57 protein-coding genes (1 of these 57 only partly in view) are annotated in these 56,210 nt (G+C 64.8%); 23 read left to right on the top strand and 34 right to left on the bottom strand.

Annotated elements, in window-relative coordinates:
- The 14 genes from CKY51_RS07465 to CKY51_RS07400 all read right to left on the bottom strand — a co-directional run.
- Positions 1 to 589: the 5' portion of a glycosyltransferase family 4 protein gene (locus CKY51_RS07465; RefSeq protein ID WP_022972979.1), read on the bottom strand. Its footprint begins 512 nt before the window's first position; 589 of the gene's 1,101 nt are visible here — the first part of the coding sequence; its start codon is at positions 587 to 589; its stop codon lies beyond the left edge, outside the window.
- Entirely contained in the window at positions 586 to 1,716 is a 1,131-nt protein-coding gene (locus tag CKY51_RS07460; RefSeq protein ID WP_022972980.1) for a glycosyltransferase family 4 protein, read from the bottom strand. The genes CKY51_RS07465 and CKY51_RS07460 overlap by 4 nt, the downstream gene beginning before the upstream one ends.
- 154 nt (positions 1,717 to 1,870) lie before the next feature.
- Positions 1,871 to 2,569 (bottom strand): class I SAM-dependent methyltransferase, encoded by a 699-nt coding sequence (locus CKY51_RS07455; protein ID WP_022972982.1) that lies wholly within the window; start codon positions 2,567 to 2,569, stop codon positions 1,871 to 1,873.
- Positions 2,566 to 3,789 (bottom strand): amidohydrolase family protein, encoded by a 1,224-nt coding sequence (locus CKY51_RS07450; protein WP_022972983.1) that lies wholly within the window; start codon positions 3,787 to 3,789, stop codon positions 2,566 to 2,568. Before CKY51_RS07450 ends, CKY51_RS07455 begins: the two co-directional genes overlap by 4 nt.
- Entirely contained in the window at positions 3,789 to 4,637 is an 849-nt protein-coding gene (locus CKY51_RS07445; protein WP_022972984.1) for a class I SAM-dependent methyltransferase, read from the bottom strand. The genes CKY51_RS07450 and CKY51_RS07445 overlap by 1 nt, the downstream gene beginning before the upstream one ends.
- Before the next feature lie 130 nt (positions 4,638 to 4,767).
- The gene (locus CKY51_RS07440; RefSeq protein ID WP_031340094.1) at positions 4,768 to 5,616 is read right to left on the bottom strand and encodes a Wzz/FepE/Etk N-terminal domain-containing protein; all 849 of its coding nucleotides are present in this window, start codon (positions 5,614 to 5,616) and stop codon (positions 4,768 to 4,770) included.
- Between the two features lie 31 nt (positions 5,617 to 5,647).
- A complete protein-coding gene (locus CKY51_RS07435) occupies positions 5,648 to 6,790 on the bottom strand; it encodes a hypothetical protein (protein WP_152249054.1) in 1,143 nt (380 codons plus the stop codon).
- Positions 6,787 to 7,737: a glycosyltransferase gene (locus CKY51_RS07430; RefSeq protein WP_022972988.1), complete on the bottom strand. Its 951-nt coding sequence runs from the start codon at positions 7,735 to 7,737 to the stop codon at positions 6,787 to 6,789. The genes CKY51_RS07435 and CKY51_RS07430 overlap by 4 nt, the downstream gene beginning before the upstream one ends.
- Entirely contained in the window at positions 7,734 to 8,987 is a 1,254-nt protein-coding gene (locus CKY51_RS07425) for an O-antigen translocase (protein WP_022972989.1), read from the bottom strand. Before CKY51_RS07425 ends, CKY51_RS07430 begins: the two co-directional genes overlap by 4 nt.
- Entirely contained in the window at positions 8,984 to 10,096 is a 1,113-nt protein-coding gene (locus tag CKY51_RS07420; protein ID WP_031340097.1) for a DegT/DnrJ/EryC1/StrS family aminotransferase, read from the bottom strand. The genes CKY51_RS07425 and CKY51_RS07420 overlap by 4 nt, the downstream gene beginning before the upstream one ends.
- Positions 10,097 to 10,119: 23 nt before the next feature.
- A complete protein-coding gene (locus tag CKY51_RS07415) occupies positions 10,120 to 11,052 on the bottom strand; it encodes a GNAT family N-acetyltransferase (RefSeq protein ID WP_022972991.1) in 933 nt (310 codons plus the stop codon).
- Complete coding sequence (locus tag CKY51_RS07410) at positions 11,039 to 11,998, bottom strand: glycoside hydrolase family protein (RefSeq protein ID WP_031340098.1); 960 nt, start codon at positions 11,996 to 11,998, stop codon at positions 11,039 to 11,041. Before CKY51_RS07410 ends, CKY51_RS07415 begins: the two co-directional genes overlap by 14 nt.
- Complete coding sequence (locus CKY51_RS07405; RefSeq protein ID WP_022972993.1) at positions 11,995 to 12,666, bottom strand: acetyltransferase; 672 nt, start codon at positions 12,664 to 12,666, stop codon at positions 11,995 to 11,997. Before CKY51_RS07405 ends, CKY51_RS07410 begins: the two co-directional genes overlap by 4 nt.
- Positions 12,663 to 13,079 carry a sugar 3,4-ketoisomerase gene (locus tag CKY51_RS07400; protein WP_152249053.1) on the bottom strand — a complete coding sequence of 139 codons (417 nt, stop codon included), beginning with the start codon at positions 13,077 to 13,079 and terminating at the stop codon, positions 12,663 to 12,665. Before CKY51_RS07400 ends, CKY51_RS07405 begins: the two co-directional genes overlap by 4 nt.
- A gap of 258 nt (positions 13,080 to 13,337) precedes the next feature.
- Between CKY51_RS07400 and CKY51_RS22645 the strand changes: the two genes are divergently transcribed.
- From CKY51_RS22645 to CKY51_RS07330, 14 genes are all read left to right on the top strand, one after another.
- Positions 13,338 to 13,961, top strand: coding sequence for a cytochrome b (locus tag CKY51_RS22645; protein ID WP_081641412.1), 624 nt, complete (start codon positions 13,338 to 13,340; stop codon positions 13,959 to 13,961).
- Between the two features lie 58 nt (positions 13,962 to 14,019).
- On the top strand, positions 14,020 to 15,372 hold the full coding sequence (locus CKY51_RS07390) for a hypothetical protein (RefSeq protein ID WP_022972995.1): 1,353 nt from the start codon (positions 14,020 to 14,022) through the stop codon (positions 15,370 to 15,372).
- Between the two features lie 24 nt (positions 15,373 to 15,396).
- Complete coding sequence (locus tag CKY51_RS07385; protein WP_022972996.1) at positions 15,397 to 15,786, top strand: c-type cytochrome; 390 nt, start codon at positions 15,397 to 15,399, stop codon at positions 15,784 to 15,786.
- A 314-nt stretch (positions 15,787 to 16,100) separates the two neighbouring features.
- Positions 16,101 to 16,820, top strand: a complete 720-nt coding sequence (locus tag CKY51_RS07380; RefSeq protein ID WP_022972997.1) for a hypothetical protein — start codon at positions 16,101 to 16,103, stop codon at positions 16,818 to 16,820.
- A gap of 63 nt (positions 16,821 to 16,883) precedes the next feature.
- Positions 16,884 to 17,465 carry an RNA polymerase sigma factor gene (locus CKY51_RS07375; protein ID WP_022972998.1) on the top strand — a complete coding sequence of 194 codons (582 nt, stop codon included), beginning with the start codon at positions 16,884 to 16,886 and terminating at the stop codon, positions 17,463 to 17,465.
- Positions 17,462 to 18,127: a zf-HC2 domain-containing protein gene (locus CKY51_RS07370; protein WP_022972999.1), complete on the top strand. Its 666-nt coding sequence runs from the start codon at positions 17,462 to 17,464 to the stop codon at positions 18,125 to 18,127. The genes CKY51_RS07375 and CKY51_RS07370 overlap by 4 nt, the downstream gene beginning before the upstream one ends.
- Positions 18,124 to 19,458, top strand: a complete 1,335-nt coding sequence (locus CKY51_RS07365; protein WP_152249052.1) for a S8 family serine peptidase — start codon at positions 18,124 to 18,126, stop codon at positions 19,456 to 19,458. The genes CKY51_RS07370 and CKY51_RS07365 overlap by 4 nt, the downstream gene beginning before the upstream one ends.
- A gap of 10 nt (positions 19,459 to 19,468) precedes the next feature.
- A complete protein-coding gene (ccmC, locus tag CKY51_RS07360; RefSeq protein ID WP_152249051.1) occupies positions 19,469 to 20,227 on the top strand; it encodes a heme ABC transporter permease CcmC in 759 nt (252 codons plus the stop codon).
- The gene (ccmD, locus tag CKY51_RS07355) at positions 20,224 to 20,427 is read left to right on the top strand and encodes a heme exporter protein CcmD (RefSeq protein ID WP_022972261.1); all 204 of its coding nucleotides are present in this window, start codon (positions 20,224 to 20,226) and stop codon (positions 20,425 to 20,427) included. Before ccmC ends, ccmD begins: the two co-directional genes overlap by 4 nt.
- Complete coding sequence (gene ccmE, locus CKY51_RS07350) at positions 20,424 to 20,891, top strand: cytochrome c maturation protein CcmE (RefSeq protein ID WP_022972260.1); 468 nt, start codon at positions 20,424 to 20,426, stop codon at positions 20,889 to 20,891. The genes ccmD and ccmE overlap by 4 nt, the downstream gene beginning before the upstream one ends.
- Before the next feature lie 76 nt (positions 20,892 to 20,967).
- The gene (locus tag CKY51_RS07345) at positions 20,968 to 22,950 is read left to right on the top strand and encodes a heme lyase CcmF/NrfE family subunit (RefSeq protein WP_022972259.1); all 1,983 of its coding nucleotides are present in this window, start codon (positions 20,968 to 20,970) and stop codon (positions 22,948 to 22,950) included.
- Complete coding sequence (locus tag CKY51_RS07340; RefSeq protein ID WP_022972258.1) at positions 22,947 to 23,489, top strand: DsbE family thiol:disulfide interchange protein; 543 nt, start codon at positions 22,947 to 22,949, stop codon at positions 23,487 to 23,489. Before CKY51_RS07345 ends, CKY51_RS07340 begins: the two co-directional genes overlap by 4 nt.
- Positions 23,486 to 23,956, top strand: coding sequence for a cytochrome c-type biogenesis protein (locus tag CKY51_RS07335; protein WP_022972257.1), 471 nt, complete (start codon positions 23,486 to 23,488; stop codon positions 23,954 to 23,956). Before CKY51_RS07340 ends, CKY51_RS07335 begins: the two co-directional genes overlap by 4 nt.
- Positions 23,956 to 24,624, top strand: coding sequence for a tetratricopeptide repeat protein (locus CKY51_RS07330; RefSeq protein WP_022972256.1), 669 nt, complete (start codon positions 23,956 to 23,958; stop codon positions 24,622 to 24,624). Before CKY51_RS07335 ends, CKY51_RS07330 begins: the two co-directional genes overlap by 1 nt.
- Here the strand turns inward: CKY51_RS07330 and CKY51_RS07325 are convergent.
- Both CKY51_RS07325 and CKY51_RS07320 read right to left on the bottom strand, forming a co-directional pair.
- Positions 24,621 to 27,512 (bottom strand): hybrid sensor histidine kinase/response regulator, encoded by a 2,892-nt coding sequence (locus CKY51_RS07325; RefSeq protein WP_022972255.1) that lies wholly within the window; start codon positions 27,510 to 27,512, stop codon positions 24,621 to 24,623. The two genes, CKY51_RS07330 and CKY51_RS07325, sit on opposite strands and share 4 nt — an antisense overlap.
- Positions 27,513 to 27,906: 394 nt before the next feature.
- Positions 27,907 to 28,494: a DUF488 domain-containing protein gene (locus tag CKY51_RS07320; protein WP_152249050.1), complete on the bottom strand. Its 588-nt coding sequence runs from the start codon at positions 28,492 to 28,494 to the stop codon at positions 27,907 to 27,909.
- Positions 28,495 to 28,728: 234 nt separating this feature from the next.
- On the opposite strand from CKY51_RS07320, the gene CKY51_RS07315 reads away from it, so the two are divergent.
- The 8 genes from CKY51_RS07315 (at position 28,729) to CKY51_RS07280 (ending at position 37,019) form a co-directional block, all read left to right on the top strand.
- Positions 28,729 to 31,482, top strand: a complete 2,754-nt coding sequence (locus tag CKY51_RS07315; protein WP_152249049.1) for a type VI secretion system Vgr family protein — start codon at positions 28,729 to 28,731, stop codon at positions 31,480 to 31,482.
- A gap of 5 nt (positions 31,483 to 31,487) precedes the next feature.
- A complete protein-coding gene (locus tag CKY51_RS07310; RefSeq protein WP_031340531.1) occupies positions 31,488 to 32,357 on the top strand; it encodes a DUF4123 domain-containing protein in 870 nt (289 codons plus the stop codon).
- 217 nt (positions 32,358 to 32,574) lie between these two features.
- Positions 32,575 to 33,027, top strand: a complete 453-nt coding sequence (locus CKY51_RS07305; protein WP_238319576.1) for a hypothetical protein — start codon at positions 32,575 to 32,577, stop codon at positions 33,025 to 33,027.
- Positions 33,024 to 33,563 (top strand): DUF3304 domain-containing protein, encoded by a 540-nt coding sequence (locus CKY51_RS07300; RefSeq protein ID WP_152249048.1) that lies wholly within the window; start codon positions 33,024 to 33,026, stop codon positions 33,561 to 33,563. Before CKY51_RS07305 ends, CKY51_RS07300 begins: the two co-directional genes overlap by 4 nt.
- Positions 33,560 to 34,042: a DUF3304 domain-containing protein gene (locus CKY51_RS07295; protein WP_152249047.1), complete on the top strand. Its 483-nt coding sequence runs from the start codon at positions 33,560 to 33,562 to the stop codon at positions 34,040 to 34,042. Before CKY51_RS07300 ends, CKY51_RS07295 begins: the two co-directional genes overlap by 4 nt.
- Positions 34,039 to 34,518 (top strand): DUF3304 domain-containing protein, encoded by a 480-nt coding sequence (locus tag CKY51_RS07290; protein ID WP_152249046.1) that lies wholly within the window; start codon positions 34,039 to 34,041, stop codon positions 34,516 to 34,518. Before CKY51_RS07295 ends, CKY51_RS07290 begins: the two co-directional genes overlap by 4 nt.
- Positions 34,505 to 35,014 carry a hypothetical protein gene (locus CKY51_RS07285; RefSeq protein ID WP_244952523.1) on the top strand — a complete coding sequence of 170 codons (510 nt, stop codon included), beginning with the start codon at positions 34,505 to 34,507 and terminating at the stop codon, positions 35,012 to 35,014. The genes CKY51_RS07290 and CKY51_RS07285 overlap by 14 nt, the downstream gene beginning before the upstream one ends.
- Position 35,015: 1 nt before the next feature.
- On the top strand, positions 35,016 to 37,019 hold the full coding sequence (locus tag CKY51_RS07280) for a phospholipase effector Tle1 domain-containing protein (RefSeq protein ID WP_152249045.1): 2,004 nt from the start codon (positions 35,016 to 35,018) through the stop codon (positions 37,017 to 37,019).
- Between the two features lie 159 nt (positions 37,020 to 37,178).
- On the opposite strand, the gene CKY51_RS07275 is transcribed toward CKY51_RS07280, so the two are convergent.
- The 3 genes from CKY51_RS07275 to CKY51_RS07265 form a co-directional block, all read right to left on the bottom strand.
- Positions 37,179 to 37,535: a BRCT domain-containing protein gene (locus CKY51_RS07275; protein WP_152249044.1), complete on the bottom strand. Its 357-nt coding sequence runs from the start codon at positions 37,533 to 37,535 to the stop codon at positions 37,179 to 37,181.
- 144 nt (positions 37,536 to 37,679) lie between these two features.
- Entirely contained in the window at positions 37,680 to 38,126 is a 447-nt protein-coding gene (locus CKY51_RS07270) for a hypothetical protein (RefSeq protein ID WP_152249043.1), read from the bottom strand.
- The gene (locus CKY51_RS07265) at positions 38,116 to 39,384 is read right to left on the bottom strand and encodes an AAA family ATPase (RefSeq protein ID WP_152249042.1); all 1,269 of its coding nucleotides are present in this window, start codon (positions 39,382 to 39,384) and stop codon (positions 38,116 to 38,118) included. Before CKY51_RS07265 ends, CKY51_RS07270 begins: the two co-directional genes overlap by 11 nt.
- Positions 39,385 to 40,033: 649 nt before the next feature.
- On the opposite strand from CKY51_RS07265, the gene CKY51_RS07260 reads away from it, so the two are divergent.
- On the top strand, positions 40,034 to 41,248 hold the full coding sequence (locus CKY51_RS07260) for a tyrosine-type recombinase/integrase (RefSeq protein ID WP_342354109.1): 1,215 nt from the start codon (positions 40,034 to 40,036) through the stop codon (positions 41,246 to 41,248).
- 434 nt (positions 41,249 to 41,682) lie between these two features.
- On the opposite strand, the gene CKY51_RS07250 is transcribed toward CKY51_RS07260, so the two are convergent.
- From CKY51_RS07250 to CKY51_RS07180, 15 genes are all read right to left on the bottom strand, one after another.
- Entirely contained in the window at positions 41,683 to 41,886 is a 204-nt protein-coding gene (locus CKY51_RS07250; RefSeq protein ID WP_022972489.1) for a hypothetical protein, read from the bottom strand.
- Positions 41,883 to 42,323 carry a hypothetical protein gene (locus tag CKY51_RS07245; RefSeq protein WP_031339835.1) on the bottom strand — a complete coding sequence of 147 codons (441 nt, stop codon included), beginning with the start codon at positions 42,321 to 42,323 and terminating at the stop codon, positions 41,883 to 41,885. Before CKY51_RS07245 ends, CKY51_RS07250 begins: the two co-directional genes overlap by 4 nt.
- Positions 42,324 to 42,625: 302 nt before the next feature.
- Complete coding sequence (locus CKY51_RS07240; protein ID WP_152249040.1) at positions 42,626 to 45,259, bottom strand: baseplate megatron protein TIM-barrel domain-containing protein; 2,634 nt, start codon at positions 45,257 to 45,259, stop codon at positions 42,626 to 42,628.
- Positions 45,260 to 45,268: 9 nt separating this feature from the next.
- Positions 45,269 to 49,270 (bottom strand): host specificity factor TipJ family phage tail protein, encoded by a 4,002-nt coding sequence (locus CKY51_RS07235; protein ID WP_211904871.1) that lies wholly within the window; start codon positions 49,268 to 49,270, stop codon positions 45,269 to 45,271.
- Positions 49,261 to 49,647 carry an NlpC/P60 family protein gene (locus tag CKY51_RS07230; RefSeq protein ID WP_022974286.1) on the bottom strand — a complete coding sequence of 129 codons (387 nt, stop codon included), beginning with the start codon at positions 49,645 to 49,647 and terminating at the stop codon, positions 49,261 to 49,263. Before CKY51_RS07230 ends, CKY51_RS07235 begins: the two co-directional genes overlap by 10 nt.
- Positions 49,644 to 50,105 carry a DUF1833 family protein gene (locus CKY51_RS07225; protein WP_022974287.1) on the bottom strand — a complete coding sequence of 154 codons (462 nt, stop codon included), beginning with the start codon at positions 50,103 to 50,105 and terminating at the stop codon, positions 49,644 to 49,646. Before CKY51_RS07225 ends, CKY51_RS07230 begins: the two co-directional genes overlap by 4 nt.
- On the bottom strand, positions 50,102 to 50,458 hold the full coding sequence (locus CKY51_RS07220) for a hypothetical protein (protein ID WP_022974288.1): 357 nt from the start codon (positions 50,456 to 50,458) through the stop codon (positions 50,102 to 50,104). The genes CKY51_RS07225 and CKY51_RS07220 overlap by 4 nt, the downstream gene beginning before the upstream one ends.
- Entirely contained in the window at positions 50,458 to 53,316 is a 2,859-nt protein-coding gene (locus tag CKY51_RS07215; protein ID WP_152249039.1) for a phage tail tape measure protein, read from the bottom strand. The genes CKY51_RS07220 and CKY51_RS07215 overlap by 1 nt, the downstream gene beginning before the upstream one ends.
- Positions 53,313 to 53,681: a DUF1799 domain-containing protein gene (locus CKY51_RS22815; protein ID WP_280524685.1), complete on the bottom strand. Its 369-nt coding sequence runs from the start codon at positions 53,679 to 53,681 to the stop codon at positions 53,313 to 53,315. The genes CKY51_RS07215 and CKY51_RS22815 overlap by 4 nt, the downstream gene beginning before the upstream one ends.
- Complete coding sequence (locus CKY51_RS07205; protein WP_152249037.1) at positions 53,621 to 53,923, bottom strand: phage tail assembly chaperone; 303 nt, start codon at positions 53,921 to 53,923, stop codon at positions 53,621 to 53,623. Before CKY51_RS07205 ends, CKY51_RS22815 begins: the two co-directional genes overlap by 61 nt.
- Complete coding sequence (locus CKY51_RS07200; RefSeq protein WP_022974291.1) at positions 53,920 to 54,564, bottom strand: phage tail protein; 645 nt, start codon at positions 54,562 to 54,564, stop codon at positions 53,920 to 53,922. The genes CKY51_RS07205 and CKY51_RS07200 overlap by 4 nt, the downstream gene beginning before the upstream one ends.
- A gap of 72 nt (positions 54,565 to 54,636) precedes the next feature.
- Positions 54,637 to 54,993 carry a tail completion protein gp17 gene (gene gp17 / locus CKY51_RS07195; RefSeq protein WP_022974292.1) on the bottom strand — a complete coding sequence of 119 codons (357 nt, stop codon included), beginning with the start codon at positions 54,991 to 54,993 and terminating at the stop codon, positions 54,637 to 54,639.
- Positions 54,990 to 55,439, bottom strand: coding sequence for an HK97-gp10 family putative phage morphogenesis protein (locus tag CKY51_RS07190; protein WP_022974293.1), 450 nt, complete (start codon positions 55,437 to 55,439; stop codon positions 54,990 to 54,992). The genes gp17 and CKY51_RS07190 overlap by 4 nt, the downstream gene beginning before the upstream one ends.
- A gap of 4 nt (positions 55,440 to 55,443) precedes the next feature.
- Positions 55,444 to 55,794, bottom strand: a complete 351-nt coding sequence (locus tag CKY51_RS07185; RefSeq protein WP_022974294.1) for a phage head closure protein — start codon at positions 55,792 to 55,794, stop codon at positions 55,444 to 55,446.
- A complete protein-coding gene (locus tag CKY51_RS07180; RefSeq protein WP_022974295.1) occupies positions 55,791 to 56,210 on the bottom strand; it encodes a head-tail connector protein in 420 nt (139 codons plus the stop codon). Before CKY51_RS07180 ends, CKY51_RS07185 begins: the two co-directional genes overlap by 4 nt.

Genomic DNA, 56,210 nt, shown 5'->3' with positions numbered 1-56,210 from the left:
TGGCGACGTGCAACAGGCGAGACGGGCCGGGGCCACGCGCACGTGGCGCAGCCACCGGCCACGCGCGTAGATCCACCCCCAACGGAATTCGCTGCGCCTGGATGCCTAACGCCTGCAGCGCATCGACAATCGGGCTACTGGCGGCCGTGACCGCATCGGCCAGGCGCAACGTCACTGCCTCGCGCAAGCGTGCCCGCCAGGTTCGCCGACCGCCGTAACCGATGGCATGCAAGGCAACCAGTTCACCGCCGGCGATGTGCACCACGCTGGGCCGCCGCAACAGGCGTGCCGCTGTCACCGCCACCAGGCTGCAGTAACCGGAAAACAGCGCCTGGATGGCGTCGAACGGCGCACGGCGATGTTCTGCGCGCACGGCGGCGATGGCACGCAATCGCGTGCGGGTTCGGCCGACATTGTGGATGGTGGCGCCACGCAACGGCCAGGTCGCCGGTTCCGGCTCCTGATGCAGCACGAACACATGCACCTCGTGCTGGCGCGCCAATCCCTCGATCAAGCTCAGGAACACCGGAATCACCCGATATTCGCCACTACGATCCACTCCCCCGGGCAGCACCAGCGCCAGTTTCATCGCACCGGCTCCGGCGCAGCGGCCAGCAGCGCGTGATAGGCCGCACGCCACTGCGCGCCCACCGCCGGCAACGACAGGTGTGCATCGAAATGCGCGCGGACCTGCGCCCGCGACGGCCGCTGGCGCACACACGCCAGCAATCGCTCGGCGAGCTGCGCCGCGTCGCCGACCGGCCACAACAGGCCCATTGCCCCGTCGGCGCTGAGCGCCCGAAATGCAGGGATGTCGGTCAACACCGGCAAGGTGCCACAGGCCAGCGCCTCCAACGCTGCGTAGCCGCAGCTCTCGCCATGGCTGGCGGAGACGAACAGATCGGCTGCACGCAACAGCGTTTGCACCTGTGCGTGATCCGCCTTGCCGAGCAAATGCACCCGCGTGGCCAGACGTGGGTCGTCGCGGATGCGCTGTTCCACTTCCACACGCAACGGTGCCTGGGCGAACACGCACCACAGTTGCAGCTCCGGCGCGCGCGCGGCAGCCATCGCCACCGCGTCCAGCACGCACAGCGGGTCCTTGCCCGCGCTGAGATGGCCGATCCACAGCACGCACGGGCTTCCGCCGATCTGCGTCTGCGCACGTGCCTGCGCCTGGTCGCCAGGGCTGAAGCGACTGCTGGATTCGGGAATCGCGAACAACTGCGTGCGGCCCTGCAACAACCCGGCGCGCTGGAATGGCCGCGCCAACGCCAAGGTGGTGAAGGCGACCCCGTCGGCCGCCGCCAGCCGCCAACGCCACAGCGGCCGCGTCCACCAGCGCGGCAGGCGGTTGGCGTGATCCTGCAGCAGGATCCGCACGCGCGGCAGCCACCGCCGCAGCCGGCGCGCATCGCCTGCGAATTCCAGACCATGCACATGCACTAGATCGGCGCCAAGCTGCTGCAGCAGTGCGCCCAGCCGACGCGCACGTACACGCGTGCCGCGTGGGCCCGGATCGAGAAAGTGGTAGTCCACGCCAGCGCGGTGCAGCGTGCGCTGCCAGCGCGCAACCTGGATCACCGAGACGCGGATGCCGGCACTGCTGACGCTGTCGGCGATCGTGGCCAGCGATGGCCACTGCGACAGCACTTGCTCGGCATCCCAGTCGTGCGGCGCCGGCACCAGGTTGAGCTGGGCGACATGCAGGCTCATGCGTCGCCCCGTTGCCGCGTGCGCGTGTGTGCGCCGTGCACCACCCCGGCGCCGTCGCCTTGCGCCGCAGCTGCAACACCGGCAGGCCGGATCCCTGCATCGCGCGTGGGTCGGTAGATGGCGCGCACGGCCTTGCCCACGACCACGGTCCGCCTCATGCGACCCGCCGCATCCGCAGCACCAAGGCCACTGGCAGCTGCAATGCGGCCGGATCGAAACGCGCACCCTGCGGGATGTCGGCCGGATCGAGCATTGGCTCGGCCTGTACCTCGATCATCAAGCCCACCGCATCGCAGGCTGCCCGCCACTGGCTGTTGGAGTGGATGGTATGCCGCACCGCGTAACGACGACCGTGCGCCTTGAAGCCGCGCTCCCAGCCCAAGGTGGCGCCGACCGGATGCACATCGCTGCACAGTACGATGCCACCGACGCGAGTGACCCGCGCCAGCTCTGCCAGCGTCGGCTGCAGCCGTGACAGATGACCGATCACCAGTGCGCTGACAGTGATGTCGGCGACGCCAGCGTCCAGCGGCAGCGCATCCAGGCTTCCTTGCTGCAGCGCGAAGCGCCGGGTCGGCCAGTCGCGTTCCAGTTCGCTCTGTGCCCGCTGCAACATCGGCAACGACAGATCCACGCCCAACACGCGCGCCGCACCGCGGCGCAACGCATGCTGCATGTAACGACCGCTGCCACAGCCGGCATCCAGCACCTGCAGGCCGCGCAGTTGCCGCGGCAGCAGCGTCAGCATCGCCCGCTCCTCGGCCATCATCAGCGGGTTGTGTGCGTGCGGCGGATAGCTGTCGGCCCACAAAGCGTAGGCCGCTGCGGGGTCGAGCACCGGCGTACGGCTCATGGCAGCACCTCGCAATCCGCCACCGCGTGCGCAGGCACCGCGGCCAAACGCTCGAGTCCCGGTTCCAGCGCCAGCACCGCGGGGTCGGCCAGCGTGGCGTCCAGCAGCTTGGGACGACCATCGAGCAACACCGGCACGGTCTCGATGCCGGCGGCGGCAAACCAGGGGGCGAAATCGCCATCGGCGATGCGCGGCCGACCATCGCGCACCACTGCGCGCAGATCGGCACGCGCGCACCCCACCACGCTGGCAGCCGGGTCGCCGCCGCGGTCGCGTACCACCAGCAGGTCGGCTGGCGCGCCGGGCGCCAGGCTGCCGCGCGGCGCCAGGCCGAGAATGCGCGCCGCCTGGGTCGTGGCCAACGCCAGCACCAGATCCGCCGCCAGCCCACTGGCCGCTGCCAGCTGCAGATCCTCCAGCAGATCACGCCCGCCACTGATGCGCGAGTCGCTGCCCAGCGCCAGCCGCCCGGCCATGCACAGGCGCCAGGGATCGAGCGTGCGCCCGAGCAGGGCGAGATTGCTGGCCGGGCACCACACCACGGCCGCGCCACGCGCGATCACCCGCTCCACATCCTGTTCGCCCAGGCCCACCCCGTGGATCAGCACGGTATTGGCGGCCAGGCAACCGAGCGCGTCCAGCGCCGCCAGTTCGCCGGCGGCCACCGTGTCGGTGCCCTCGGCCAGATGGATCATCCACGGCCGGGTCGACGGCGTCGCATCGAAACTGGCCCGTACCGGCGGGCCATAGGCTGGCCCACCGAGCGCGTAAGCCCAGCCGAAGTCGCGCAGCAACGCCACCGGAAACTCCGGCGCCTCCAGTGCCGCATGCCAGGGATCGTGCTGCGCCACGCAGGTGACACCGGCGAGCACATTCTTCAGTGCGCCCTGTTGCAGCCGCAGCGACTTTGGCTGTGCCAGCGCGGCGGCCACCGCCGGTTGCCGGAAGTGGCTCTGGAATGCCTCGATCCAAGCATAACTGTTGGGGAAGGCCGCGCTCTGCGGCAACGGCGACACCGCGTTGATCTGCAGGTGCTCGTGCGCATTGATCAGGCCGGGCGCCAGCACGTGGCCGCGCAGGTCGATGTGCTGGGTCCCCGTGCCAGGGGTGCCGCCAACGCAGCCTGCGCGAATGCTCAGCGGCGCCACGGAGGTTCCCGCCGGCGCGATGGTACGCGCGCCAGACAGCGTGAACTCAGCGGTGGCCACGGCCTCGCCCATCAGCGCTTGCGCATCACGATCAGAAAATGGTCGCCCATATCGCGTAACAGTGGCCAGTCACCCATCCGATCATCGCACCACCCGAGCGCGGCGGACAGTGTGGGATGGCGCTCGTACAGGTCGACCAGATACGGCGGCGGCAGGAACAGGCTCAACGCCTGGTAGCGCTCCAGCACGAAGTGGTCGCTGAAGGCGCGATGGAACTCGCGCGGCAGGTGGTACCAGGTCCAGATGGTATGGCCGTTCATGCCGACCGCCGTGGCGCCGCGTGCGGCACGCACCGCCGCCCGCTTGAAGCGTCCGCGCAGGGTGTAATACGCCAATTCCCACGGGCAGATCCGCCCGATCACCGAAAACACCAGACAGCCGCCGGGGCGCAGCAGACGTGCGCACTCGGCCGCCACCGCCGGCAGGTCAGGCGCGCAGTTCAGCGGCCCGAAGTTGGAGTACATGCCGTCGAAGCTGCCATCGTGGCTGGCGTCGAGTTGCGCCAGCTGCTGGATACCCATATGCGCGGCCTGCAGGCGATCGCCCAGTCCCTGCGCGGCGGCTCGCTGGCGGGTGCGTTCGACCATGGCCGGCGACCAGTCGGTGGCGAGCACGCGATAGCCGCGCCGCGCGAACTCGGCCGCGTCCAGGCCGGTACCGCAGCCAAGGTCCACCAGCCGCGCGCCCTCCGGCAACGCGCGGGACACGGTCTGCCAGAGGGTACCGCGCATGCGCTGGATCAGGGCATTGTTGCCGCGTGGACCATCGTAGTCGGCGGCCACGCTGTCGAAGGCGCGCTGCGTCTCCAGCAACTGCGCCGGAGCGATCTGCCCGCCTGCCCGTTGTTTCACCACCGCCATGCCCTCTCCTCTCCAGCATTGTCTAGACCAAGTCGCCTGGCACGCATTCCGGCCCGGCCACAGCGCGTCGTCAGTCGGTGAGTGCGGGCGGGCGGGAGTTTGGTTGCGCCGCGAGCAGCACCTCTTTCTTTCACGCCGCGCTGCGAGCGTGACGCGTCGACCAACGTCGCAAGGCGTTGCGCAGCACCGCCGCCAGCAGCGCCAGAGCCAGCGCTCCCAGTCCCCCGCCCGCCCACAGCATGAGCGGATTCGGAAATGCAGGGCGATCGGGCACATAAAGCGGCCAGGCCAGCGAGGTCTGGTAGGTATAGCGCGCGCCGAAGCGGGCCAGCAGATCATCGCGCTCGCTCTGCAATGTACGAATCGTGGTGACGGTGTCGCTCAGCAACACAGCCGCCAGTACCTGCGCCTGCGTACCTGCCGCTCCGTTCGCCGATTCCACCTGCTGCTGCAGGCGATCACGGTTGGCAATGGCGATCCGCAGGTCGTCCTCCAGGCCGCGCAGACGCTGCCGCGCCTGTGCCAGTGCCTCGGCGGTGGTCTGTCCATGCAAACGCTGCAGCTGCTGCACCGTGGCATTCGCCAACGCCCGCGCCTGCGCAGACGAGTCGGCACGGATGCTCACGCCGATCAGGTTCGCATAGGGATCCGGATCCGGCTTCAAGCTACTGCGGTACAGCGCTGCAGCATGGCTACGCAGATCGATACCCGCCTGCTCGAGCACCGCATCCTGAAACAATCGCGTCTTCATGCGATCGATGACGCGCTGGAAGGGCTCGACTTTCGGATCGCGCCCCGCAGGCGTCGGCCCGATCTCACCCACCTGGATCGAGGCACTGGCCTCCCATTGCGGCCGCGCGACCCGGCTGAACACCAGGGTCGCGCCCAGCACCAACACCACGGTGGCCAACGACCAGCGCCATTCCCGACACACGATCCGCCATAGATCGATCAGGTAGATTTCGTCTTCGTCGTTCATGCGGTCGCGTTCTGCAAAGTGTGGAAGAGGGTCAGCACGGGGTCGTGCCAGTGGGGACGGCACTCTGGCGGTTCGGCAGCAAGCCACTGCCGGCATGCAGCAGCAGACAGAGCGCGATAAAGCCGAAGTTGGTCCAGGTGAAGGCTTGCGGCGCGAATGGCGACATCACGCAGGCATAGGCAAGCCGCAGGAAGATCAGCACATGGAAGATCGACAGCGAAACCTGCAGCCGGCGAACGCTCCACAGCAGCAGCGCATACAGCGCCAGCATTGCCAGCAGGGCACCGGGCGCGCCCCAGGCCATCAGGAATGGAAAGAATTCGGTACCGACGTTGATGTTGGGCGCATCCAACGGGATGCCGGTACCGGCGGTGGCGATCGAGCCGCTGAAGGGCACCAGTTGATTGACAAGGAAACTGGCGTTGACGTAGGACTTGGCCAGCATCGCGCCAAAATTGTAGGGACCGGCGCTGACATACAGCAGTAGCCACTGCACCCCCTGTGGCATGGCGCGATAGAACGCTCCAAAGGGCAGCGCCACCGTCGCCAGCGAACCGGAACGCAATGCCCCGAGCAGGGAAAATACCGCCGCGCCGGCCGCAGTCAGTGCGCCGATCGCCTTCCAGGGCAGCGGCCTGTCCGGAGCGCGCCGCCAGAGCAGCACCACCACGAAGGAGAACAACCCGGCAAAGATGCGATTGCGGTCGATCACCACCACCGGGAACACGAACCCCAGCAGCACCATGGCGAGCCGCAGCGAGCGGTGGCGCACGCACAGCAAGGCGATCGGCGGCAGGATCCAGCACATATTGGACACGTGCCGCACATGCGCACGCGCGGGACTGAGGGTGGCGTACGACGATGGATCGCTGAACAGCGGGATCGGAAACGCCAGCACGTCGATCAAGCAGAACAGCACGACCACCAGCGCGAGCGCCAGCGCGACGAAGGCCTCACGGGTCCCGGCATAGCGCTGCTGGCGGAAGCGCTGTTGCGGCGGCAGCCGCAGACGCAGCAGCGTGTCCATTGCGATGGCGATACCGCCGCCAAGCATCAGCACCAGGATGCCCACGGTATAGCCCGCCGGCAGTGTGTAGGTCAGCAGCGTCAGTGCGCAGCTGAGCAGGATTGGGACGGCCAGGTAGCTGGCTGGCCAGCGCAGCAGCGCGTTCATGCTGGATCCACCAGCGCAGGCACCGGCTGCCGGCGCGCCCTGGCCGGCAGCGAAAGCCACGCGTACGCCAGCAGATGCAGTGCCACGCGATCGGGCCGCCGCTGCAGGAACCCAACCTTGGCAGCGATGTAATGCGCTTGCGCCCGCAGCAACCGCCGCTCGTGCGGCGGGAACAAGGGCATGCACCGCAGCGCCACCCGGCGGGACTCGGAGAGATTGGCGATGCGCACGGGCACATCGGCGGTCTTGCTGAGATTGTGGCCGTGCAGACGATAGGCGCAGACCGGCAGGTCGAGGAACCCCAGCGCATCGCGTGCGACCAGGCGCAGGAAAAAATCCCAATCCTCGATCCGCAGCGTCGCATCCCACCCCTGCTGCGCATCGACCGCACCGCGACGCAACAACGTCACCGCGCCGCTGACGGCCCAATGGCGGATCACCGCCACGCGGATGCCGGTGTCGGAACGGTAGCGATCGACCTTCACCCTGTGCAGGTCGCGCATCGCGCTGGCGTGCAGCAGGCGCCCATGCTGATCGACCACGCAGGCATCGCCGATCACCGCCAGCTTGTGCGGATGCGCACGCAGGTAGCGGACCTGCGCGTCCAGTCCGCCGGGGAGCAAGTAGTCGTCGCTGGCGCCCAGCCGCAGGAAGTCGCCGCGCGCGTGCAACACCAGTTCGTTGAGCGTGGCCGCCACACCGCGATTTTCCCGCTGCACGAACTGCACCGCGATTTGCTGCCCGTGGTTGGCAATCCAGTGGGCGATGCGCGCACCGGTATCGTCGCTGGAGCCGTCATCGATGATCACGATCTCCTTGCTCGGATAAGGATCCTCCAGCACGCTGTCCAGGCAGCGTTCGACAAAGCGGGCATGGTTGAACGCCGGGATCAGCACCGACACCAGCGGCCAGCGCGCGCGGCCACGGTCTGCGCCGGCAGCGCTCATGCGCATGACCTCAGGTACTGCCGCACCACCAGCAGGTTGAACGCCAGGTAGGCGACGTAGTTGGCGACGAAGGCGTACATCGCACCGATCACGCCGTAGTGCGCCGTGAACAGATAGACCAGCACCAGGTAGCTGGTGGCAAACGCACACTCGGACAGGATGAACAGCCGGCTCATCGCCTTGGCCAGCATCACGTAGGACAGCACGAACGCGGCGATCTTGACGACATCGCCCAGCAGTTGCGGGGCGTACAGCGGCGCGGCCGCGTCGAAGCTGCTATCGAAAAGCAACCAGGTCACCCAGTCGCGGCACAGATAGACTGCCACCGCCATCACCAGCACCGCCGGCAGCACCCGCCGATAGGCCGCGCGCAGTTCTGCCACCAGGGCGGTGCGGTCGCTGATGCTGGCCAGCTTTGGCAGGTAGTAGACGTTGATCGCGGTGGTAAAGAACAGCAGGTAGGCGTCGGATACGCGGCTGACCGCCTGCCAATAGCCGACCTGCTGCCAGCCAAACTGCGCGGCCAGATGATCGCGGACCAGGATCGCCACCAGCTGTGGCACCAAGGTGGAGGTCAGCGTCATCAACGAGAAGGCCGCGAGCCGGCGTGTCATCTCGGCGTCGTAGCGCAGACGCAGCATTGCCGGACGGAAGTATGGGCTACGCCGCAACGCCGGGATGGCGACCAGCAACCACGCCACCTGCCCCAGCACCAAGGCGAGCAACGCGCCCGCCAGTTGCAGACGCGCCGCCAGCGCGGCGACCAGCAGCACGTTCAACAACGCGCCCACCACCTGGATGAAGGCCAGTCGGCGCACGTCCATGAAGCCATTCACCACCGCCAGCACGTGGTTGACCAAGGCGATCCCCAGCTGCGCCGCCGCGAGCACGCAGATCAGCGGGCGATAGGCGACGTCGCCGAGCAGGCGCGTCGCCAGCGGTGCACTGAACACCACCGCCAGCACCGCCACCACGCCGCAGGCGCACGCGGCGTACCACAGCGCGGCCCCAAGCAGGCGCGCCAACGCCTGCGCGTCCTGGCGGTATTGGGCAACGTACTTGATGACGCCCGACCCGATACCGCCACCGGCCAGCACCGCCAGCAACGACATCAAGCTGAGGAACTGTCCAAGCCTGCCGATGCCTTGCGGCCCGGCGAACACCGCCACTAGCTTGACCACCACCAGGGCCGCCAGCAGCTTCGCCAGTGTCGCCACCCCGGTATAGGCGCTGCTGCGCAGTAGATTCACGCGTCCTCACCGAATGCCTGGCAGGCTGCGATCACGTGGTCGACCGCGCGCGGCGGCAGCGCCGGCCCGATCGGCAGGCTCAGCACCTCGCGGTGCAGCTGTTCGCTGAGCGGCAGATGGGTGTTGCCCAGTGCCGCGTAGGCCGGTTGCAGATGCGGCGCCACCGGATAGTGGATCTGGGTATGGATGCCCCAGCGTTGCAGATGCCGCTGCAGCGCGTCGCGGCGCGGGCTGCGCAGCACGAACAGGTGCCACACGTGTTGCTCGTCGGCACGCACCGATGGCAGCTGGATCAGCGGGTGATCGATCCCTTGCAGATAGCGCCACGCCACCGCACGGCGGCGGTCGATGTCCGTATCGAGATGGCGCAGCTTGACCCGCAGCATCGCCGCCTGCAGCTCATCCAGGCGGGAATTCACGCCCTGGTAGAGGTGCTGGTACTTCACTTCCGAGCCATAGTTGCGCAGCGCCCGTATCCGTTCGACCAAGCGCGCATCGGAGGTCACCACCGCGCCGCCGTCGCCGAGCGCCCCCAGATTCTTGGTCGGGAAAAAACTGAAAGCCGCCGCATCGCCCAACGCACCGGCGCGCCGGCCGCGCATGGTGGCACCATGTGCCTGCGCAGCATCTTCCAGCAACAGCAGGCCGTAGCGATGGGCCAGGGTCCGCAATGCATCCATGTCGGCCAGCTGGCCATACAGATGCACGGCCATGATGGCCCGCGTGCGTGGCCCGATGGCCTTCTCCACCGCGCGCGGATCCAGGTTGAAGGTGCGTGAATCCGGCTCTACGGGCACCAGCACCAACTGGTTCTGGCTGATGGCCAGGAAGGTCGCGATGAAGGTGTTGGCTGGCACGATGATCTCGTCGCCTTCGCGCAGTATCCCAAGTTCGCGATAGCCACGCAGGATCAACGACAGCGCGTCCAGGCCGTTGCCCACGCCGACCGCATGCGCGGTGCCGCAATGCGCGGCGAATTCCGTTTCGAAGGCCGCCAGCTCGTGACCCAGAACGTACCAGCCAGAGTCGATCACCCGTGCCGCCGCTGCCTTCAGCTCGTCGGCGTAGCGCGCATTGACCGCGCGCAGATCCAGGAACGGCACGTCCATGGCCGCATCGAGTGCGACATTCATTACAAGGTCCATTGGTAAAAGTCCTGTACGACCGCGCGCGCGCCGAAGCGCTCCTTCTGCTCTACCAGGCCGGCATTGAGCACGCGTCCGCCCTGCTCGGTGGAGATGCCGAAGCTGAAGTACTGCCGATGGGCATAGACATCGGTGATCAGGTCGGCCAATAGGACACTGAGCGCATCGGCGCGCCGCCCCGCTTCGGAGACCGCAAGGTATTGCGTATGCACCACCTGGCCAAGGTCCAGCACCAGCGTGGCTGCCAACAGCTGGTCATCGACGCACGCCTGGTGCAGGACGATCTGCTGCGGAAAACGCCGCTGCAGCAATTGCAGCTCGTCCAGGCGGTGGGTAGGCACGGTCGCATGCCGTTGCAGAACCTCGGTCAGCAAGCGATGGAAGCGCTCCAACGAAGTGCCGATCCCGACCTGGATGCCGGCCTGGCGCGCCTTGGCGATCGAGCGCCGCCGCTCGCCGCTGAACAAAAACGGCTTGTGCAGCGGGATGACCGAGGACAGGTCGCGCCGGCACACGCTTGCTCCCAGCCGGTGCAGCGCATACAGGTCTTCCTCGGCCGGATAGGCCTGAAAGATGTGCGGCACTGGCTTGTACAGCAGTTCGCGCACGCCTTGCGCCCGGTAATGCGCGGCGATCGCCTCGAAGGCAGTCAGGGTGGCGCTGGCGCGTAACGCCATCGACGACAACAAGCCGCCATAGGTCAGGCCGGCATGGCTGGTCACGCAGTCGTCCTGGCGACTGGCCGGAAGCACGGCCACCAGTTGCCCATCGCGCAGGATCAGCAACGAGGCATCGACGAAGCGCTCGGCGTGATAGTCCATGTAACCACGCCGGTGCAGCAAGGTGCCGTTGCGCGAGTTGGCGACCAGGGTGTCCCAGGCCGCCGCATCCGTCGGCTGGTAGGGCCTAATCGAGAACATGGTGTCCCCGCAGGCCGTCGGGCAATGCGGCCTCGGCCAGGCCGAAGCCATCGCGTCCCATTGCATTACCGTTGTAGAACATCAGCAGGCGTTCGTCCTGCTGGATCAGCGCCGGATAGCACAGCGTGCGCGCATCCCAGCCGCTAGGCGACAAGCCGATTCCCAACGCCGCATCGTCACGCTGCCAGTGCAGGCCATCGGCGCTGGTCGCCAGCCCAGGCACATAGCCGCCCTGGGTATCGCCGCGGGTGAAGTACATCAGGTACTGCTGCTGCAGGCGATAGACACGCGGGCGACCGATGCGGTATTCGTTGCCCTGCGGACGCAGGCAGAGCTGATCCTGGCGAGGAATCGCGCCCAGGTCGGCGGTCTCGACGTAGCGGATGTGGTAACGCGGGAACGGCGTCCCGCCGATCGACTCCCAGTCGTCGCCGACCGCGTACCAAAGCCGCCAGCGCCCTTGCTCGTAACGGGCCGAGTGCACCGCGGCAATGGTGCTGCGGCCGGGCGCACGATCCAGCAGCGGCGTGTCCTGCACGCGCCGAAAACTATCGCCACCGTCGCTGGACACCGCCAAGCCGCTGAAGGCCAGGAACTTCGCCTTGGCGACCTGTTGGAAGCCGACGTAGAACAGATAGAGACCATCCGGACCCTGCACGACATCGCCCAGGATCATGCCGTTGTCGTCGAAACAGCCGTCGCGACCGATGTCCAGCACCGGCCGTTGGCTGACACGCACCACCTGGTTCGGCGCGTCGGCGCGCACGTCGACATAGCCGATCCGGCTGACGCCTAGCGCATCGCGGAAGCCTGCATAGATCCGCAAGGTCTGCGCGTCGTAGCGATACGGCGTGGGCGTCAGCGCCGCATGCTGCATCCAGCCACCGACGCCATCGCGAGCGACGTCGAATACCAAGCCGCGCTTTTGCCAGACGAACGCCCTCACAGCTCGACCTCGAGGCTGGACTTGCCGGCCACCACGCGCGCAGGCGAGCCGACGTAGATGCGCTCCGGCTCGGTGTCGCGGGTGACCAGCGCACCGGCACCGATCACGTTGTCCGCCGCCACCCGCACCTTGTCGTTGAAGGTGGCGTTGACGCCGATGAAGCTACGCGCGCCGATCTCGCAGTAACCCGACACCACGGCATGCGAGGCAATGAACACGTGATCGTGGACCACGCTGCGATGCCCGATGTGATTGCCGCTCCATAGAATGCAGTTGTCGCCGATGCGGGTGAACGGCTGCACCACGTTGTTCTCGAAGATGAAGCAATTGGCGCCGATCTGCGCGTTGCGCCAGACGAAGGCACGCGAGCTGACGTAGCTGGCGCAGCGGTAGCCGCGCGCGACCACGTCGAGGTAGAAGCGCATGCGCAAGCGATTGAGCCCGGTGGCCGGGATGGCCACGAACACCTCGCAACTGCCGGGCGGAAACTGCTGCTCCAAGGTCTCGTAGGGCACGACCGGCAACGCCGCCAGCTCGGGCTCGCGCAGGAAATCGCGCTCCACGCTGAAGGCGACCACCTCGTAGCGACTATCGTGGCGGAAATACTCGCAGGCGATCTGGGCGAATTCGCCGGCACCGACGATCACCAACGGGGTACGCACGCTCATGCCTCCAACCTGCTGATGCCGCGTACTTCGGACAGGAATTCGTCGTAATCGGCAATGTAATCGTCCGGGTCGTAGTGCTGGTCGGCCAGCACCATCAGCACGCAGTCGGGGCTGAAGTCGTAGAGATCGCGCCAGACCATGCGCCCGAGCAGCACCCCGTGCGCCGGATCGTCCAGCACCACCTCGCTGGGACCTGCGCCCTCGTCCAGCAACAGGGTTACCGAGCCATGCAGGGCCACCGCCAACTGGTTGAGTCGGCGATGCGCATGTTGCCCGCGATGCACGCCCTGATGGGTACCGAACAGGTAATACACGCGACGAATCTCGAACGGTACGTTGCGCTCCTGCTCCAGGGAAACGAGCAGGCCGCGATGGTCGCCGTGGGTGTGCAGCTTGATGCGTTGGATGGCCATGTTCCGGGCGTCGACGCTGACGGTAGGTGGTACGACATGCCTGAGTGCGGACCGCTGCAGGAAAGGTTGCGCCCGATCGCACCCACGACGACGGGTGTGCGCGCCCTGCCACCGACGATCGACGCAACCTTTTGCCGGGATCACCGCACCCATGCCTGCATAGCCACTTGGCCTCCGCCCGGCCAACGTGGACAGCAAGGCCCGGATGTCGCGATGCGCTGCGCCGGAACCAACGACCATCGAGAGGACACCGATCCGATGCATGCTTCCTCCCCCGCCCCCGACGGCCTGCCTCCGCGGACAATCGCGGCGGCGCCTGCGGATTCCGCTGCATCGGCATCGCCGTCCGTGCGTCCGCTGCCGCGCCCGCTCGTGGTGGTGCACTGGCTGAGCGTGGTCTGCCTGGCGCTGGCCGCCACCCTGATCCTGCTCCGGCTCGAGCTCGATGGTCGCGCGCTCAAGCAGTGGTTGTTGGAAGGCCACCGTCACTTCGGCCTGTTCGTGCTGGTGCTGGTCTGCCTGCGGGTTGCGCTACGCATCCGGCTGCGTCGACTGCCGCCAGGTCCACCGGCAGCGCTGCCGCTACGTCTGGCGGCCGGCGCAATCCATCTGGGGCTGTACGCGCTGATGGTCGCCATGCCGTTGATCGGCTGGGCGCTGAGCAATGCCTACGGCAAACCGGTCGACCTGTTCGGCCTGACTCTCCCGGCATGGGTCGCTCCGGACGCCGACCTGGCCGACACCCTGGGCGCCTGGCACCTCAATGCCGCCTGGGCGCTGCTGGCGCTGGTCGTTCTGCATATCGGCGCCGCACTGTTTCATCACCTGGTCCTGCGCGATGGCCTGCTGCGTCGCGTACTGCCTGCAAAGACTGGCCGATGACCCTGCATCGCGCCGCCCGCCCCATCGTTGTTTTCGCCGCATCGAACAAGGACATTCCATGACTGCTTCCCGCCCCTCCGTCGCGCCGCCTGCAAGCCATTCCCGCGCCGCCTCGCTGACCTCGCTGTTGTGCGTCACCGGTCCCTTGTTGTTGCTGGCCAGCACGCAGGCGCAGGCGATCCCCGCCTTCGCCCGCCAGACCGGCTCGTCGTGCGCAGACTGTCACATCGGCTCCTACGGCCCCACGCTCACGCCCTACGGCATGCGTTTCAAACTGAGCGGTTTCACCGACACCGACGGCAACGGCACCAAGATCCCGGCGTCCGGGCAGGTGACCTGGACGCACAACAATCCCAATCGCGGCGATAGCACGTCGCGCCTGAGCGAAGCGGATCTGTACCTGGCCGGACGGGTCAACGACAACATCGGTGCCTACTCCAAGATCCGCTCCAACAACACCGGCAAGGGCAAGTTCGACACCCGCCTGGACGATGTGGATCTGCGCTTCGTCAGCAAGCCGTTCCAACTGGCCGGCAAGGACGCGATGCTCGGCGTGAGCGTCAACAACAACCCGGGCATATCCGATCCGGTGCACGTGCTGCCCAACGCCTCCACGCTGACCCCCGCCTCCACCGGCGGTGCGTCCAGCGTGCTCAGTTCGTCTTCGTTGTCCAACCGTGTCATCGGTGCCAGCGTCTACGGACTGTACGACCGCAACTGGTATGGCGAGGTCGGCAGCTACAGCGCGCTGTCGCCGTCGATGCAGGACCGCTTCGGCTGGCCGGTCAACGGCGATCCGGGCAAGCTCAGCGACACCGGCTATGCGCGCCTGGCCTACATGAAGGATTTGAAGCGCCAGTTCTTCTCGGTCGGCCTGACCGCGCTCACCACCGACCGGCAGCCGCGCGCCGGTGGCCCGAGCGATACGCTCACCGATCTTGGCTACGACGTGACCTATGAGTTCCTTGGCAACCGCGAGCACACCCTGGCGCTGTCGTATGTCAACGTCTACGAGCGTCGCCGCTACGGCAATCCGCTGACCCCGTCCGATCCGACCCTGCCGACCCTCACCCACGGCAGCGTGCGCGATCAGACCATCAGCATGAAATATGCCTTCAAGCAGAGCTACGGCGTGCTGGCCGCGCACATGATCAACAGCGGTTCGTTCGATGCCGCGCGCTACCTGCCCTACGGCATCCCCGACACCACCAGCAACCTGATCCTGGTGTACTGGACACCGTTCGGCAAGGACGGCACCTACACCTCGATCGCCAACCTGCGCCTGTCCGCCGGCTGGTTCCGCTTCGACAAGTTCAACGGCGCCACCAGCAATGTCTTCGGTGGCGGCAATCCCATCACCAATCCGCGCGACCTGGACAGCTTCTCGCTGTCGGTCAACCTGGCGTTCTGATCCCTGCCCGTGTACGGACTTCCCATGACTGCATCCCGCAAGATCCTGTTGTGCGCTCCGCTGGCCGGCCTGCTGTTGGCCGGCGCCCTGTTGTCGCCGTCGGCGCATGCCGCCGACGGCAGCAGCACGTTCCTGTCCGAATGCGCCGACTGCCATAGCCCCACCAAGGGCAAGAACAAGAAGGGCCCGTCGTTGTTCGGTGTCGTCGGTCGGCCAGCCGCCAGCGTGCCGGACTACACCTATTCGGACGCACTGAAGGGCAGCCACTGGACCTGGACGCCGGCCCAGCTCAAGATCTACCTGTCGCAGAAGTCCTCCAGCGCGCTGCCGGGCACCAAGATGAAGTACGACGGCCTGGGCGAGGACCCGAAGGAGCTCGACGCCCTGATCGCCTACCTCAATACCCTGCACTGACCACGGCTCTCACCCGACCTGCACTGGCTGTTTCACCCACGAGGCCACGCGGCAACCCGCCGCCGCAACGCATTGGCGCCGGCGGCGGCTTCGCGTATACGGACGAAACATCCGCGCCCTGGCCGTCCACCGCATCGGTCCCGGGCAGGATCGCCTGCCCACCGAGCCGACCGTTGCCTTTGTTACCGACGCCCCCTGCCCTCCTCGTGCAAGCCCGACCAGACGCATCGGTGCGTGGTCGTCCTGCGCTGCGTGACGCAGGCGTCGCACGACACGGTCCTGGCGACGAGCGGTCTCATCCGCGCGGATCGTCCATGTCCGCACCGTTTCGCCAACTGCAGCAGTACAGCGCCTGCCTGTTGCTGGCATTGGCGCCGCTCGCCGCCAACGCCGCCACCGTCGGTGGCGCGGTCTCCGTCACATCGCAGCTGATCGACCGCGGCGTCGCCATCGCGCCCAACAGGCTCACGGTGCAGGGCGCTGGTTACTGGTTGCCGGCGCCCGGCTGGTCGGTCTCCGCCTCGGCCGCGTGGCAACCGTCCGCAGCGGGCGATCTGGCCGCCTTCACGGTGCAGGGAGCGCGCTCCTGGATGCTGGACGATCGCTGGCAATTCCAGGCCAGTGCGCTGTACTACGGCTATCCCGCCGATCGCGACGCCCGCGCCTTCAACCGCCAGGAAGCCAGCCTGGCCTGGTCCTACCGTGACTTGGTGACCGCCTCGGTCTCCACCTTCAACTACCCGAACAACCGCGATTCGCGTTGGCGGGTGGCCGTGGATGTGACCGCCAACCTGCCGCTCCGGCATGGATTGGCGCTCGCGCTGGGCGCGGGCAGCTCGGATTTCCCCATGCTGGCCTATGACATGGCCGGCTCCGGCCGCTATCGCTATGGCCAGGCCGGCCTGCGCTGGCGGCGCGCGCACTGGAGCGTGGAAGTGGACCGGGTCGTCATCGCTGGCGGTGACGGCATCCCGCGGGGGTCTGGCGGGCTGACCGACACTCCCTGGCTGGGCCTGCTCAGCTACACGTTCTGATCCGTTGCAACCTTTTTCCGCCAATGCGGCACAGACGGCCGTCCCATGTCTCAATCCGAGCAAATGACCGACCACGACCTTCTGGGTGACGCCACCGACCGCATGCTGTTGCGGCGCATGGCGGCGGGCGATCGTGACGCGCTGGCCAGCATGTATCGCAGCTATCACGGGAGGCTGTGCCGCTTCCTGTCGCGGCTGACCCGGCGCCCGGACATCATCGAGGAGGCGATCAACGACTGTTTCTGGATCGCCTGGCAGAAGGCCGGCGATTTCCGCGGCGACTCCCAGGTCTCGACCTGGATCATGGGCATCGCCTACCGCTGCGGACTGAAATGCCTGCGCCAGCACGACGGCGAGGCGATCGACGACAACGCCGAGGTTGAGGACCACGCGCCCAGTTGCGACGACAACGAGGACCGCGAACTGCGCGACTGGCTGGACAAGGGCATGGAACGGCTATCGCCGGATCAGCGCCTGGTCGTCGAGCTGGTCTACGGCGTCGGCCACAAGCTCGAGGAAGTGGCCGACATCATGCAGTGCCCGCTCGGCACCATCAAAGCCCGCCTGTTCCATGCGCGGGTCAAACTACGCAACGTGCTGCCCGGCCTGGCCGGCAGCGCCCCATTGACGGAGACGATGCAATGAAGACGTTCTTCATCGCGCCGGGCAAGGAATGCTCGCACGCCTGGGAGCTGATGCCCTCGGTGCTGCTGAACCATGCCACCGAAGAAGAGTCCACCTGGCTCATCGGCCATGTGGCCAAGTGCCCTGCCTGCAGTGCGGAGTTCGCCCAGCAGAATCGCCTGCGGCGTGCGCTGACCTTGCCGCCGGCGGTCACCCCGAATGCCGAAATCGGCCTGCAGCGCCTGCTCGGCCGTCTGGATGCACCCGCGCAGGCCGACACCCAGTCGCCGGCGCCGCGCGTCCGCCGGACCGGCAGTTGGACCCTGCGCGCACTGGCCGCCGCCGCACTGGTGCAGGCGATCGGGCTGGGCGTCATGGGCGTCAAACTGGCCGGCCCCAACAACGCGCCAACGGACGCGTACCGCACGCTCAGCAGCGACACCGCCCGCAATGCCGCACCGGCTGGTGCGCTGCGCGTGGTGCCGGATGCCGGCATGACGCTGGCCGACTGGGATCGCCTGCTGCATGACCACCACCTGCAGGTGGTCGGAGGCCCCAATGCGATGGGGGCCTACACCTTGCTGCCGGCACCGGCAGACGACGCCGGCCAGCCGCAGCAGACCGTGCAACAACTGCGTGCCACGCCGGGCATCCGGATGGCCGAGGTCATCGGCGCCCCATGAGCCGCATGCGCACCTTCCGCCTGCTGGCGGCGACTGTGGTCCTGCTTGCCGGCGTGCCCGCCGCGGTGCTGGCAGCACCGCCGGCGACGCCACAGCCGCCTGCCGACGCGCCACCGCTGACCGACGGCACGCCCGTGCCCGACAGCCGCCGCGACATCCTGCTGGCGGTGGCGAACCCGCTGACCGCGCCGCCGCCGCGCGCCGGCTCCAGCCTGCTCGGCTATGCCTCCTCCTACTATGGCGCCGGGCAACAGGCCGCCGCGCGTGTGGATGCGCTGAAGCGACGCTATCGCCTGCGCGAAGTGTCCGCCTGGCCGATCACCTCGCTGGGCCTGTACTGCGCGGTGCTGCAGCCACCGCCCGACGTGCCACGCGAGGACATCGTCAAGGCGCTGGCGCAGGACGAGGGCGTCGAGCTGGTGCAGCCGTTGCAGGAATTCACCGTGTTCTCCTCCGACGCGACCCCCAAGACCACGCCGCTGTCGCGCTACAACGATCCCTACGTGGATCTGCAACGCGGCTTCGTCTCCACCGACGCCGCAACCGCGCAAACCGTGACCCAGGGACGCGGCGTGGTGGTGGCGATGGTCGACACCGGCGTGGATACCCAGCACCCGGACCTGCAGTCGCGCATCCACGAAATGCACGACCTGGTCGATGCCACGCCCAGCACGACCAGCAGCGACGCGCACGGCACCGAGGTCGCCGGCATCATCGCTGCCGGCAGCAACAATCATCAGGGCATCGTCGGCATGGCGCCCAAGGCCGTGCTCAACGTCTACAAGGCCTGCTGGTACGCCCCTGCTGGCAGCGCCGGCGCTGGCGCCGCACGCTGCAATACCTTCACCCTGGCCAAGGCGCTGGCGGCGATCAATACCAGCTCGGCGAAAGTGATCAACCTGAGCTTGGGCGGCCCTTCCGATCCCTTGCTGCAGAAGATGCTGCTGCAACTGGTCAAACAGGGACGCATCGTGGTGGCCGCCTTGCCGCCCGATGGCCGGCGCGATGGCTTCCCCAACGATGTTCCCGGCGTGCTGGTGGTCCGCAGCACCTGCAGCTCGCCGCCGCTGCCCGGCGTACTGAGTGCCCCCGGCAAGGACATCCTGACCACGCAACCGAACGGTCGTTATGACTTCAGCTCGGGCTCCTCGATGGCCACCGCGCATGTCAGCGGCATGATCGCGTTGCTGCTGTCGTTGTCGCCCTCGCTGGACGCAGCCAATCTGCGCGACCTGCTGCAACGGACCAGCAAGCTCTCGGACGGCCAGCTGCAGGTCAACGCCGGCGCCGCGGTCGATGCGCTGCTGCCGGCGGCCAAGCACGCCAACTGAGGAAGACGCCATGGCGCAGTGGATTCCCTTGTGGTTGCACAAACTCAGCTCGCCGCCGATCGCCCATCGCGTTGCCGGCATCGTGCAGCCCTGGGCGCTGGCGCTGGCCGTACTGAGCGGCGCGCTTGCGCTCTATGGCGGCTTGGTGGTGGCACCGCCGGATTACCAGCAGCACGATGCCTACCGCATCATCTTCATCCACGTGCCCAGTGCCTGGATGAGTCTTTTCATCTATGCGGCGATGGGCGTGTCGGCCTTCATTGCGCTGGTGTGGCGGATCAAGCTGGCCGAAGTGGTCACGATGGCCTCGGCACCGATCGGCGCGGCGTTCACCTTCATCACCCTGTGCACCGGCTCGCTCTGGGGCAAGCCGATGTGGGGCACCTGGTGGACCTGGGATGCCCGGCTGACGTCCGAGCTGTTGCTGCTGTTCCTGTATCTGGGCGTACTTGGCCTGTACCACGCGGTGGAAGACCGTCGCCAGGCGATGCGCGCAGCGGGACTGCTCGCCTTGGTGGGCCTGGTCAATCTGCCGATCGTGCATTACTCGGTGGTGTGGTGGAACACCTTGCACCAAGGCTCGACGGTGCGTCTGCTCGGCCCCTCCAAGATGAGCGCAGACATGCTGTGGCCGCTGCTGACCATGCTGCTGGCGACCAAGTGCTACTACCTGGCCAGCCTGTGCGGGCGCGTGCGGGTGGACTTGCTGGCGGTGGATAGCGGCAAGGAGTGGGTGCGCCGCAGCGTGCTGGCGGAGCGCAGCGCATGAGCAGCTGGCTGGCGATGGGTGGCTACGGCCACTACGTATGGACCGCCTATGCACTGTTCGTGCTGGTGCTGCTGATCGATCTGCTGACGCCGTGGCTGCGTCGGCGCCGGCTGGCGCGCGAACTGCGCGGACGCCTGCGTCGTCACACGCCGCATCGACCACAGCACGTCGCTGCCGCCCTGGAGCGCGAAGCGCCATGAACGCCACCCGCAGTCGCCGCTTGTGGTGGGTGCTGGCGGTACTGGCCGCCGCTGCGCTGGCCGTGACGCTGATCGTGCTGGCGCTGCAGCGGAACATGAGCTACCTGTTCACGCCTAGCCAGCTGCAGGCCGGCGAGGCTGCCGGCTATCGACAATTCCGCCTCGGCGGCATGGTCAAGGCCGGCTCGATCCAGCGCGCCCGCGACAGCCTGACCGTGCATTTCACCGTCATCGACAAACACGCCGCCACCCAGGTCGAGTACACCGGCATCCTGCCGGACCTGTTCCGCGACAACCAATCGGTGATCGCCAGCGGTCATCTGCACAATGGCCGTTTCCTCGCCACCGAGGTGCTGGCCAAGCACGACGAGACCTACATGCCGAAGGAACTCAAGGACGCGATGGCCGAAGGCCACGCCGGCAAGCGACTGGCCACCACCGCCGTGCCGCCGGTATCGCGTTGATGACTGGATTGCGTGGTTTTCCGTCGGCATCGCTGCGCTTGCCGATGCTTCCTGCCCTGCTCACCCGGCCGCTGCCATGACGGCCGAACTCGGCCAGATCGCGCTGATCCTGGCGCTGCTGCTGGCGCTGCTGCAAGGCGTGTTGCCGCTGGTGGGCGCTTGGCGTGGCAATGCCGCGCTGATGGCAGTGGCACGCCCGGCCGCGACCGGCCAGGCGGTCTTCAGCGCGCTGGCGTTCGGCTTGCTCGCCTGGTCGCTGCTGCAGCTGGATTTCTCGCTGCGCTACGTCGCCGCCAACGCCAACCACGCCCTGCCCTGGTACTACCGCATCGCTGCGGTGTGGGGAGCGCACGAGGGCTCGCTGCTGCTGTGGATCGTGCTGCTGGCCGGCTGGACGCTGCTGCTGGCCGCCGGCAGCCGCCACCTGCCACAGGTGTTTGCCGCGCGCGTGCTGGCGGTGCTGGGACTACTCTCGGCCGGCTTTCTCGCCTTCGTGCTGCTGACCTCCAATCCGTTCGAGCGGCTGTGGCCGATTCCGTTCGATGGCACCGAGCTCAATCCGGTGCTGCAGGATCCGGGCATGACCTTCCATCCGCCGGTGCTGTACACCGGCTATGTCGGCTTCTCGGTGGCATTCGCCTTCGCCATCGCCGGCCTGCTCGGCGGCGAGCTGGAACAGGCCTGGGTACGCTGGGCGCGGCCGTGGACCAATGTGGCCTGGGCCTTTCTCACCGCCGGCATCGTCGCCGGCAGCTGGTGGGCGTACGCGGAGCTGGGCTGGGGCGGCTGGTGGTTCTGGGATCCGGTGGAAAACGCCAGCTTCATGCCCTGGCTGGTCGGCACCGCATTGATCCATAGCCAGGCCGTCACCGAAAAACGCGGCAGCCTGCGCGCGTGGACCATCCTGCTGTCGATCCTGGCCTTCTCGCTGTCGCTGCTCGGCACCTTCCTGGTCCGCTCGGGTGTGCTGACCTCGGTGCATGCGTTCGCCGCCGATCCGCGGCGCGGGCTGTACATCCTCACGTTCATGGTCGCGGTGGTCGGGGGGGCGCTGCTGCTGTACGCGCTGCGGGCGCCGACGATCGCCAGCGGCAAGCCCTTCGCCACCGTCTCGCGCGAGACCGGCATCCTGATCGGCAATCTGTTGCTGACGGTGGCCGCCGCGATGGTGTTGCTCGGCACGCTGTTCCCGTTGGCTGCCGACAGCCTCGGCCTGGGCAAGGTCTCGGTCGGCTCGCCGTATTTCGGCTTGCTGTTTCCGCTGTTGATGGCGCCGGTGGTACTGCTGTTGCCGTTCGGTCCCTATCTGCGCTGGGGCAGCGCCGACGCGATGCCGTTGCAGGCGCTGGGTGCCCGCGCGGGCATCGCCGCGATCGCCTGCGCCCTGGTCGCCAGCCTCTTGGCCGACGGCCAGGCGCGCGCGATCGCCGGCATCGGCGTCGCGGCCTGGGTCGCGACCGGAACCGCGCTCTACGCCTGGCAGCGGTGGCGCACGCTGCCCGCCGGACGCCGCTATCCGGCGGAAATGGCCGGCATGCTGATCGCCCATGCCGGCGTGGCGGTCTTCGTCGCCGGCGTGCTGGTATCCGAGAGCCTGTCGGTGGAGCGCGACGTGCGGCTGTCGCCCGGCCAGAGCGCGCAGATCGCCGACTACCAATTCCGTTTCGACGGCGTGCAGTTGATCGATGGGCCGAACTGGAAGGCCGAAGAGGGCCGCGTGGAAGTCAGCCGCGACGGCACCCCCATCGCCGTACTGCATCCGCAGAAGCGCCTGTACAGCAGCGAGCGGATCCAGACCGAATCGGCGATCGACCCCGGCATCACCCGCGATCTGTATGTCGCGCTGGGCGCACCGCTGGACGACCAGCACATCGAATACGACTGGACCTTGCGGCTCTACTACAAGCCTTTCATCCGCTGGATCTGGGCCGGTGGCCTGCTGATGATGCTGGGTGGGTTCGTCAGCGCCACCGCGCGCCGCTTCCGCGCGCCGTCGGCTGCAGCGCTCACCACCACAGCGGCGAGCGGCGGCACGCTTGCCGAGGGAGCGCAGGGATGAAGCGCCTGCTGCCGCTGCTGGGGTTTCTGCTGCTGGCCGCGCTGTTCGGCACTGGCCTGTACTGGAATGCCCAGCACAACCCACGCGACATTCCCTCGCCGCTGATCGGCAAGCCGGCACCGGCGTTCGACCTGCCGCGTCTGGATGCGCCCGGCCACCGCGTGACCCGCACGCAGTTGCTCGGCCATCCCTACCTGCTCAATGTGTTCGGCAGTTGGTGCGCCGCCTGTGCCGAGGAGCATCCGGTGTTGCTTGCGCAGGCACCGCAGCTGGGCGTGCCGCTGATCGGCTACAACTACAAGGACGCCCCGGACGAGGCGCGCGCCTGGCTGCAGCGGCTGGGCAATCCCTATCACCTGATCGTGGCCGACGAAGGTGGGCAGACCGCACTCGACTTCGGCGTCTATGGCGCGCCGGAAAGCTTCCTGATCGATGCCCACGGCGTGATTCGCTACAAGCACATCGGCGTGTTGACGCCGGCGGTGATTGCGCAGGAACTGCGACCGGCCATCGCCGCGTTGCGCGAGGACGCACCATGAGCCGCTGGCGCTGGTGCAGGCAACTGCGGCTGCTGTTGATCCTGTTGCTCGGCCTGCTGCTGTCGGCACCGGTGCTGGCACAGGCGGTCGACCCACTCCCGTTTCGCGACCATGCACAGGAACTGCGCTACCAACGTTTGATCGCGCAACTGCGGTGCCTGGTGTGCCAGAACGAGAGCCTGGCCGACTCGGACGCCACCCTCGCGCGCGATCTGCGCCGGCAGGTGTTCGCGCAACTGCAGGCCGGCCGCAGCGACGCGCAGATCAAACAGTACCTGGTCGAGCGTTATTCGGACTTCGTGCTCTACGACCCGCCGGTGACCCCACGCACCTGGCTGCTGTGGTTCGGCCCGGCGTTGCTGCTGACCGCGGGCGGCTGGCTGGTTGCGCGCACCGTGCGCCGGCGCGCGCACGCGACGACCACACATGCCGGGGCACCACCGGCGACTGCCGACGAGGATTGGTGATGATGGGCTTTCTGTTGCTGGCCGGCGCGATGGTGATCGCTGCCGTGGCGATGCTGGTGCTGCCGCTGCTGCGCCGTCACCGCAACCGCGGACTGGCGCTGCCGGTCTTGCTCGCGCTGGCGGTGCCAGTGGCCACGGCCGGCCTGTATCGCCTGGTGGGTACGCCGACGGCGATCGCGGCGGCAACGCACCCGCCCTCCCCGGTGCTCGCGCCGCTGCCGCAGACCGCCCCGCCTGCGCAGGACACGCAGCCGACGCAGGTCCTGGATCACTGGATGGCCGAGGCCAAGCAAGCCGAGGAGCAGCAGCATCCCGAACAGGCGCGTGCGGCCTATGCCCACGCACTGCAGATCGCACCGGACACCAGCGCCGCCATCGTCGGCTGGGTGGCCGCCGACATGGCCACGCATGCCGACTTCGCCATCGATACCGCCGCGCGTGCGCGCCTGCAGCAGGTGGTCGCGCGCGAGCCGGACAACCAGCGCGGGCTGTGGCTGCTGGGCATCAGCGATTTCCAGCAGCAGGACTACCAAGCCGCGCGCATGCACTGGACCCACCTGCACGCGCTGCTGGACTCCGGCTCGCCGATGCAGCAGGCGGTGGCCGAGAGGATCGCCACGGCCGAAGCGCTGGCCAATGCGCGCCTGGCCGGCAACGCGCCGCGCTAGCCCGCGAACGTCGACGCGTCGCTGCGGCTCGCCGTGACAGTGGGGTGTCGCGCCAGCAGTTGGCCCACGCGGCGCTCCAGCTCGGCCGCCGGGAACGGCTTGGTCAGCACTTCCATCCCATCCTCCAGCTGGCCGGCGCCGACCGCAGCGCTGGCCGCGTAACCGGTGACGAACAGCACCGGCAGGCTGGGCCGGTGCTGGCGCCCGGCATCGGCCACCTGGCGTCCGTTCAAGCCACCGGTCAGGCCGACATCGGTCACCAACAGGTCGATCGGCTCGGCAGACCGCAGCCATTCCACCGCCGCGTTGCCTTCGGCCGTTTCGATCACCCGGTAGCCGGCCTCGCGCAGCACTTCCGACACCAGGATGCGGATCGCCGCTTCGTCCTCCACCAGCAACACGGTGCGTGGTTGCGCCGCCAGCGTCGGCGTTGCCTGCTCGGATGCCTCCACCGCCACTGCCGTGAGCGCGCCGCAGAATCGCGGCAGGTACAGCGTCATCGTGGTGCCCACACCAAGCGCGGACGCGATGCGCACATGTCCGCCGGATTGCCGGGTGAATCCATAGATCATCGACAAGCCCAGGCCGGTGCCCTGCCCGATCGGCTTGGTGGTGAAGAACGGTTCGAACACCTTGTCCTGCAGCTCGGCGCTCATGCCGGTGCCGGTGTCCTGCACGCTCAGGCAGACGTAGTCGCCCGGCGGCAGTTCCAGTTGCTGCGCGGCCGCACCTGCCAGCGCGGTATTGACGATGCCGATGGTCAGGCTGCCGCCCTCGGGCATGGCATCGCGCGCATTGATGCACAGATTGAGCAGCGCATTTTCCAGCTGCGGCGCATCCACCAACACCTGCCAGGCGTCGGGCGCAGGACGCAGCTGCAGGTCGATCGCAGGTCCCAGCGTGCGCGCGATGATCTCGCGCATGCCCGCCACCAGGGCCTCCACCTCCACTGCCGTCGGCGCCAGCGTCTGCCGACGCGAGAACGCGAGCAAGCGCTGGGTCAGCGCAGCGGCGCGCGCCGCGCTGGCCTGCGCCATGTCCACGTAGCGCTCGAGCCGGTCGTAGCGTCCCATGTCCACCCGCGTCTGCAGCAATTCCAGCGCCACGCTGATCGACGTCAACAGGTTGTTGAAGTCGTGCGCCAGCCCGCCGGTGAGCTGTCCCACCGCCTCCATCTTCTGGCTCTGGCGCAATTTCTCTTCGGCCAGCAACAAGGCCGCGCTGCGCTCGCGCACGCGTTCTTCCAGCGTCTCGGTCAATTGCCGCAACTGCTGCTCGGCCTGGCGCGTGTCGGTGATGTCGGTGGCCGCGCCGAACCATTCGACGATGGCGCCCTGGGTATCGCGCAGCGGCACGGCGCGCAACAGTCGCCAGCCCAGCTGTCCGTGTTCGTCGAGCACACGGTATTCCACGTCCAGGCTCGTCACTGCAGCGATGGCCGTGGCAATGGCGTGCTGCAGCTGCGCGCGATCGTCCGGATGCACCTGCTGCTGCCACTGCGGATCGGCCTGCGCCACGGCGCCATCGTCGGATTCGCCCAGTTCCGGCCGCAGCACGCTCCAATCGGCGCTGGCCGAGAACAGCGATTGCGTGGACGCGCGCACCAATGCATCGAGCCGACGCTCGCTCTTGCGCAACGCCTCGCCGGCCGCACGTTCGGCGGTGCGATCGCGCAGCACCTTGACGAAGCCGATCGCGGTGCCGTTTTCCTCGCGCAGCACCATCATCGAACCGCGCGACCAGAAGCGCTCGCCGGAGCGCCGCAGATGCCAGCGTTCGTCGAGCCCGCTGCCGCTTTCCAGCGCCGCTGCCGCCTCGCGCCGCATCTGCCCGTTGGCCACATCTTCCGGGGTAAAGATGCGCTCCAGCGTCTGCCCGAGCATGTCGGCCTCGGTCCATCCCAGCGTGCGGCGCGCGCCCTCGTTCCAGGCAGTCACCAGGCCTTGCAGATCGGTGGCGATGATGGCGTAGTCCATCACGCTGTCGAGGATCTGCCGGTTGCGCATCTCCGCCGCGCGCACCGCATGCTCCAGGCTGATGCGGTCGGTGATGTCCAGGCCCTGCACGAAGACGCCGGAGATCGTGCCGTCGGCACCGGCGATCGGCTGGTAGACCAGATCCAGCAAACGCTGCTCGATCGGCCCATCCGGCGTGACCTGCATGCGGTAAGCCAGCGCATTGGCGGTATAGGCACGCCCGGAGCGATAGACCTCGTCCAGCGGCTGCAACAGTCCTTGCGCGCGCGCTTCCGGCACTGCTTCGCCGAGTGGCTTGCCGATGACCTCGCGATGCCCGATCAGGCGCGAATACCGGGGATTGACGAACTCCACCCGGTGCTGCGGGCCGCTCAGAAAGGCCATGAACATCGGCGCCTGCTCGAACAATCGGATCAAGCGCTCGTGCTCGTCGGCCAGCCGCAGCTGCGCCAGCTTGCGATCGGTGACCTCGTTGGTCACGCAGAACGCCCCGCCGACCCGACCATCGTCCAGGTACACCGGCGAGAACGAAAACGTCCACCAGGTCTGTTCCGGCGTGCCATAGCGGTTCATGCCGACCGGCAGTTCCTCGAAGCGCGACGCGCGCCCGGCGAAGGCCGCTTCGATCGGCGCCCGCACGGCCTCGAAGGCATCGGCCCACAACACTCGCAACGGCGCGCCGAGCGCCTGCTTGCCACGCGGTCCCAGGATCGGCGCGTACGCATCGTTGTAGAAGAAGGTCAGCGACTCGCCCCAGACCAGGTACATGCTTTCGGGCGAATTGAGCAGCAGATTGACCGCATGCCGCAGCGCCGCCGGCCACTGCGCGATCGGCCCGACCGGCGTGCTCGCCCAGTCGTGCATGCGCGTTGCCTGCGCCATCGCGCTGTCGCCGTAGAGCACTGCGCTCATCGCCGCCGTCCTTTGCGTGCAGCCTCACGCCCCGGCAGCCTGCGGCCAGGCCTTGCCACCGTCGCCACGGCAGCCATGTCAGCAATCACACGTGTCCCCATCCAGATCCAATCGCTAGACGCCCCAACCCGCCGCGGCCTGCCCCCTGCACAGCCAGCGACCCCAGGTCGCTATCATCTGGCCTGACTCCGGCCACGTCCAGCCGGCAGGCGACGTCGGCCGATCTTGGCGATGACGCGTAAAGCCGTGCGCGTTACGGTCGTGCTCGTTGGTGCCAACGCGCCATCACCCGTGCGACGTTGCACAACCGCAGCGGTCGCCAGCCCTGTTCAAATCGAACGCGCGCCCCCGCAGCGCAGCCTGAGCAAGCACCGGCAGCATCGTCAGCGACGCACTATTGCGACGGAAACAGCCCTTCCTGCAGCGGCGGATAGATCAGATCCGGCCCGCGCGCACGCGCTTGGGGATGCAACGGATGCACCTGGGTGGCGGCATCACCCATCACATGCACCACCGCCCCGCCGCGATGCGTCCACAGATCGGCGATCAAGCGCCGATGGCATTGCCACCACAGCGCCTCGGCGCACATCACCACCGTGCGTGTGCGTGCTGCCGCTGCCTGCACCTGGGCAAAACCCTGCGCAAACGCCGCACTGGTCAGATGATCGGCATAGCCCTGAAACGCCGCGGTGCGCCACGCTCCATTGGGCGAGCCCGGCTGCGGCTTGCGCCGCCCGCCCAACGACGGCAACCACAGATACCCGACCCCCTCCGCTGCCAGCGCCGACGCCATCGTAGCGCTGGCAAACCACGGATAGCGCCGCGACCCCGGAAACCGCCGCACATCGATCAACCTCGCCAAGCCATGCGCACGCAACAACGCAACGAAGTCCTCCCACGTCCGCGTGGAATGCCCGATCGTCCACAGCGTCGGCGCATCGCCATCTGAAAGCTGCGTATCGTTGTGTTCGACCTGGACCATCGTGTCCTCCTGACCATGCGCAACGACACTAACCGCTATCCGATGAGGCGCATGCAAATCCGGGCATAGCGCGGAGCATGCGGAAGAGTGATGCATCTCCCGCTGCACGCCGCCGCACGATGTCAGCGCTACTGACACCGTGTAGACTGCGGACTCGCCCGGTCGCGTCTGCCCGGCAGCACGCCGCCCTGCTCGGCATGGCGGCCACACTCTCGTTGCAGCCAAGGAGCCTCCATGGATCTGGTCGCCACCGTGTTGTCCGCCCTGGCCGCGCCGGGCCAGCAGGAGCGCTTGCTGCGCTTGCACACACCCTTCGGGGGCGAGCGTCTGGTGGCCGAGCGTTTTGCCGGCACCGAGCGCATCGACGGCGGCGGGTTCCGCTTCGAGATCACTGCGCTGTCCACCGACGCCGGTCTGCCGTTGGCACAGGCGCTGGGCAAGCCGGTGTTGCTGGAGTTGCTCACCGCCGACTCGCGCACCGAGCTGCGACCGTTCCATGGCCACGTCACCGCCATCGCGCAGGTCGGCAGCAATGGCGGCCTGGCGGGCTACCGCTTGACGGTGGAACCGTGGCTGGCGCTGCTGGGCCAGCGCGTGGACAGCTACGTCTTCCACGACATGAGCGTGGTGGAAATCGTCGAGAGCGTGTTCTCCGACTACGCCGACCAGGGTGCGGTGACGGCCGCCTGGCGCTGGTCGCTGGCCGATGCCAGCCTCTATCCCAAGCGCAGCCTGACCACGCAATACCAGGAGACCGACCTGGCCTTCGTGCAGCGCTTGCTGGCCGAGGAAGGCATCTACTTCTGGTTCGAACACAGCGGCGATGCGGCGTCCGAGCGGCTGGGCAGCCACACCCTGGTGCTGGCCGACCAGGTGGATGCCGCCCCGGCGATCGGCAGCGTGCGCTATCACCGCGCCGATGCCAGCGAGCGCGAGGACAGCCTGCAGCAATGGGCGATCATGCGCCGCGCCTGCACGGCCAAGCTGGCGCGCGCCAGCTGGGACTACCGCAGCCTGGACCTGCGCCCGGCCAGTGCCGAGGCCAATGCGACTGACGGCATCGCCGCCGAGGATGCCGACACCAGCGGCCCGTACGGCTGGGTGGACCGCGCCCAGGGCCAGCGCCGCGCGCAACAACATCTGGATGCGCAGCGCGTGCGCAGCCAGTTGATCCACGCCGCCGGCCACTGGCGCCGCGCCGCCCCCGGCACCCGCTTTGCGCTCAGCCAGCATCCGGGCGTGGACGCCGATGCGCAGTTCCTGTGCCTGCAAGTCGCGCATGCCGCACGCAACAACCTCGGCGCCGAGGTGTTCGATGCGCTGGAGCAATTGCTCGGCCCGCACGCCGCCCCGGGCGTGGCCTTGCCGCCGGCGCTGCGCGGACTGGCCGACACCGACACCCCGCTGCCGGCCGAGAGCGACTTCTACGACAACCGGCTGCTGGCGCTGCCGCAGACGCTGACCTACCGCCCGCAGACCGAAGACGGCCACGGCGCCCGCCTGCATCCCAAGCCGACCGTGACCGGCACGCTGAGTGCCATCGTGGTCAGCGACGGCGAGCCGCTGCAGTCCGACCGCGACCACCGCATCAAGGTGCAATTCCCCTGGCAGCGCGGCGGCAATGCCAGCGGCGGGCAGGCCCACCCCAGCGGCGAGGACAACGCCCCCGGCACCGGTCAGGCCTGGACCTGGGTGCGGGTGATGACGCCCTGGGCCGGCGACAACTGGGGCGGCGTGGTGCTGCCGCGCCAGGGCCAGGAAGTGCTGGTCGGTTTCCTGGAAGGCGACATCGACCGCCCGGTGGTGGTCGGTGCGCTGTACAACGGCCGCGGCCAGGACAACGCCGCGCACAACCAACTCGGCGGCGGCGGTGCCGGCGCCACCGGCAATGCGCCGGCCTGGTTCGACGGCAACGACCACGGCGCGGTGTTCACCGGCTTCAAGAGCCAGGCGCTGGCGCAGAGCCAGTCCGGCACCGGCGGCTACCAACAACTGCGGCTGGACGACACCCCCGGCCAGGGCCGCGCCCAGCTGTCCACCACCCAACATGCCAGCACGCTGACGCTGGGCCATCTGAAGGGCGGCGCCGACAACCTCCGCCAGGACGAGCGCGGCTTCGGCGCCGAGCTGTCCAGCCAGGCCGCCGGCGCCCTGCGCGCCGGCCAAGGCCTGCTGCTGACCAGCGAACCGGGCAACACGCAACTGGCCGCCACTGGCGCGCTGAGCCAGCTGCAGCAGGGCAGCGACCTGCTCAAGAGCCTCAACGACGCCGCCCGCACCCAGCAGGCGGGCCTACCGAGCGAACCGGACGCGCTGCCGACCCAGGACGGCCTGAAGACCTTGCAGGAGCACCTGCAGGCCACCCACAGCGGCAGCGCGGCCGGCGAGATCGGCGGTGGCGCCGGCGAGGTGCCCGGCTGGAGCGCCCCGGTGCTGCTGGGCAGTGGCCAGGCCGGCGTGATGAGCCTGACCCCCGCCGACCAGGTGTGGGTGTCGGGCACCCAGACCACGCTGCTGGCCGGTAGCGCACTGAACTGGCTGAGCCAGGGCCACCTGGTGCTGGCGGTGGCCGGCGGGCTGGTGCTGTATACCCAGGGCAGCCAGGCCGCCGCCGGCAGCCCGAATCAGGAAACCGGCATCGCCCTGCACGCCGCGCAAGGCACGGTCAGCGCACGCGCGCACAAGAACGCCGCCTCCCTGGCGGCCAAGACGCAGGTGCGCATCGTCAGCACCACCGCCGACATCGCCTTGTCGGCGCCGACCAAGCACCTGCTGGCCACCGCCGCCGGCGCCTACCTGCGGCTGGAAGGCGACAACATCGAACTCGGCGCACCGGGCAAGGTGGAGTTCAAGGGCGGCAAGCGGGAGTGGTTGGGGCCGCAGGGCTTCACCACCCGCGTGCAACTGCCCGCCGCAGACAAGCCGGTCTGCCTGGAATGCATGCGCGACCTCGCCTCCCGGCACGAAGCCGTGGCCTCGCGCGGGTGATGCCGATGACGCCACTGTTCGCCGGATGGGACGCCTCGCTCGCCGCGCACCGGCATCGGCACGACAGCGGCGTGTTCCTGCTGGTGGACGCCGCCCAGTTGCCCATCAACGTGATGCCATGGAAAGCAATGATCGCCGAACAGCGCGTCCACAACGTGCTGCGCGATCATCCGGAAAGCATCGATCCCGCCGTGTGCGCCCTGCTGATGGACTACGAGGCCGCCTGGGTCGATGCATTATTGAACCGGCACCTACCGCGCCGGCCGTTCGCCTTCACCGCCTTGGTCAGTCCGTTGCCGATCGCCGCACTGACCACCGCCCTCGCCAAGCGCGCCGACGTGACCCTGCCAGGCGGCAAACGCGGCCTGCTGCGGTTCTACGACGCGACGGTGCTGCAACGGCTTCCGCAGGTCCTGGAGGCGCGCGCACTCGCCAACGTCCTCGGCTGCGCGCAGCACTGGATGCTGATCGATCGCCAGGGGCAAGTGCAGACGCTGCGCCCGGCCACCGATACTCTTCCCACACCGACCGCAACACGCGTGAGCTTGAACGCAGCGCAATTGCAGCAACTGGACAGCTTGGGTCTGGAAGACCGCATTGCCGCAGACTTGCGCCGCAATGGCGCCCTCCCCGCCGATGCCGATCCTTTCCAGACCTGGCACAAACTGTCGCTGCTCAGGCAGCTACTGCACAACGCCGACCTGGACGACGAAGCGACCCTCTACCGCTGCGCGGCCGCCATGATCGCGAAAGCCTTCGACAGCGCCTGGCAGACGCAACTGGCCGACCGCGTGCACGCCTATCGCGACGATGTCGATGCCCTCTGCGGGCACCTGTACGACTGGGCAGACGCCGCCCCGGCGACGGAGGAGTGAGCGCATGCCGTGTCGTATCTCCACTCCGCCTCAGCAGACGAGCGACATGCGCGCCGCAGCATGGCCGGTCACTCGCCGCGCGCTCGCAGCCACAACCGCACGCCCCCGCCATCGCCACTCCAAGACCGCCACGACCTGCATCAGGTATGGACTCCTCGCCTTGCTTGCACTGCTGACTGGCTGCAAGGATGGCCTGTCGCACTCGAGGACCGTGTGCGTGAGCGGCTACAACGAATATGAAAAGCAGATCCATGAGTTCTGGCTGGATAACGAGTCGAAGTCCGGATGCTTCGGCAATCCTCCTGGCAGATCCGATGGAGATCCATGGGGAGGCGGCGCAAAATTCGCCTGCGGCTGCAAGGTGACTCCAGGCAAATCGGTGACGCTGCAATGGTCCTTCGTCCAATCGGTCGAGGACTTCGACGCCGGCAAAAAGGCGCAAGAATTTGCCCTCAAGGTGACGATTCCCCAGCCCGAATCGCGCAGCTCGCGCTATCTGCGGGTGTACTTCCGCAAGAACGGCACCGCCTCGCTGCAATGGGTCGATGACATGGGAGTGGACGAACTCCCCCCAACACCGGACAAGCAAGCGCCGGAGTCGCCCGCACAGCCAGCGCCAGCACTGACAGTCCAGCACGCCCCCAGGCCTCGCCCAGGAGCGGCACCATGAAGCCGTTGCACGTCGTGGCTGGCGCCACCATTGCGCTACTTGCGGGCTGTACGAACGGTCTGCCGCAGGCAAGAACCGTCTGCGTTACTGGCTACAACGAGTACGAAAGGCAGATCTACAGATTCTGGCTGGATAGCGAAGCAAAATCCGGATGCTTCGGAAATCCCCCTGGGCGATCCGATGGAAATCCATGGGGAGGCGGAGGAAAATTCGCCTGCGGCTGCAACGTCACTCCGGGCAAAGTCGTCGATCTGCAATGGACCTTCGAGCAAACCAGGCAGGAATATGACGCCGGCTTGAAGCCAGAAGAGCACACCATTCGGGTCAAAATCCCGCAGCCGGAATCCAGTCGCTCTCGATACTTCAGGGTCTACTTCCGCAAGAACGGGACCACATCACTGCAGTGGGTCGATGACATGGGAGCGGACGAGCTAGCGCCGACGCCAGACGTACGGAACCCGAGTGCATCCGTACAGCCAACGCCCAACCCGACAGCCCAACCGGCCATCATGCCTCGCTCGGGAGAATTGCCATGAATCTTTCCAGAGTCGTAGCGGTGGCCGCCGTTGCGGGACTGGCAGGCTGCTCGAACGGGCTATCGCACGCCAGGACCGTCTGCGTCACCGGCTACAACGAATACGACAGAAAGATTCACGAGTTCTGGTTGGACAACGAATCCAAGGCTGGCTGCTTCGGAAATCCTTCCGGGCGTGCTCCCGGGCAGAACTGGGGCGGAGGCGGCAAATTCTCGTGCGGTTGTAGCGTCACCCCTGGCCGGACAGTCAACCTGGAGTGGACCTTCGTATTGCCCAAACAGGACTTCTATGCCGGCAAGCCACCGGAGCAGCACTCTGTCCGGGTCAAAATCCCGCAACCGCAATCGGCCACCTCACGCTATTTCCGAATCTACTTTAGGAACAATGGAACCGTATCGCTGCAATGGGTCAATGACATGGGCGCTGATGAGCTTGCACCGACGGATCAGCGCGTGGGCCAGCGGGGGAATGCACCATGAGCGTAAAAACCTCCCTTCCATGCATTGCGCTTGTGCTTCTAGCGGGCTGCACCGTCGATGGCTCGCACTCGAAAACAGTCTGCGTCACCGGCTATAACGAGTACGAACGGCATATCCATGAATTCTGGCTGGACAACGAAGCAAAATCCGGATGTTTTGGCAACCCGCCTCGCAGGGAGAATCCATACCCCTGGGGCGGCGGCGGCGCGTTCTCGTGCGGCTGCAATGTCACCCCAGGTAAAGAGGTTAACCTCTATTGGCGATTCGAACGGACCAAGGCCGAATACGATGCCAATGCCACGCCGGAAGAACATACGATTCGCGTAAAAATCCCTCAGCCTGAGTCCCGCACATCGCGCTATCTCAGGGTGTACTTCCGCAGGAACGGGACCGCATCGCTGCAATGGGTCGATGATATGGGAGCTGACGAGCTTCCTCCGACTAAAAAACAGGATAAAAATGATGCACAGCACTAATAAAAAGTATTTCCACCTCAAAAATTTACTCAAAAGAACCGCAGGGCCCATCGCCTTCATCTCAGCCACAATGATAGCGGGATGCACCGACGGATTTTCGCAATCGAGAACGGTATGCGTTTCAGGATATAATGAGTACGACAGACAGATTTATCAATTCTGGCTGGACAGCGAAGCAAAGTCTGGCTGTTTCGGCAATCCTCCGAAGCGATCAGAAGGATATCCATGGGGCGGCGGCGGAAAATTTTCCTGTGGCTGCAAAGTTACGCCCGGAAAAGAAGTAAATCTCTACTGGAGATTCGAACGGACCAGAGCTGAGTACGATGCCAATATAAAGCCAGAGGAGCACACGATCCGCGTAAAAATCCCTCAGCCTGAGTCAAGTAAATCACGCTATTTCAGAGTTTATTTCCGCAGAGATGGAACGGCATCACTTCAGTGGGTCGATGACATGGGGGCTGATGAACTCCCCCCAACTGCGAATCGAGATCGATAGCATGAGTAGCCAAGATATAAATTCTGAATATAGAGCCGCTTCGCTTGACCGCACAAAGGTTGAAGCAGAGCAGCGCTGCCCAGCATGCCAACAAGTGCTTTGGACGACGTTTTGTTTCGATGGCTTTGGCTTTTCAGATAAATATGGCGTTGCCAGCAATATTGCAAAAATCCATGCAGCGTTGATCGAAGATACGGCAAAAGGCGCTAGAGCCTTCTATTATCCAGGCCTTGGTGCTGAGTACGACCCTGAGACTGAAGCATTGACAGAAGCACTGGGTGGAAAAGCTGAAAAAGAGCTCAAAGACAAGGTTGCATCTACTCCCAAGGACACCGCTAAAGGCGCGGTGATGGATGTTTGGAAAGAAAGCGAGCGTTTGAGCGACAAATCCTATGCTAGCCGCGCAGCCTGGACAGCAAATCAATTAGCCGAACGCGCGAAAAAGCAAGGCCGCAAGATCGCCAGGACCATCCAGAAGCCCGTAACGACCGTAGCGAAGGAGGGTTGGAAAACACTTCGGAAAGAATGGCGTGCCCTATGGCGAGATGTCGTCAAGCATCCGTGGCGAGCAGCCAAGGAGGCAGGAGCGGCTGTTGCAAAGAACACAGCAGGATACGCTGCGGAGAGTGTAGGCCTGATACGTGACTCGGCGTTGAGTGCAGCACTCTTCAATACGGGGGTAGATACAAGATTGAAGTCGGCAGAAACCGACTTCAAGGCCGCTTTTGCACTGGCAAAGCGTAAGCTACCGGTGCATCGAATTAATGTAGCAATTTTCGGCTACGACATGGGAGGCGGAATCGCGTTGGCCTTCAGCAAGATGCTTATCGACGATATTTGTCGAGGAGGCAACTATGAAGGTGTGGAGGTAAAGATCCGCTTTATGGGATTGTTCGATTGCGTCGCAAATCGTTACGACGACAACCTACTGACCGGCTTCATCCCTCTCAGTAACAAAGTTTCCTCGGAGATGAAGCTCCTCAAAGAAGTGGAGCGTTGCGTGCATTACGCTGCTGCGCACGAACTTCGCTTTTACAAGCCATTGACCATTATCGGAGGAAATCAGACAGGAACAGGAAGTCGCCAGGAAATTTTGTTCCCTGGAAGTCAGGTTGATGTAGGCGGCGGCGCAGGCGCGGAAGATACAGGTGTACTTGATGGGCTTGCACGTTACCCATTGCAGTTAATGTATAACAAGGCTTATGGCGCAGGCATTCCAATGTCAAGCTTTCAGAACATGAAAGCAGATAGCCCCGACCTATACGCGAGATTTGAAATTAGCGAAGAGGTTAAAATATTTCAGAGAAATTATCGAAACGCTGTAACGAGCCTTGTTGAGAGCACACAGGAAATAACCCCTGAAATAATCCGGCTCAATCTTCCTTATGTCTGCAGTTACGCCCCTCCTGACCGGCGCACGACTGATCAGCAAACGCAGTGCTTCGTTCCGCCTGAGCCGATAGTGGTAAAAACTTTGCCCAAGGATATACAAGGGCAAATGAAGGGCCACATGATCATCTACATCCAGTGGCTGCGGATGTGGTACGAACAGTTCGGCACGACCGCCACCGAGCAGACCGGCTCATGGCTGACCAGCGCCCCCAAGTATCCGGCGGCCAAGGGGCGCTACGACAAGCTCGCATCCGAATTGCGCTACCTGGAGCGCAATGCGCGCTCGGTCGACACCTTCACCATGGAACAGGCCAAGAAGCAGCTGGACGGCGAAGTCGCCCCGAACATCTTCGTCTCCGACCCACAGGGACAGGCCCTGTACTGGATCTGGAACAACCCCGGCAAGCGCCAACCCGAAGTCGAATCGCTCTACCCCGGCTTCCTGAAGTACATGCACGACAGCATGGCCGAAAGCGCCCTCGAAGGCGCCTACGGCTCCCTGGTCCTCGCCAAGCACTACATGAACAGCCGCCCGATGCAAAAGATCGAAACAAAACCCGACAAGAGCTTCCTCAAGGACCTGTGGGATTCGTACCTCAACCTCTACAAATAAAGCTGCTTTGTAGTATTGAACTCAATAGGCCATGCACTATTCATCGAGCCGATCATTACCCAGCAAAATGGAACAGCCGAAGCATCATCCGAACGGAATCAGAACCTCTAAATTGAAAAATCATAGCAAGCATGAAAGCAATCATGCAGCATGGGGCGATCAGTTCCATTCGCCCGTCGACAAGAATTTTTCAAATTGATGACGCTCTAAAATTCGAACATTGCGCTGAGTTGCCTCTTCGATCTTTTTCGCACCGGCAGCAGCACCGGCACACAAGATCCAGCAATCCTTGGTTACCTTAGTCACCACCGTCAATCCGTTGCTCTTGGCCATCTCTGCCAATTCTGATTTTTCGGCATCAGTGAAGCCGGTGAAGCAAATCTCCAGCCCCTTCTCACGCTTCGGTGGAGCGGTGGCGTACACATGGTCCCATGCTTGTTGATCTGTCATTGAGAGGATATCCGCCTCGGCAAGTCCCCGTTTACGCAAGATCTTAGCGACTTTTTCAGACGGCATCTGTTAGTACCCCTTCATCAAGTTGACCACGGAAGTTTTCAGTCGGTAAGCGGACGCTGAGTCAGCGCCATTGACTACGATGCCCTGGAGCTAGTAAGCATGAGTACGAGCGCAGCGCCACCAAGTGCTGGCGATCCCGAAACATCACGCTCCGAACAGGGCTGCGAAGTTATGCTCAACGTTTGACGCTACAATCCTTAGTCGCGCGCGGTGCTTTTGCTGAAAAGCGTTTTGAAGACGAAGTGACCTTGAATCCTGCCGCGGCACGCGAGTACACACTACCAGAGCACTTACCTTTTGCGTGCCTAGGCTACCGCTGCACTTCTTGAGCAACTCCGCAGTTGCGACAACTTGCTCAACGGCACGCCCGACCTCCTTTCCTTTGAGCTCAACGATTAGACTTCCGACCTCGTGCTGCGTGACGACATAATCGGCTGCAAGCTCGTGCTTGACAACTCCACCGTCAACTCGAGTTATGAAAAATTTCTTCTTCTTAGGGTTCAAGAAAACCGCAGACTTGCCATTCTCAACAACTTTAACTTTAGAAACATTTGTAACCTCTCGATGGGGCGCACAAGCATTAGCGGACATAGCGAGCCTCCAAGTCCAAAAGGTCACTAAACTCAATGCCTGTCCTCTCAGATACCTCGTCGATATAGTCCGCATTGATAAGACCGTATTCATCCATGATAGGCACAAGTGTCCGGTTTTGAATAGCGTATGCTGTAGCCTGCCTAGGCGCTATTCGCGCGTCAGCAGGTACAATCGAATCCAATAATTTGCGTGCTTGAGCAGGCAACGACTCTGCAAGCTGGCCCGCCTTTATGAGCGTATTAATCTTTGCCAGGACATAAGGGCTATGGGTTGTAAGAACAATTTTCCTTGAGATCGCCCCCTTAGAGCCAACCTTACGCTTTCGAGACTCACTAATTCGAGCAAACATCTCAACAAGCGATGTTTGCGCATCCGGGAACAAATGAGCCTCAGGCTCTTCAATAAACACCAGCGCCGGCCCCTCCTTCCAAAGAGCAAAACCAAGAGCATCTAGCAATGGGAGCAACTCTTGCTGACCTGAGGAAAGCGCACTCAAGGGAATATTGCGACCGTCATCCGTGGCAAAGTACTGCTTGTTTCGCTCTTGCACCATTTTACCGCCCATTAGCTCTTCAATCTTCCGAAGGAGCTGACTTTTTGCGTCTCTGTAGAAGCTACCTTCGCGGAGCGCAGTAACCAACCTACCGAAGTTATGGACAACGGGATCCAGCATCGTTTGATCATCGAAGGCGGTCACAATCTTCCCCACGCTCGTGAAGAATGACCTACCAGCCGGGATATAAAGAGGCTCCTCAGGGAGATCCGCACCAAACGCAGCCTCCACTCCCTTTCTAAGGGAGTCGAACAGGCTCCAGTGAACGTCAAACTGCTCCTGACCAGCAACATGTTGCTTCTTGGCCTTGATATAGGTTTCAACCGTTGCCTCAATTAACCTTTCAAAAGGCTCAGAAAGCTCAATTTTGCAACTATACTGCCCGTTTCTCGCCTTACGTCCCCGATCAACATTTATCGAATATTGGCCAGTTTTAAACTTAATTGCGAATTTCTTTGTCCCCCAAGTCGATGGGGGAAACCACTGCAAAAACTCTTCGATCAGGCGCTCTTTTATTTCAGCTGCGGAGCTTCCGTCACCCACCCAACCAGGAATTAGCAAAGGAAATCGATTGAAGAAGTAGAATAGCTTGCATATAACGCTTTTGCCACTGGCTTGCGGACCGATAATGACGGTGAGCGGCGTCAATTCCAGTAGTGCGGTATCGATACAGGAAAAAGAGTGAACTTCTAACGTACGCAAGATTGCCTCCCCTTTGAATTCAGATAGCTGCGCCGGAAGGTTAGCAAGACTACCGGCAACTGACTAGCGCGGCGACGGCCGATTAGCCACCGCTAACCTAGAGTAAAAAACCAAATCTTCCTCCCCGCTACCAGACGGCAGCAGCGTCTGAGATGGCTAGTTGCCGCCCCCGGTCTTCCTGCAGGTTTTGCGACGGCGGCTACTAGGAAACGGCAATCATTCATCGTCTGGATAAGCCATTCGTTACCCCATCTGTACTGCGAGCGTGAATATATCGGCTAAAAATGCGTCTCACTTCAGTGAGGCGGGATAAGTAACGAAGTAACTGGGAGCAAGGACCCGGGACCGAACGAATCGCGACCTGGGGATCATCGTTTACTAAGGCGCACATCACCTGGAATTATTATTTCATTAGAAAATAATCTATAAACGACTGGCGGCAAGCGGATGACTTAGGAGACAGTACGCCAAGCCGGATGGCACCAACCAATGGTTTTGCAAATCAACTGCTTAGCGGGTTCAATGGCGTATAGATATGGCGGAGAGAGTGGCCGATATTGCTGTCTCACCTAGCCTCATGCCTTCCCAAGACCTAGGCGTATCAGGCTGTGAGACAACCACCCCATACCATCTTGTCTCACCCAATCGCATGGCGAAGTATGGGACAAAGTATGGGACGCTCCTGATGCCCAGGCCGATCAACCGGCTAAGCGCCAGGACCGTGCAGACCGTTACCAAAGAAGGCTATCACGCCGACGGCGGCGGCTTGTACCTGCTGGTGAAAGCGAGCGGCGCCAAGTCGTGGGTACTGCGCTATCGGCGCGCTGGCCGCCTGCGCGAGATGGGTCTCGGCTCGACGTCGCTGGTGACGTTGCAGGATGCTCGGCAGTTGGCGCTCGCGCAGCGCCGCTTGCTCCTCGCGGGCCAGGATCCAATCGCAGAGCGGCAATCGGCCCGGGCAACCGGCATGACGTTCGGCGAGTGCGCGGACGCATTCATAGACAGCCAGCGATCAGGCTGGAAGAACGATGCGCAGGCCGAGCAATGGACGCAGTCGCTGAAGGACTACGGGCCGCCGCGCGACACCCAGGTCGGCGCGATCGATACCGCGGCGGTCATGGCATGCCTGCGCCCGATCTGGAACACGAAGACCGAGACAGCCTCGCGGGTGCGTGGACGCATTGAGCGCGTGCTGGACTGGGCGCGAGTGCATGGCCGGCGCGAAGGCGAGAACCCGGCGCGCTGGCGCGGGCACCTCGACAACCTCCTTCCCAAGCCGGCCAAGGTGCGCAAGCCTCAGCACCATGCGGCGATGCCCTACTGCGATGCGCCGGCATTCATGGCACGCCTGCGAGAGCGGGATGCGCGCAGCCGGCGCGCACTGCAGTTCACGATCCTGACGGCGGCGCGTACCGAAGAGGTGACCGGATCGAGCTGGTCTGAGTTCGACCTGGCCGCCGGCATCTGGTCCATCCCAGCGGCACGAATGAAGGGAGCCCGCGACCATGTGGTTCCATTGTCTACTGAAGCGGTGGCGATCCTGCAGAGCCTGAATCGAAAGCTACCGCCCTTCGCGATGTCCGAGAACACCATGCTTTACCTACTGCAGAAGCCGGCCCCAAAGGGCTTCGGCCTGCCTTTCACGGTGCACGGATTCCGCTCATGCTTTCGCGACTGGGCCGCCGAGACTCAGGACACCCCAGGCGAAGTGGTAGAGATGGCGCTGGCGCACGCCATACGGAACAAGGCTGAGGCCGCCTACCGGCGCGGTGCGCTCATCGACAAGCGGCGGATATTGATGCAGGCTTGGGCCAACTACCTGGCCGGCTTGCGCCCAAACTCGGCCGCCACCTCGAAAGCATGAGCGATCGGCAGCATTGCTGGCGGCTGCACCAAGTCATTCCCGGGGATCCGCAGCGATAGCTCGGCCTGGCCAGACTCGGTGAGTCGGACACTCGCAACCACATCCGCACCGCCAGGGCCAACGCGCAACAAGTCCCACTGGCCCCGGTCTGTAGCTTCTCCCACCACAGGGTTCAGCCAGTGCAAGCCGGCAGGCAAGTCCGGCAACATCACGCCTTCGGGCGCAATGACGGAGGGCTCTCTGGATCGCTGCAGGGCAGCACGGTGGGCGGATCTGGATGGCATGTCGGGACCGTCTGGGGCATGCCAGCATCCTACCGGTGCCGGTCGCACCGGCTGCGACGATCGGTGCAGGCTCGGCCCTGCTGAGGCGCATCGGCTTGCGCACCCATCGGTCTCGGTTCGGGCAGAGTACGGTTCCCGGGCTGCGGTCACTCAGTGACTAGCCTGATCATTGGGTGGTCGCTTGGAGGCCTTACGACGCTTCTCGAACTGGTGCAGGATCGCACCGAGGATCATCAGGCCCGACCAGACCCAGATCGCAGCCTCACCCATGTAGTGGGAGGCTGCCCAGGCGATCGCCGAGACCACCAGGCCCACAATCAGCAACAGCGCTCCGTCCTTCGTCTTGCCGCTCATGCCGCGGCTGCCAGGGAAGCGTAGTAACGACGACCCGGGCGCTTGTAATCGTAGATCTCAGGGTGGGCAATCAGGATGCTGCGGACGCGGTCGCTACTCAGACCATTGCGGCTGGAGTAGGCCAGGACGTCGACCAGGCTGGTGCCGCAGGACAGGGTCCGGCCCGTGGCCACCGCGGCGCTCCCCACCGCGGCGCCCAGATACCAGGAAGCGCCCAGCGTGCCGATCGTCGTAGCGATTTCCACCTTGGTGCCGGCGTTGACGAGCTCAAGCACCGTGACCTTAGGCCCCATCTTCTCTGCCAAGGTGAGCATGGCGCTGATACTCCCCACAATCGCAGTGCCGGAGCCGTAGAGGCCCGGCGCGGCGAGGCCTAGGGCCTCCATGTTTTCCTTGTAGTAGGCAAACCAAGAAGGCTGGGTTGGGCACCGTTCCATGACGCAACTCCCCTAGGTGTAAAAGACCAAATTATGGTTCAGCTCGTCCGTCATTACCGGACCAGTGTCACAGTGCTGGTTGCCTATTAGGGACCGTCACCAGACCCGCCACGCGACGCGCCTCTGCTAGCCTGCGCAACGCCGAGAATGGCCAACTGACGCCGGCCTGGCACTGCTCAGGCGCCACGCGGGTGAGCAGCCATCGTGGCTCCGCGTCCGGCATGTTTAGGATGGCCCTGCCGCAGTGCGAAAGGTATCAGAAATATGGGCACCTCGGTATCAGAATTTACCGACTCGATCCCTCAGAGAATCGAGCCGTTCCGCAGTATCCGGTCGTGATAAAGCGTGCTGCCGCCCGCCAGCTTGCCGTTGAGCGAGTGCCCGAAGACGGACATCGGTGCATCGGAGTAATAGAGCGCGCCCCCAAGCGTGGCGGCCATCGCTGCGGCCGGCCTCGCATCCAAGTTGTACAAGCAGATCGACTTGAGCATGCCCCGCTGCTGCAAGGCTTGCATGTAGCGCAGCGTTTCGCGCAGCGCATAGAACTGCTCGAACGGGGCGTAGTTGAAGCTGCTCCCGTAGGATGCGTACACCTCGGCTGGCTTCCAACCCTTCGCAATGAATGATTGGTAGATCGTCCGCGTGGTGCTGTTGAGGATCGCCGGCAACGACATGGCCGAGCTGCCCAGGTCCGCGTAGACGAACTGGCTAGGCTCGACGCAGGTGCCGCCGATCGACGCATACCCTAGCTCGGTGGCAGAGATCTTCTTCATCTTGGGCACCCAGGCCGTGCGCACGCCCGCATAGGTGTCGTCGAAGTGGAAAGTGCCGCCCCAGCGCACGCCGTCGCGCACGAAGGTCAGCTGCAGGCGGTGAGCCCGCATCGGAGTGAGGTTGCTGTTGGCGTTGTAGCCGCCGACGAAGAAATCAGCGCTGGACGGGATCGCCGGCCGTTGGGCGGCTGGGATCGTGTACTGGGATGTCACCCCGTCGTAGACGACGGTCAGCACGCCGCTGGCCAGGTTCATCACAGCGGCGAGCGTGTGGGCCGCTGTGTTGAGCGTGCCCAGGTCGGCGAAATACTGGTTTCCGTCTGGACCGACGCCGAGCTTCACCAGGAATCCGTCGATCAGTATCTCGATCGCCCCGCCCAGGCGCAGCACGCGCGCGTAGTTGCCCGAGGGCGGGCCGCTGATCTGGAAGTCCAGCTCGAGACGCCACTCGCTCTGCGATCCACCGCTGAACGTCGGTGTCTTGAACAAGCCATAGCCGGCGCCGGCGGTGCCGTCGCATTGCAGGTAGGTCGCTGTGCCGGCCGGCGGGAAGTGCGCGCCCGAAGTGCCCGGGTAGACCAGGCCGGGCGCCACTGCCACCACGCCGTTGCCGGTCATCCCAGGCAGGCCATATGGGTCGTAGCTGCGGCCGTAGCCGGCCTGCGGGCTGGCCTGCGCGATAAATCCAGCCTGCTTCGACACGTAGTGCGCGCCCTGCCAGAAACCGACGGTGTTCTTGATACCGGCGCTGGCATCGATGGGCGTGCGCGTCTCATTGGCCTTGCCTTGCCCACTGGAGCCGCTCAGCTTGCGCTGGTTGCTGTCAGACGTGCTGTAGGTGTAGTCCATGTCTTCGCCTGCCGCAAGGCCAGCGACGACGCTCTCAGCGCTACCCGTAACGCCAGAGGTTAACCGGAAGTACCACTCGATGCCGACCTCGTCGATATTAGGCTGCGTCCAAATGGCATCGACGCGGAAATCGGTGCCCACGCCATACTCGGTGTAGTTGGCGGCATAGGTTATGCGGCACTCCGGGAAGGCGGCGCGCACGTCAGCCGCAATCTGCGCGCAGGCTGCCACCCACATTGCCCATTGCGCATCCGGCGCTGACTTCTCGATCGCACTGAACTCCGAAGCCAGATACCACCAGGCCGGCGTGATGCCGTTCCCACGAAACAACGCGATGTAGTGCGCATGCATGGCCTTGTAGCTGTCTAGCCACGGCGAGAACAGCTCGGTGCTCGTCCAGTGGAAGAAGCCGCGCCAAACGAGGGACTGGGATTCGGCCAGGCCGCTGCCGCTGACCCGCCCGAGTACGATCGGGACAAAGCCCACTTCGTAGCCACGATCGAGCAGATGTTTCATCCCCCGCACCTGCGCACCGTCATCCTGCGTGCCGCCGGCATACCCCTGCAGCTGCAGCGCGCCGGAGGCAACCACTCCACCGACGCTCCATTGCGTCGAACTGGAGAGCTTGCTGGCGATATCGGCGTTGATTGCAGGCTGCACGACGCCGGGGTTTTTGCCGTCGACACTGCTGCAGACCGAAAACCACTGCGTCCAGACGCACACGGTGCGCACACCGATCAGTCGAGCCAGGTCGTCGCGCACGGTGAAATGAAAATTGGCCTTGGCGTTGGCCAGCGTCACGTTGTTGACGGTCTCGTCCATTACGGTATTGAAGCCGCGCCCAGCTGTGTCCACTTGGGCCACCGTATCGAGATCGAACTCGTTGAATGGCGTCAGCATGACCGCATCGGCATGCGCAACCGCCGAGCCTATGTCTGCATGCACAGCCGTTGCGTCGATCGCATCGCGACTCGGATAGCGCCCGATCTCCTCACCAATCAGGCCGGACTTACGGTACAGCCCGAGATAGCTTCCAGAGTCCATGGTAACGAAGAACAGCTGCGCGTCGCCGACGGCGGCGACGCCCTCGGCGACTGATTCAAAGATCGCAATGCCCCCGCTTCCGCCACCGGCCAAAATGGCACTGAGGGATGGAACCGTGATTGTGCTTCCATCTGTGACACTGATCGATACGGTGGGCTGATCGGTCGTGAAGAACTCGACCTGTTCGCCGGTGAAAATGTTGTATTTCTGCACCAGCGCGACGACTTTGTTTGCGAGCTCCGCATTACTGAGATAGCCAGGGTCAGCCATATGATTTCCTTAGCGAGCGCCGCGAATACGGCCATTGATATTGGTTAGGCTGATCGTCTGACCGTTGATCTGCTGAATGACGAAACGGAAATTGTTTGCGACCGCAGTCCAGTCATCCAGATACATAAAAGCCATAGACGCGTTGGTGAATTTAAAAATCGCGTACTCGCGACTGGTGATATTCCACCACTCGGCAGGGTTGTTCGGATTCTGCCGCTGCAGAGTAATGGTGCAGCTGGTAGCGTCCTGCCCGTCGCCGGTCTTCAGTTGCAGGGCCAGCACTAACTCAGGTCGATGTGATTGCGTGGCGTTAAGCGGCGGATCCAACCTGAATACCGGGCTGACGCCACCGTTGCTGATCGAACCGCTCCAGCTGACAGCGGTCGAGGTTTCAAAGGAACCGGTGATGCTGCGCGCAGACACGTCGCCACGCACTTCAACGTCACCGCCGAACTGCGCGGTGCCGTCTTTGCCAATGCGCCAACCACGGTAAATGCCGTTGGCGCCATCCCAAAGGTAGTTGAGGGACTTGATCTCCTCGCCGATCTTCGCATTGGTGATTGTGCCGTCGCGAATCATTGCGGCGTTGAAGTAGGCAACACCGCCGACGAGCTCAAAGGGGTAGAAGTACTTCCCGTTTACCGTCTGATTCAGCAGCACCAGCCTGTCGGCCAGCATGACGATTTCGCTCTGCGCCACTCCGCCACTGCCGTCCACACCGACACCGATGCCAGCCAAGTATGCCCTGCCGTTGATCGTCGTCTGGACCTTCACGTTGTGGTAGGCCGAGAGCGTACCGTTGATGTTTGTAATCGCCTCTGAGGTTTGCTGCACCGTGGCCTGCAGATCGCCTGTCGCCGCAGCGACTTGGTGCTGCACCAGCGCATTCGCGCCCTCTTCAGTAACGGAGGTCTCCTGCAACTGGGAGATGTAGGCGCGGTTTTGCACCTCACGCCCGTTGATCTGCGAGATGTTGATCTCCTGCTGGATGATCGACTCGGCCTGCTCGTCCACCTGCTCGATTGTCTCGACCAAGCGCTGTTCATTGATCGTCAGCTTCTGGATGACCTGGACCAGTTCTTGCCCCAGATTGTTGGTCAATGCCTTCTGCACCGTCAGCATTGTGTTCGACAGGTTGCCGCTGGTGTTCATTGCGCGAATGGCGAACGTCCAGCTTCCCGCTTCCGGCAAGGTCGATTCAAAGGCTGAGGCGTGGTACCCGTCCTCATCGCCCAGCGGCGTCATGGCCGACCAGTTGGGATTGGGCACGCTGCCGGCGATGTAGCGGATCTGCACCCCTGTGTAGTCAGGGGAGCGGATGGTGTCCGCGTCGAATGCCCAGCTGTACCGCCGGATCCCGCCGTCCAACTCATCGATCACGAAGGAATCGACGTTGACCGGCGCCGAGCCCGCCCCGGTGGTCGTGTAGGTGCCGCTGGCGGCCACGCCGGGAAACCCTTCGGGGTTCATCGGCCGGACCAGGATCGGGTAGGTGCCAGCGCCAGGGATGCGCCAACGCGCCGTCCGGGTGATGGTCTCGGCCACCATCTCCAGCTCTTGGTTGCCGTCCATATCCGACATGACAACCGTGCGCCCCACCGGCCCGGTGATGTCGAAGGTGGCCACCAGCTCGGTGTAGACGGTGTCGCCCTGCACCACCAGCTCCTCGCTGATCTTCAGGTTGCTGGCGATCGGGCGCGTCCGAAGAAGCGAAGGGTTCTGCGGCGCGGTGTACTGGCCGGTTTTCACGTACTGCCAGAACTCTGGCGGCTCGGCCACCACCGATACGCTGGCGCCCTTGAGGTCGCTTTCGGGCTGGATGCCGACCACGCGCACGCGCAGGCCCGGGGTCTGCTTGAAGTCGTAGATCCAGATGGTGTCGTGCGCCGGGTTCATCGCGGTGTTGCCCGGCAGGGCCGCATCGTTGGGCCAGGCGTCCACGAGCGTGACCGTCTTGGACTCGCCGGCGAACGGCTGGATCTTGAATACCCGGTAGACCTTCTCACCCGGGATGCGCAGGCCGATGTAGGCGCCACTGGCCGGCGGCGCGGGCACCGCCTCGTCCAGCGTCAAGGTCACCGTGCTCCCGACCTTCACCGCAGCCATCACGCGCCCGCCGTACCCCCACTGGGTCATGTCGTGCTGCAGGGCCAGGTTAGAGAGCCGCTTGTAGCTGAGGTGCTCCAGGTCGGTGCTGTAGCTGATGTCCTTGTACTGGAACAGCGACTGCGCCAGGTGGTAGCGGGCCAGCTCTGCGGCGTGCTCCGGGCGCGTGACGCCCTCCCCAGTCAAGCGCGCTGGGTTGAGCATGGTCTCCACGCCCGGCGCCTTGACGCGCACCGGCAGAGGCTCCCAGGTTGCTCTGTCGTAGTAGGTGTATTCGATGCCGTCGGCGGCGTTGGCCAGGGTGTAGTCCACCTGGAACTGCGCCTTCTTGATGGTGGCCATGTTGACCACGCCACCCAGCGGTTGCTCGTCTGCAGCCCACACCACCGACAGCTTGCCGCCCGCCCAGGAGATTTGGCCCAGGCCGGCCAGCGCCAGGGCGTTCAGCATCTCCTCGTGGTTGCGCGCGTCCTTGATTGAGTAGTCGTAGGTGTAGTTGTTCGCCGCGCAGTGAAGGGTAAACGCTTGCAGCGCGGGCACGTCGATCATGTCATCGGGCAGGCCGATGCCGGCGATGCGCTTGCCGGCCGAGCTGAAGTAGCCGCGCGCGTACTTGAGGATTTGCGCGCCTGGGTTCGAGGTCTCCTGATTGGCCCACGTGGTGCCGTTCCAAACCGCGATGGCTTCGGTGTGGGCAACGCCCCGGATCTCGTTGGGGACGCCATTTAGCTGGCCTGTCGCCTTGATGCGGATACCGATCCGGGGAATGCCCTCGTAGGTCGCTTCATCGGCCTGCACGCTGCTCAACGTGGACCACTGGAACGAGTTCCGCTGCGTGTTGGCGCCGGTGTAGTTGCCGTTGCCCAGGATACGCACGCGCACGTCGTACTGGCCGCGGGCCACGTCCTTGCCCAGGGTCGCGCGCTTGGTGGTCTGAAGGTCCTTGCTTTGAAAGTTTCGCGAGATCAGCGGCGACCACTGGCCGGTGCCGACAGGTGCGTATTCCGCCTGCACGACCTCGGACACGTAGTAGGGCTTCCCCGAGGTGCCCACGCCGCCAAGGATGTACTCCAGGTTGATCTGGATGCGCAGCGTGTCGGCGCTCGTCGTGCGCGTGACCCAGGCCGTCGAATCCGGCAGCTCGCCGCCGTCCACGGTATCGACGTTTCCGAACAGCGGGATGGTCTGCTCGGGCATGCCGGAGAAGCCGCTGAACCACGTGGTGACGCCCTCGTAGGAGGACAGCAGCGCGTCGCCAAGGTACAACGCATCCATCCGAGCCACATTGATGCCTGGCGTCAGCACCATGGCCACGTACTGGTCGTTGCCCTCGTAGTAGGTGTAAGCGTTCGTCAGCACGTCGGGAGTGACGCGCACGGTGCCTAGGGTGAGGGGGAGCGGCTGATAGGGCCTGGGCTGGTTGCGCGCGGCGCCGATGCTGTAAACCGAATCGGCGGACTGCGCCGATCGGGCCTCCTGCTTGGGGCCTAACGCCTTGTTGATCAGCATCGAGCCCGCGACGAAGACCGCGCCGGCTACCACTGCGCCGGCCAGACCGCCGATGGAACCGGCGATGCCGGCATAGGCGCCCAGGCCGAAGGTGAAGTAGGTCAGCGCGATCATCGCGACGATGTAGAGCGCCTGTTTGCGCGCCACGCCGCGGACCTCGATCAGCGTCCCATCCTTGGGCCGTACCCGCTCCATGACTTCCACCGGCACCAGGACGCCGTTTATGCGCACCTCCCAGGCATCTCCTGTCCAGTCCGGCACGTTGCGGCGCAGGAAGCCGCCCAACGTCTCGCCGTCCTCGATCTTGGCTGCCAAGTTGGTCTGGCCGTCCAGGACGATCGGGTGCGGCGTGCACACCAGCCTGCTGTGGCCCGGCAGCGCCTCCATCACGCCCATGCGTAAAAGCCCTCCACCGGCGCCCCGAACCCGGCCAGTTCCCGAATCTTGTGGATCACCGCGCACCCGTTCTTCTCGTTGCTGTGCAGGCAGTGGCCCTCGTGGGCCAGCCAGAAATAGACGCCAACGTGCGCGGGCCGGCCGCGCTCGTACATCACCACCAGGTCGCCGTCCTGCGGCCGCTCGGTGCGCACGCCGTAGGGCTTGGACAGATCCCCCAAGGCCACCTGCCCGCGCGCACCGCGAGGCCTGGCGCTGGGCAGGACCACCTCGCGTCCAAACAGCTCGCGCTGGACCAGCACCACAAGATCGGCGCAGTCGCAGGTGTCCTCGTCGTAGGGGATGCCCACGAAGCGCTCCACGTCCGCCAGCCTCACGAATGGACCCCCGGGGTCAGGAACGGGGTGTAGCGCAGCAGCACCGCCTGCTGGCGCATGAGGAAGTCCACGCCGCACTGCGCGGTCGCGGTGGTCGGGTTCACGCTGACGTGGGTCATCGGCAGGAACCACGTCTGCACGATCACACTCGGCGCTTCCGTGTCGGCGATCATCAGCTTGGCCGTGACCAGCTCGTTGGGCTGCAGCGCCTCCAGATCCTCGGTGATGCCCCGGCCAACGTTGTCGATGGTCAGCACCGTGCGCGGTGTCTGCCCGGCGGTGTCGTCCGGCAGCTTGATGCCGAAGGGCACGCCGATGTACTCCACGCCGTTGCTCACCCAGTTCTGCGTGTCGTTCACCAGGCGCAGCACGTCGGTGAAGCTGGGCGCGCGGACCTCCAGGAACAGGAGGACGCCACTCGGGTCCGTGAGCCGCTGGCGATTCTCGGTGAAGCTCATCGCAGGTACTCCAGCGTGACGTTGCGCTGGGACACGGCGAAGTAACCGGCCAGGGGCGTGAGCGTGCCGATGTCAGCGTTTCGGAACCGCGCCTGCCGGACCACGCCATCCTTGGGGCTGGTCCAGGAGAAGAAGCCCACGCGCCGCAGTTCGTTGAAGTACCAGTCCTCGAAGGCGAGCTCGTCGGCCTTGGTCATGAAGAGGACGGTCCCGGCCACGCTCACGAGAACCTGCGAGTTCTGCACGCGCTGCTTGGGCATGCCGCGCTCCATCTCAGTCCGCAGGATGGACGGCTCGAAGGTCTCCGAATAGGTGCTCAGCGTGAGGCGGGCGTAGCTCGGCCAGGTCGCCATCAGACCGTCTCCCTCATGCTGTAGCGCTGCTTCAGCACGGGCCCGATGGGGCTGCTGCCATCCGCCAGGCGCCCCGCGATGCGGCCCTCGAACTGACCAAAGATCACCTCGACATCGAGCCCGTTTTCACCCTGCGACACGTTGACCTGCGGATCACCGCTCGGTGCACCATGGATGGCGATGTTGACGTTGGGCTGCGACAACAACCCAGGACCACCGGAGCCGCCCACCATGCCGCCATTGGCATACCCGTTCAGCTGATCCAGATAGTTGCGGCCGATGCGACGCGTCGATTCGGCATTGATGACGTACTCGCCGCGGTGGACATAGCCGGCAGTGTCGTACTTGCCGCCATCGCCGGTGTAGCCGCCGTTCGCCCAACCGCCACCGGTGAACTGTCCAACGTTGCTGCCGAAGTTGTAGTTGCTCCCTGCACCAGTCGATGCCTGCCCAATATAGGTGGAGCCCGAAGCGCCGGCACCACCGCCAAGGCCGCCGAACAACGAACCCAGCGCGCCGATGATCGCCTGCTTGGCAGCAATACGCGCCATGTCGGCGATGATGGAGTTGGCCAGCGATTTGAAATCGACCTTGCCCTTGGTCGTGAACTGCACCAGCGCGTCCTCCATCCCCCCGAAGAGGTTGTCGAACAGGCTGGCTGACTGGCCCGCGATGTTTCGCGCGTCATCCGCGTAATTCGCCCATGATGACTTGGCGCCGTTGACCCAATCAGCCTGCGCCTCGGCCATGCTTTGGTAGCCGCTGCGAATGATCGCAACTCGGGCTTCTGTGGCCGCGCGAACCGCGGCGATCTCTTCGTCGTAGGCCTTGGCATTGGCGGGGTCTGCGGTCTTCTGCAGCGATAGCTCGGTCAGGCGCTTGGCCTGCTCCCGATAAACATCGTTGACCCGCTCTTGTATTTCATACTCACGATCGCCGATGCCAACCTTGGCAACCATCGCGTCCATCTGCTGTTGCAGTGCGTCGGTGCTGGCATCGAGTGCTGAGGCATAGGACCGAACACCAGCGTTGCGAGATTCAATTGCCACTTTTTCTTGGGTGGTCAGTGTCTGCTGCGCAGCGGCCCCGTCGATGCGCACCTTGGCCAGCTTGGCCTCCAGCTCGCCGATCTGCTTGTTGACGTTGATGGCGTCCTTGCCGCTGACCGCCTGCGCGCGCAGGTATTCGATCTGGCTGGTAATGGTTCGGGCGTCCGTGCTGGTGTTCTGCTCGGCGAGCTCGCGCATGCGGCTGTAGTAGGCCTCTGCCGATACCTGGCGAGCCTGGAACTCGGCTTGCAGCACCTTGGTGTCGGCAGAGATCCTCGCCCGCTCTTCGGTCTGGTCGTCGGTGAAGCCCTGCAGTGATGCCGTTCGGCTGGCACCAGCGGTGCTGACCGGCTTCTTGGCATTCTTCCGCGCATCTTCTTCCCGCAGCGCATTCTCGCGACGGGCGATGTTCACCGAGTCGACGCCGGCGGCGTTGGCCTTCTCCTTCATCTGCGCGATGCGCTGCTCCAGCGTCAGCTTCGCCTCTGCGAGCTTGATCGTCTGCGCATCAAAATCTCGATTGGTTTGAGCGGACTTGAGCCTGTCGGCTTGTGCCTCCGCCTCCAGCCCGCGAAGCTTGACGAAATCCTGTTCCCGCTTCTTCGCAGACTCAGCGGCTTCCCTGGCCTGCCGCCGCGAGTCGGTTGTGCCGCTGAAGTTGTCGCCCACGTCGAAGGCGCTACCGTCAGCAAAAGCCCTCGCAATCTGGGCCAAGCTGTTGGTCAGCGTCAGCGCATGCTCGCCCACACTGGCCGTGCTGTTGTCGATCCAAACCTTCAGGTCTTCCCAGAATCGTTTGGCCTCGCCGTAGTTCTCCCGGACCTGCAGCACCAGCGCCTGCTGGTGGTCGCTGTAAATTTGAATGGCCTCATTTGCGGCGGCTTGCTTGTTGCCCTCCTCCTCCAATGCGCGGATGCGCTCGTACTGCGCAGCAGTCAGGAAGTTCTCGGTCTTGTTGAGCGATAGCAACGTCTCCAGCGGCTTGTCGCCCAGCTTGACATAGGTCGCGACCACATCCTCCACGGATGAACCAAGCACTTTCGACGCATCAGCCGCGGCGCGGGAAACGGTCGCCAAGTTCTGCGCGCCGATCTGTCCCGATGCCACCACACTCTCCACCGCCGCAGCAGCGGTGGATGCGCCCACGTTGTTTTCGAGCTCGGCGGCGAGCTTCTGCATCTCGCTCGCGGTGGTGGCGGCGACGTTTCCGCTTTTTGCCAGGGCTATAGCGTAACGATCCAGCACATCATCGGCTTCGTACGCGGCGTAGCTGACCGCCGCGATAGCTGCGGCCGTGACGCTGTACGGATTGACCAGGCCCAGCAGCGTTGAGCTCAGCGCCTTCGCCGCCGGCACGATGCCGCCGAACATATCCTTCAGCTGGCCGCCCTGCTGCAGAAGCACGGTCAGCGGCTTCTGGCCGCCCTGCAGACTGACTGCGATATCCGTGATTTGCGCCGGCACACCACGCATCGCTGCCGTGTAGGCCTTGGCCGACATACCGCCGGCGTCCATCTCCTTGCGCTGATTCAGCAGCGACTTGCGCAGCTGCTCCAACGCTTCCGGCGCCGCGCCGCGGGCACCAGCATTCAGGAGCTTCATTTCCTCGCGCGTGCGGCCCAGCGAGTCGTTGAACTTGAGCACTTCGAGCGTGGCGCGCTTTTCGGCCTGGCTCATCTTCTCGAAGCGCGCTTCGAACTCGGCTCCCATCGAGGAAACCAAGCTCTTGGCATTGCTGATACCGGCATTCATCGACGCGGTATCGATCAAGATATCGATTCGCGCAGTGCCAAGGTTTGCGTCGGTCATTTGCCTTTGCTCTTCAAGATGTAGTCCAGCGCGGCCGACTCCAGGACACGGACAGCGTCCATGTCGATCTCGGAGTTCGTTACACGTCGGTCGAGTTCGCGATACACCACCAGGTAATCCAGGCCTATTGGCCCAGCAGCCCCCATGCGCCACTGCGTGCAGCAGTCACAGAACACGCACCATGCGTCCCAGACCTCTGGCCATAGGTCCACCGAGGGACGGTCAACGTCGTCCTCGGTGAGCCCGAACTGAGCCAATTCCTCGGCGGCCGGGGGACGCCAGTAGAAGGCCCCGACCGCCGCTCTCAGTTTTTTTCCAGGTCCACCCGTCTTGCTCGGTAGTAGCCCTGGATGATTCCCTGGCACACGCCCATGTGGTCGTCCTCCAGCTCGTTGATGCCTTCGACCGACAGCGGATAGTCCGTGTCCCAGCTGTCGAGCAGGAACAGGATCACTTCGGCGACGCTTTTGCCCTCGGCAATGAGGGTGTCGACTTCCGCCGGCTTGCGATTGATGAACACCACGTCGAGCTGGAATTTCTCAGCCACGCCGGCGAACTTAAGTGGTGCTGCGATTTTCTTCGGGGCCTGCCCGCGCTTGATGCTCACAGTGCGTACCTCACCGGCTCGGCCAGCAGCGACAGCGTGGCCTGCACAGCCATGATCTGATTGACGGTCAGGCTTGGCGTCTTGTTGAGCGAAACGTAGGCGTTGTACAGCAGCACCGAGCCAGACGGCAGCAGGATGCGCACAGCGCGCGGGATGCGATCGTCGTTTGCTGCGGAGAGCACCTGATAGCCAGCAAGCGACGGATCGTCGGCGATGCCGAAGGTCAGGCCCGAGGCCGACTTCACGGTCGGCATGCGCTTTTCCGAGTCCGACTCGAGGAACTGATAGGTCAGGAATTGCTGCTCGCCGCCGTCACTGGCCGAGCTGAGGATCTGCGCGATCTGGGTCCATGCGGACACCTTGCGGAACGTGCCGCCGCCGCTGCCGGCGGGGTAGATCGCCGTGTTGGTCGCGTCGATGCCTTCCATCGCAAATTGGCTGGAAGTCGGGGAAGCGACGCGCACGATCTTGGAGGTCAGGCGGGACCACCCGCTGGTTACCTCCACGAAGTCGCCGGCGGCCAGCGTATTGGCCGCGGTGGCCACGCTGGGGCTGGCGTTGGATGCGGCGGTGATGTTGGAAGCGGCAGCGTAGCCGCTCGCAATGAAGATCAGTGCGCCATTGGGGAGTGATACAGCCATAGATTTGCCCTCCTTGGGGCATGAAAAAACCCGCCGTAGGCGGGCGGGTTGGTGGTGGGTGTTGCGTTGTTACTACGGATCGGCGTACCACAGCCCGAAGTCCTGTCGGGTGCCGTATTTCTTGATTTCGGCCGAGTAATCCGCCTCGAAGGCCCCGTAAGGCTCGGCAGCGAAGCTGCTGGCGGCGATACGCGCATCGACCTGCCGCGCCAATGCGTTGGCCTGCGCACGCGAATCCGCCCAGACGTTGACCTGGATGCGTGCGTGCGCTTTGTCGGGTCGGGTTTGATCTTGGAACCACTGGGCGCGGCCGCCGACCTGCTGGTAGGTGATCAGCGGATACACCGGTGAATCCGGCGGCACGTCGGGATAGACGCGCGTGCCGACCAGGTCTGTCAGAAGCGCGCGAAAGTCAGATTCGAAGCTCACACGAAGTCCTCGTCTCTGGGGGTGTACATGTCGCGCAGCAGCTCGGCCAGGCGCTCCCGGCCGCGGTCCATCATGGCCTGGGACATGCGCCCCAGTGACGACTCAAACGCTGGCCGCAAGAATGGTTTGGCAGGCACCCAACTGGTCTCGGTGCCGCCTTTGCCGCGCTTGCCGCCTTGCACGGCCCAGTGGCCGAATTCCTGCAGGTGGCCATGTGGTGCCTTGCGGCTGTTCCATGTCACCGCGTACACCACCGTCGTCTCGGTGGATTTGCCCTCCCGGTAGGCCAGATAGATCGCACCGCGCAGCGCCCCGGATTCCACCGGCGCGCGTAGCTTCGCCTCATCGCGCACGATCTTGCCGCCGGCGACCGCCATCGACCGCGCCACCTTGGTCTGGATATGCTTGAGGTTTTCCAGGCCCTGCAGCACCTCGCTCAGATCCACGCGATTAGCCACTGTTGCCCCCTTGCTCGGTTACCAGGTAGGCGCGATCACGGTCTTTCAGGTCGCGTATGACGCCCTTGATTTCGAACACCAAACCGTCGTGCGCGATCCGCATGCCCGCATCGACGCCCAGCGCAGCAGCGTCCGCGAAGCGCACCAGGAAGCTGTAGCGCGCAATAGAGGTCGGCAGGCCGGCCGCAACGCTGGAACGGATCGCACCCATTCCGGTCTCGTTGGCGATGCCGGCCCACAACTGGCCGGCATCCTCCCATCCCATCGCCGGCTGCCCTTCCGGATCCGTCCCGGTCGCTGGCCGCTGCACCAGCACCACCGAGGTGAGTTCAGACGCGATCATGGCAGCACTCGCCGGAACGGAAACATCAGGCTCTGCATCGCCGGGTTTTCGCTCAGCGGCTCTGTGGAGCCCGCCGAGCTGTGTGCGCTAAGGTCGTCCAGCCGCAGCAGGATCGCGGCCCGCAGCGCGGCTGGCACGGGGCCTGGCGTCGCCTTGAAGACAATTGGAACCGCGCCGGCTGCGCTGGTCACTGCTCCCGGCCACACCGGCAGCGGGCCTGTGCGCTCGCCCACAGGCGTCCATTCCCACGTGGCATCGGCCAGTGCATAGCCAGTTTGCAATTCCACCTCTTCGCGCGCCGCGGTGATCCACAGGGCGATCAGCTCATCACGCGCGGTGCTGATTTCCCGCAGATGCTGTTTTGCCTGAGCCAACGACACCGGCTCAGAGGACGCGGCGGCGACGAGACGCAGCAT

This window comes from Xanthomonas maliensis (genome assembly GCF_009192945.1).
Taxonomy (GTDB): domain Bacteria; phylum Pseudomonadota; class Gammaproteobacteria; order Xanthomonadales; family Xanthomonadaceae; genus Xanthomonas; species Xanthomonas maliensis.
Note: the sequence above shows the minus strand (reverse complement) of the source record. Positions and strands in the feature narration are given on the sequence as shown.

Bases quoted from the DNA above. Each gene is read 5' to 3' on its own strand.
- CKY51_RS07460 (WP_022972980.1), bottom strand. From the start codon at position 1,716: ATGAGCCTGCATGTCGCCCAGCTCAACCTGGTGCCGGCGCCGCACGAC.
- CKY51_RS07455 (WP_022972982.1), bottom strand. From the start codon at position 2,569: ATGAGCCGTACGCCGGTGCTCGACCCCGCAGCGGCCTACGCTTTGTGG.
- CKY51_RS07450 (WP_022972983.1), bottom strand. From the start codon at position 3,789: ATGGGCGAGGCCGTGGCCACCGCTGAGTTCACGCTGTCTGGCGCGCGT.
- CKY51_RS07445 (WP_022972984.1), bottom strand. From the start codon at position 4,637: ATGGCGGTGGTGAAACAACGGGCAGGCGGGCAGATCGCTCCGGCGCAG.
- CKY51_RS07440 (WP_031340094.1), bottom strand. From the start codon at position 5,616: ATGAACGACGAAGACGAAATCTACCTGATCGATCTATGGCGGATCGTG.
- CKY51_RS07435 (WP_152249054.1), bottom strand. From the start codon at position 6,790: ATGAACGCGCTGCTGCGCTGGCCAGCCAGCTACCTGGCCGTCCCAATC.
- CKY51_RS07430 (WP_022972988.1), bottom strand. From the start codon at position 7,737: ATGAGCGCTGCCGGCGCAGACCGTGGCCGCGCGCGCTGGCCGCTGGTG.
- CKY51_RS07420 (WP_031340097.1), bottom strand. From the start codon at position 10,096: ATGGACGTGCCGTTCCTGGATCTGCGCGCGGTCAATGCGCGCTACGCC.
- CKY51_RS07415 (WP_022972991.1), bottom strand. From the start codon at position 11,052: ATGTTCTCGATTAGGCCCTACCAGCCGACGGATGCGGCGGCCTGGGAC.
- CKY51_RS07405 (WP_022972993.1), bottom strand. From the start codon at position 12,666: ATGAGCGTGCGTACCCCGTTGGTGATCGTCGGTGCCGGCGAATTCGCC.
- CKY51_RS07400 (WP_152249053.1), bottom strand. From the start codon at position 13,079: ATGGCCATCCAACGCATCAAGCTGCACACCCACGGCGACCATCGCGGC.
- CKY51_RS22645 (WP_081641412.1), top strand. From the start codon at position 13,338: ATGCATGCTTCCTCCCCCGCCCCCGACGGCCTGCCTCCGCGGACAATC.
- CKY51_RS07390 (WP_022972995.1), top strand. From the start codon at position 14,020: ATGACTGCTTCCCGCCCCTCCGTCGCGCCGCCTGCAAGCCATTCCCGC.
- CKY51_RS07385 (WP_022972996.1), top strand. From the start codon at position 15,397: ATGACTGCATCCCGCAAGATCCTGTTGTGCGCTCCGCTGGCCGGCCTG.
- CKY51_RS07380 (WP_022972997.1), top strand. From the start codon at position 16,101: ATGTCCGCACCGTTTCGCCAACTGCAGCAGTACAGCGCCTGCCTGTTG.
- CKY51_RS07375 (WP_022972998.1), top strand. From the start codon at position 16,884: ATGACCGACCACGACCTTCTGGGTGACGCCACCGACCGCATGCTGTTG.
- CKY51_RS07370 (WP_022972999.1), top strand. From the start codon at position 17,462: ATGAAGACGTTCTTCATCGCGCCGGGCAAGGAATGCTCGCACGCCTGG.
- CKY51_RS07365 (WP_152249052.1), top strand. From the start codon at position 18,124: ATGAGCCGCATGCGCACCTTCCGCCTGCTGGCGGCGACTGTGGTCCTG.
- ccmC (WP_152249051.1), top strand. From the start codon at position 19,469: ATGGCGCAGTGGATTCCCTTGTGGTTGCACAAACTCAGCTCGCCGCCG.
- ccmD (WP_022972261.1), top strand. From the start codon at position 20,224: ATGAGCAGCTGGCTGGCGATGGGTGGCTACGGCCACTACGTATGGACC.
- ccmE (WP_022972260.1), top strand. From the start codon at position 20,424: ATGAACGCCACCCGCAGTCGCCGCTTGTGGTGGGTGCTGGCGGTACTG.
- CKY51_RS07345 (WP_022972259.1), top strand. From the start codon at position 20,968: ATGACGGCCGAACTCGGCCAGATCGCGCTGATCCTGGCGCTGCTGCTG.
- CKY51_RS07340 (WP_022972258.1), top strand. From the start codon at position 22,947: ATGAAGCGCCTGCTGCCGCTGCTGGGGTTTCTGCTGCTGGCCGCGCTG.
- CKY51_RS07335 (WP_022972257.1), top strand. From the start codon at position 23,486: ATGAGCCGCTGGCGCTGGTGCAGGCAACTGCGGCTGCTGTTGATCCTG.
- CKY51_RS07330 (WP_022972256.1), top strand. From the start codon at position 23,956: ATGATGGGCTTTCTGTTGCTGGCCGGCGCGATGGTGATCGCTGCCGTG.
- CKY51_RS07325 (WP_022972255.1), bottom strand. From the start codon at position 27,512: ATGAGCGCAGTGCTCTACGGCGACAGCGCGATGGCGCAGGCAACGCGC.
- CKY51_RS07320 (WP_152249050.1), bottom strand. From the start codon at position 28,494: ATGGTCCAGGTCGAACACAACGATACGCAGCTTTCAGATGGCGATGCG.
- CKY51_RS07315 (WP_152249049.1), top strand. From the start codon at position 28,729: ATGGATCTGGTCGCCACCGTGTTGTCCGCCCTGGCCGCGCCGGGCCAG.
- CKY51_RS07310 (WP_031340531.1), top strand. From the start codon at position 31,488: ATGACGCCACTGTTCGCCGGATGGGACGCCTCGCTCGCCGCGCACCGG.
- CKY51_RS07300 (WP_152249048.1), top strand. From the start codon at position 33,024: ATGAAGCCGTTGCACGTCGTGGCTGGCGCCACCATTGCGCTACTTGCG.
- CKY51_RS07295 (WP_152249047.1), top strand. From the start codon at position 33,560: ATGAATCTTTCCAGAGTCGTAGCGGTGGCCGCCGTTGCGGGACTGGCA.
- CKY51_RS07290 (WP_152249046.1), top strand. From the start codon at position 34,039: ATGAGCGTAAAAACCTCCCTTCCATGCATTGCGCTTGTGCTTCTAGCG.
- CKY51_RS07285 (WP_244952523.1), top strand. From the start codon at position 34,505: ATGCACAGCACTAATAAAAAGTATTTCCACCTCAAAAATTTACTCAAA.
- CKY51_RS07280 (WP_152249045.1), top strand. From the start codon at position 35,016: ATGAGTAGCCAAGATATAAATTCTGAATATAGAGCCGCTTCGCTTGAC.
- CKY51_RS07275 (WP_152249044.1), bottom strand. From the start codon at position 37,535: ATGCCGTCTGAAAAAGTCGCTAAGATCTTGCGTAAACGGGGACTTGCC.
- CKY51_RS07270 (WP_152249043.1), bottom strand. From the start codon at position 38,126: ATGTCCGCTAATGCTTGTGCGCCCCATCGAGAGGTTACAAATGTTTCT.
- CKY51_RS07260 (WP_342354109.1), top strand. From the start codon at position 40,034: ATGGCGAAGTATGGGACAAAGTATGGGACGCTCCTGATGCCCAGGCCG.
- CKY51_RS07250 (WP_022972489.1), bottom strand. From the start codon at position 41,886: ATGAGCGGCAAGACGAAGGACGGAGCGCTGTTGCTGATTGTGGGCCTG.
- CKY51_RS07245 (WP_031339835.1), bottom strand. From the start codon at position 42,323: ATGGAACGGTGCCCAACCCAGCCTTCTTGGTTTGCCTACTACAAGGAA.
- CKY51_RS07240 (WP_152249040.1), bottom strand. From the start codon at position 45,259: ATGGCTGACCCTGGCTATCTCAGTAATGCGGAGCTCGCAAACAAAGTC.
- CKY51_RS07235 (WP_211904871.1), bottom strand. From the start codon at position 49,270: ATGGGCGTGATGGAGGCGCTGCCGGGCCACAGCAGGCTGGTGTGCACG.
- CKY51_RS07225 (WP_022974287.1), bottom strand. From the start codon at position 50,105: ATGAGCTTCACCGAGAATCGCCAGCGGCTCACGGACCCGAGTGGCGTC.
- CKY51_RS07220 (WP_022974288.1), bottom strand. From the start codon at position 50,458: ATGGCGACCTGGCCGAGCTACGCCCGCCTCACGCTGAGCACCTATTCG.
- CKY51_RS07215 (WP_152249039.1), bottom strand. From the start codon at position 53,316: ATGACCGACGCAAACCTTGGCACTGCGCGAATCGATATCTTGATCGAT.
- CKY51_RS07200 (WP_022974291.1), bottom strand. From the start codon at position 54,564: ATGGCTGTATCACTCCCCAATGGCGCACTGATCTTCATTGCGAGCGGC.
- CKY51_RS07185 (WP_022974294.1), bottom strand. From the start codon at position 55,794: ATGATCGCGTCTGAACTCACCTCGGTGGTGCTGGTGCAGCGGCCAGCG.
- CKY51_RS07180 (WP_022974295.1), bottom strand. From the start codon at position 56,210: ATGCTGCGTCTCGTCGCCGCCGCGTCCTCTGAGCCGGTGTCGTTGGCT.